The organism is Streptomyces curacoi (genome assembly GCF_001513975.1).
GTDB lineage: Bacteria > Actinomycetota > Actinomycetes > Streptomycetales > Streptomycetaceae > Streptomyces > Streptomyces curacoi.
In genome coordinates, this window is sequence record NZ_KQ947990.1 from 1 (window position 1) to 55636 (window position 55636).

The window sequence follows — 55636 nt, forward strand, 5'->3', positions numbered from 1 at the left end:
TGTTTCCGGGCCTCATGTCCTTTCACGATGTCCTTGTACGATGACCTTTCACGACGGCCGTACCAGTCCCGTGTCGTACGCCAGAATCACCGCCTGAATGCGATCCCGCGAGCCTGTCTTCGCGAGGACGCGGCCCACGTGCGTCTTCACCGTCGACTCGGCCAGGTGCAGGCGGGCGGCTATCTCCGTGTTCGTCCAGCCTTTGCCGATCACCGTGAGGATCTCGCGTTCTCGGTCGGTGAGGGCGGTCAGGCGTGCGTCCAGGGGCGTTGGTTCCGGGCCGTCTGTGGGGGTCTTCGCCGGTAGGTGGTGGACGTAGGCGTCGAGGAGGCGGCGGGTGAGGCTGGGGGCCACCACCGCGTCGCCCGTGGACACCGCGCGAATGCCGGCCAGGAGCTCCTCCGGTTGGGCGTCCTTGACGAGGAAGCCGGAGGCGCCCGCGCGGAGGCCGGAGTAGGCGTACTCGTCGAGGTCGAAGGTGGTGAGGATCAGGACCCGGGTGCGGTCGCCGGTGGCGGTGATGCGGCGGGTGGCCTCGATGCCGTCCAGGCCGGGCATGCGGACGTCCATCAGGACCACGTCGGGGTGTAGCTCCGCCGTCATGCGGATCGCCTCGGTGCCGTTGGCTGCCTCGCCCAGCACCGTCATGTCGTCCTGGCTCTCCAGGAGCATCCGGAAGCCGAGGCGCTGGAGGGGCTGGTCGTCGGCGACGAGGACGGTGGTCACTGGGGGGTTTCCTCCGGGAGGTGCAGGTGGACGCGCCAGCCCTGCTCGGGGTGCGGGCGTGGGCCGGCCTCAAGTGTGCCGCCGTACAAGGCGGTTCGCTCGCGCATTCCTGGCAGGCCGCGCCCGCCTGTGGAGTGGGAGGGGGCGGGGCCGCCTCGGCCGGTGTCGGTCACGGTCAATGTGACGGCGCCCTTCTCGTCGTAGGACATCTCGATCTCCGCCGTGCTGCCGGGGCCGCCGTGCTTGAGCGTGTTGGTGAGGGCCTCCTGGATGACGCGGTAGACGGTGAGCTGGCGGCCCGGGGGCAGGTCGGGGCTGCCATGGACGGTGGTGGTGACGGGGAGGCCTGTGGCGCGTACGCCGTTGAGGAGCTGGTCGAGGTCGGTGAGGGAGGGTTGGGGGGTCAGTTCGGCGTGGGGCTCGTGGGGCTGGTCCTCCTCGCGCAGGACGTCGAGCAGGCGGCGCAGTTCGGCGAGGGCCTGGCGGCTGGTGGTGGCGATCGCGTGCAGGGCCTGGGCGGCGCGTTCGGGGGACTTGGCGGCGGCGTACTGGCCGCCGTCGGCCAGGCCTGTGATGACGGAGAGGTTGTGGCCGATGATGTCGTGCATCTCGCGTGCGATGCGGGCGCGTTCGGCCGCGGCGGCGAGCTGGGCCTGCTGGTCCCGTTCGATCTCCAGGCGGCGGGCGCGGTCCTCCAGGGCCTCGGTGTGGTCGCGGCGGGTGCGGACGGTGATGCCGATGGCGGCGGCCACGACGATCGACATCAGCACGGGGACGATGTCCTGGTCCGGGCTTCCCTGCGGGTGGCGGGCGGCCAGCACCACGTTGGGCGTGGTGATCAGGGCCGTCGCCCACCACAGGTTGCGCGTGGGGCGGCGCAGGGCGATGTGGAAGACGACGAGCAGCTGGAGCATGACCGCCTGTAGGGCGATGCCGGTCCAGGCGTTGACGAGGGCGAACGGGGCTATGGCGAGGAGGACGGCCCTGGGGTGGGTGCGGCGCCGGAGGAGCGGGACGGAGAGGCCGAGGCTCAGGGTGAGGACCAGCCAGCCGGGGTTGTCGCGATCGCGGGCCACGTTGAGCCATCCGTCGCCGTAGTAGTCGATCAGGGCCGCCACCACCCAGAAGCCGGTCAGGTGCAGGTCCCAGACGAGCGGGTGCCGTTGGTCGAAGGCGCGCACCCGTCGGCTGATGCGCTGGAGGTGCTGGGTGAGGGGTTCCGTCGGTCGCTCTTCCGTCACACGGTCCATCGTGGCGGTCCGCCCCGGCCCGTCACAGGTACCGCGGGCAGTATTCCGGGTGAGCGATGTCGTACCCGGGTACTACGGTGGCCGTCATGAGCACCGCGAACCCCGAGGCCTACGTCATCCGGTCCATACGTGCCGACGAGTGGCCGGCCGCCAAGGAGTTGAGGCTTGACGCGCTGCGGGATCCGATCGCGCCGCTCGCCTTTCTGGAGACGTACGAGGAGGCGGTGGCCCGGCCCGACTCGTTCTGGCAGGAGCGGGCCGCCGGAGCCTGTGAGGGGGCCGAGAAGGCGCAGACGATCATCGCCGCCGGGCCGGACGGGCGGTGGGTGGGGACGCTGACGGTGCTGCTCGAGGAGCCGGGGACGACCGACTGGGCCGGGCTGCCGGTGGAGCGGAAGCAGGGGCATGTCGTCGGCGTGTTCGTACGGCCCGAGGAGCGGGGGAGTGGGCTGACCGACGTGCTCTTCGACGCGGGGCTGGAGTGGGCGTGGTCCCGTGGTGCCGAGCGGGTGCGGCTGATCGTGCACGAGGAGAACGGGCGGGCGCAGCGGTTCTACCGGAAGGTGGGGTTCGTGCCGAGTGGGGTCACCGTGCCGCTCGACGGGGGGTCGGAGGAGGCCGAGTTGGAGTTCGTCATCGAGCGGCCGTAAGGCTGGGGGGTCACACCGGCAGTTCGTCGTGCGGCCAGCGGGAGCGGGCCTGTTCCCGGGACCGGAGCAGTGCCAGGGTCGGCATGCCCCGGTCCGCTCCGGTGGCCAGCAGCTCCGGCAGCTGGGGAAGTGGAGCCACGGCGGCGACGTCGTCGAGGACGAGCGCCAGTGGTGGGTCGAGCCGACCGGCGGATGACCGTTCGGCCATGCGCCGGCCGCGCTCGACCACGCTTGCGGCGAGGGCCGTCAGAAGTGGCATGGCGCCCGGGTTGGCTCGGGGATCCTCGATGGATTCACCCACTACATAAAGCGTGCCCCCTTCATGGACGAAGGAATCCAAGGTGAGGGCATCAGTTCGGTTTGGAGCGCAGGCCTCTCGGATGTTCACCGTGAAGAGCGCGGAGAGGGCACGGGTGGTCAGCTCCTGGGCCATGTCCCGGCGTTCCGGGTGGGCCGTCAGGGCCGCCTCCAGTTCGCCTGCCGAGCCCGGGGCCGCCTTCGGGTTGGTACGCAGGGTTCGTACGGCGTCCTGGACCTGGGAGCCCTGGGACCAGCGGTGGACGTGGCGGATGGTGCGGCCGTCGATGGCCGCGGCGTGGAGGTAGCTGCGCAGGAGCGTTTCCGCGGTATCGCTGACCGCTTGGTCGAGCCGGGAGGTGGGGCGGACGGGGGTGAGGAGTGCGGTTGCTCTTGATGCCGCCGCTGCCTTGTCCTCGCAGCCGGCTGTGGGGGACCAGTGGAGGCGGGCCGGGGTGTCGCAGAGGTGGGTGGGGTCGTAGAGGAGGACCGGGCCGAGTTTGGACCGGGCGTCTTTGGTGTCCTGCCAGAGGGCTGGGTTCGAGGTGACTACGAGGGCGGGGCCTTCCGCGTCGCGTACGGCCTGGGTTGCGGTTGTTCGGCGGCTTTCTCTGGGGGCCACGAGGATCTTTTCCCACCCGCCGACCCTTTCGGCGGGCACAGAGGTGTGGGCCCCGGCCGCCGGCGCCGCCTGCTCGCTGAGCACCGTGCGCTCCGCGGCCGTCGTCGGCTGCCCGGCATCAGGAGGCACCGCTGGCGACGGGTACGCCCACGCCGCCCCCGTCGCCTCTGCCCCCGTCGCCTCGGTCCGCGGCGCGGGTACCGCCCCCTGCGCCGCCGCAGGAGCCGTCCCCGCCTCCGAGCCCGCGGGCACCGGCCCTATCGCAACCTCCGTCTTCGCCGCGCGCCGCGCCGCCCTGACCGCGCGCCACCGGGCCACCGTCCCCATCACGAACACGGTGAGCACGATCAGCACCATCAACTGCCCGATGAACAGGCCCCAGAACAGCCCGTACCCCGACAGCTGCCCCGCCGGTGTGTCCGGCCAGGCGCCCGGGATGTCGTGCGGCTCCTCGATCAGATAGCGCATGGCGAGGGGCGTACGGGTGAAGGTGACCCCGTCCGGCCAGGAGCCGTGGGCGAACAGGGCCGCCAGGCCCGTCGCCGTCCACACCAGCAGCGTCATGCCGAGGAGGAAGCCGAGCAGGCCGATCAGCAGGCCGTCGGGAATGCCCCCCTGGCTGTCCCGGTACCCGCGGTAGTCGCGGTGCTCCCGATGCCCCCGGCGTTCGTCCGGTCTCACGCTGTCCCCTTACGCCACCGTCGATTCGGAGTCGCCAAGGTGCTGCTCCACGAAGGCCGCCGCCCGCTCCTCCGCCTCCAGCTCGGCGGCGCGCAGGGCGTCGTCGTCCAGGAGGTCGCTCGCCGATTCGGTCATCGCGCGGTCGGTGAAGACCAGGGGGCGTTCGGTCTCGGTGACCAGGTGTTTGACGACCTGGACATTGCCGTTGACGTCCCAGACGGCAATGCCCGGGGTGAGGGTCGGGATGATCTCCACCGCCCAGCGCGGAAGGCCCAGCACCCGGCCCGTCGCCCTCGCCTCGTCGGCCTTCTGGGCGTAGATCGTCCTGGTCGACGCCATCTTCAGGATCGCGGCCGCCTCCTTCGCCGCCGCTCCGTCCACGACGTCCGACAGGTGGTGGACGACGGCGACGAAGGACAGGCCCAGGCGCCGGCCGAACTTCAGCAGGCGCTGGAACAGCTGGGCCACGAACGGGCTGTTGATGATGTGCCAGGCCTCCTCGACCAGGAAGATGCGCTTCTTCCGGTCGGGGCGGATCCAGGTGTGCTCCAGCCATACGCCCACGATCGCCATGAGGATGGGCATGGCGATGGAGTTGCGGTCGATGTGGGACAGGTCGAAGACGATGAGCGGGGCGTCCAGGTCGATACCGACCGTCGTGGGGCCGTCGAACATGCCGCGCAGGTCACCGTCGACCAGACGGTCCAGCACCAGCGCCACGTCAAGGCCCCACGCCCGTACGTCGTCTATGGCGACGTTCATCGCCTCGGCCGACTCGGGCTCGGGGTGCCGTAGCTGCTCGACGATGTCGGAGAGGACCGGCTGGCGCTCGACGATGGTCTCGTTGACGTAGGCGTGGGCGACCTTCAGTGCGAAGCCGGAGCGCTCGTCCAGGCCGTGCCCCATCGCCACCTCGATGATCGTCCGGAGCAGGGCGAGCTGCCCGGTCGTCGTGATCGACGGGTCCAGGGGGTTGAGGCGGATGCCGTGGTCCAGGGCCGCCATCGGGTCCAGCCGGATCGGCGTTATCCCCAGCTCCTGCGCGATGAGGTTCCATTCGCCGACGCCGTCCTCGCCCTGGGCGTCCAGGACGACGACCTGGCGGTCGCGGAAGCGCAGCTGGCGCAGGACGTAGGTCTTCTCCAGGGCCGACTTGCCGTTGCCGGACTCGCCGAGGACCAGCCAGTGGGGGGCGGGGAGCTGCTGACCGTAGAGCTGGAAGGGGTCGTAGATATAGCCCTTCCCGGAGTACACCTCGCGGCCGATGATGACGCCCGAGTCGCCGAGGCCGGGGGCGGCGGTGGGGAGGTAGACCGCCTGGGCCTGGCCCGTCGACGTGCGCACCGGAAGCCGGGTCGTCTCGACCTTCCCGAAGAGGAAGGACGTGAAGGCGTCGGTGAGGACGGACAGCGGGTCCCGCATCAGGTCCTACCTCCGAATGCCGGTGGCGAAGGGGAGTGTGTTGACGAATGCCCGGTGGTGCTCGCGGTCGCACCATTCCAGCTTCAGATACGACTTTCCGGCCGACGCCCGGATGGTCCGCTTGTCGCGGGCCAGGGCCTCGGGGGAACGGGAGGAGACGGTGATGTAGCCGACCAGGTTGACGCCGGCGGCGCCGCTCGCGAGGTCTTCGCCGCGCTGGTCGAGGCGGTTGTGGGCGGCGATGTCACGGGGGTCGACGGTGCGGTTCATCTTGGCGGCGCGGCTCGCCTCCGCCTCGTCGTTGGTCTTCTCGGTCAGCATGCGTTCGATGGCGACCTCGGTGGGTTCGAGGTCCATCGTGACGGCGACCGTGCGGATGACGTCCGGGGTGTGGACGAGGAGGGGCGCCAGGAAGTTGACGCCCACCGGGGTCATCGGCCACTCCTTGATCCAGGCGGTGGCGTGGCACCAGGGGGCGCGGGTGGAGGACTCCCGCGTCTTGGCCTGGAGGAACGTCGGCTCCATGGCGTCGAGCTCGGCCGGCCAGGCATTACGTTTCGTCATCGCCTGGATGTGGTCGATCGGGTGGTCCGGGTCGTACATGGAGTGGATCAGGGAGGCGAGCCGGCCCTGGCCGAGGGGCTGCCGTACCCGGATGTCGGCCTCCTGCAGGCGCGAGCAGATGTCGGTCAGCTCGCGGGCCATGACGACCGCGAGACCGGCGTCCCGGTCGACCTTGCCGCCGTGCGGGCGGGCCGCGCGGGCCATCGCCATGGCCTCGGCGGCCAGTTCGCGGGTGTAGTGCATGCAGGCGACGAGGTAGGCGCGGTGCTGCTCGCTGCTCGTCGAGACCATCGACTGGAGCTGGTCGTACGACTGCTGCAGCCAGCCCGGGGCCCGGTCGTCGCCGCGTACGGCGACGTCCTTGGCGTGGGCGTCCGGGTCGGCGGGCAGGGTGCGGGCGAGCATCTGCAGGCGGGTGACGAAGCCGTCGCCGTTGGCGACATGCTTCAGCAGGGTGCCGAAGCGGTCGACGAGGGCTTCCTGGTCCTCGGAGTCGCGCAGGCCGACGCCGGGGCCCTCGATCTCGATCGCGGCCGTGACCGTGCGACGGTCGGCGTGCAGCAGTACGGCGATCTCGTCGGGGCCGAACGGGGCGGCCAGCCAGGTGATCCGGCCGATGCCGGGCGGGGGCCCGATCTCGACCTCGCGCCCTTCGAGGCTGGTGCCGGCCTCCATGGCGCCGGAGCGGTAGGTCGTGCCCTGGCGGAGGGTGCGCTTGTAGCTGCGGTTGATCTCGAACCACTTGTAGAAGGTCCGCTGCTTGTACGGCACGTAGACCGCGGCCAGCGCCAGCAGCGGGAAGCCCATCAGCAGCACGATGCGCAGGGACAGGACGGGGACGAGGAGCCCGCACATCATGCCGAGGAACGCGCCCGCGATGATCAGCGCGATCTCGCCGGTCTCGCGGTTGCGGCCGACGATCGCGTTCGGCCGGGCACGGCCGATCAGATATGTACGGCGGGGCGTGACCGGATGGGACACGTGGGACTGCGTCGTCAACGCCCGTCACCTCCTGAACGATTGCTGCTGCTACGGGTGTTGCTGGCATGAGGGGTGTTCACCGGGCTGCTCGACCGGGGTGCGGGTGCGGCGGAGGGGACAGATCCGCCGCCGCTGTTCGAGGAGCGCGAGCTGTGCGCGGCGACGCCGCCGGAGGCGGGGTTGGACGGGCGGGAAGCGCTCGACTGGCCTCCGCCGCCGTTGTTGTCCGCGCGGGAGCTGTGGGTCTTGATGCCCTGGGCGACCAGGGTCGCCGGGGAGCTGATCACGGCGGCCGCCTTGCCCTCGGCGCCGCGCATGAGGCGATTGTTGCGGGAGCCGGCGATCTCGTCGCCGAAGCCGGGGACGAAGCGGTAGATCATCGCGCTCGCGAAGATGGCGAGCAGGATGATGGCCAGGCCGGAGACGACGGCCGAGAAGGCGTCCGGGCCGTCGTCGGCGGACAGGGCACCGGCCAGGCCGAGGACGATGACGATGACCGGCTTGACGAGAATGACGGCGATCATGATGCCCGCCCAGCGGCGGACGTGGCCCCACAGGTTCTTGTCGACCAGGCCCGCGTAGACGACGGTGCCGAGGAGGGCGCCGACGTAGAGCAGGGCGGCGCGGATGACCAGCTCCAGCCACAGGATGCCGGCGGCGAGGATGGAGACCAGGGAGACGACGATCAGCATGATCGGGCCGCCGCCGATGTCCTCGCCCTTCTCCAGGGCGCCGGAGAAGGTGCCGAAGAAGGTGTCCGTCTGGTCGCCGGTCGTCTTGGCGAGGACCTCGCTGACGCCGTCGGTGGCCGATACGACCGTGTAGAGGATCAGGGGGGTGAAGGCTGACGCCAGGACCGTCAGCCAGAGGAAACCGATCGCCTCGGAGATGGCGGTGGTGAGGGGCACTCCTCGTACGGCTCGCTTGGCCACCGCCAGGAGCCAGAGGAGGAGGGTGAGGATCGTGGACGCCGCGAAGACGACCGCGTACTGCTGGAGGAACTTGGTGTTCGTGAAGTCGACGGTCGCCGTCTCCTTCACGGCCGCGCTGAGCTGCTTGACGGTCCAGGAGGCGGCGTCTGCGCAGCCCTTGGCGAGGGAGGAGAGGGGGTCGAGGGTGGAGGTGGGGTCGGTGAGGGAGCGGGAGCCGCCGGAGTCACCGGAGCCGTTCTCTTGTTCGCAGTACTTCTTGGCAGGACCGGCGATGAGAGAGCAGGGGTCGCTGCTCGGCGAGGGCGAGGGTGTGGGAGCGGCGAAGGCACGGGTAGCCGCCAGTACGGCAGTGGCTTGTACGGCTGTGACCAAGCCGGCGAGCTTGAGTGCGCGGTGATGGCTACCGGGCATAGGTGAACCCTCCGAACTCCTGGACCGCCTTGCTGATCTCATCGGACCCGGAGATCGGGTTGTCCCCGGTGACAGGCGTCGGTCCGGTCCTCTGGGTGCTCTCAAGGACCTTCCAGTCGCCACCGCTCCAGTTCAGCTTCATCGTCACGGTGAACCAGCTGCTGGTCACGGGGTTGGTCGAGTCCTCACCAGCGAGCCCGAAGAGGCCGTTGCACCAGACCTCGACTGTGGCGGCGCTGCTGCTGAACGAGGTGGCCTTGGTGCCGGCCGGCAGTGTGCGGTTGACGAACGTCTTGCCCTCAGGAGCACTGCCGTCGTCGTTGAGGCCGATCCTCTTCAGGAAATCCGCGGAGTAGTCGTTGTCGAAGCCGGACTGGAGCCGGTCAACAGCAGTTGGGTCTGCGATGGCCTGGACGATCTCATGACGCCTGGCGGCGTTGAACATTCCGTCAGAGCCCAGCGCCGCCGCATAGTTGGCCGCCGCACTCTGCGCCCCCTGCTCATCCTGCGCGAACCCCGCCGGGATCCCCCCGGCCTTCCCCTCCACCGGCCGCGCCCCGCTGGCTGCCGTGGTGGAGGAATTCGGCTGGTTTTCGTCCCCGCTCGTGGGACCGGAGTCGTCGCCTCCACGGTTCGCGAAGGCGATCGCGGCGATGAGGAGGACCACCACGCCGACCACGGTGACCAGGCTGCGGGACGACGAACGGCCGCCCCGTCGCGCGCCCCCGTACACGTCACCGGTACTTTCGGGCAGCCGTGTGCGGGTCTGACCCGTGCCCCCGTAACCGCCGGAGGCCTCCCGCTCGTCACCGAGACTCATGCCGCGTACGCCCCCTCGACATCGGACGGAAACACGTTGGAGTACGACGGTAGCCGTGCTGGTTCCCGCATGGGCGCGGTGTGGTGACTCGACATCAGGGAAGCGCAACCTCAGCCGGTGGGCACGACGGGCGGGTGGAGGACTAGGGAGACCGGGCGTGCCCGGAGCGGACGGAGAGGAACGGAGGGAACGGAGGCGACGGGAGGGGCTATACCGCCATGCCGTACACGATCGTGAACAGCGTGCCGAGTGAGCCGATGATGAAGACGCCCGTCAGGCCGGCGATGATCAGCCCCTTGCCCTGCTCGGCACTGAAGGTGTCACGCAGCGCCGTGGCGCCGATGCGCTGTTTGGCCGCACCCCAGATGGCGATGCCGAGACAGATGAGGATGGCCACGGCCATCACGACCTCGATCATCACCTTGGCCTCGTTGCCCAGGCTGCCGAAGGGGCCCCAGTCCGGAGCGATCCCGCCGATGATGGTGTTGATGTCGCCCTTATCGGCCGCAAAGAGCATGTAAGTCACCGCCCCTGTTGGGTAGTTCCGCAGTCCCCTGCGCTGCGCAGAGGTCAGGCATCATTCTCGCCGACATTGTCGCCGTCGTATGTCGACTTGGCGTCATTGATGGGCGGGATTCGTACGAATACCTCGTACGGTCACTCTGTGTATCACGGCAGGTCACGCCGGGCAATGAGGCCTGAGCGGAACCTGGCGTGTGGTTCCGTCGTTAGCCCTCTTCACACCGGGTGCCGTTTCTGACGGCCGGTCGGGTGAGTGGTCGTGCTCGTGTTCTGGGGGTGAAGGCTATCCCGGCAGCGCGAACGGGCCACGGCGGGGTGCCGTGGCCCGTTGCTGGGCGGGACTGGTGACGGAGCGTCAACCCGACGGGGTCTCAGCCGGTGAAGTCGTCTCAGCCGGTGAAGGCGGCCACGCCCTGCGGGGTGCCCCAGCCGGTGGGGCCGTCGTAGCCGGTGCCGGCGGTGCAGAAGTACGACGTGGCGCAGGTGCCGTTGGCGCCGGAGGTGACGTCGTTGAGGGCGGACGTACCGGCGGCGTTGTACGGGTAGCGCGCGGGGTAGTCGGTGCTGCCCGGCGTGCCCGCGAGGGCGTACACGCCCGCGATGATCGGGGCGGAGGCGCTCGTACCGCCGAAGGTGTACCAGCCGGCGGTGACACCGTAGGAGTCGTAGACCGAGACGCCGGTCGCCGGATCGGCGACGGCCGAGACATCGGCGATCATGCGCTTGCCGCAGCCGCTGTCGGTCTGCCAGCTCGGCTTCGCGTCGTAGGAGGAGCAGCCCGAGCCGGTGCCTTCGGTGCTGCTCGTCTGCCACACGCTCTCCGTCCAGCCGCGGCCGGTCGAGGAGCTGGAGAGCCTTGTGCCGCCCACGGCGGTGACGTACCGGGAGGCGGCCGGGTACTCGGTGCCGTAGGCCGAGTCGCCCGCGCTGACGGTGATGGCGACGCCCGGGTGGTTGAAGTACGCGGAGTCGTACGAGGTGTCCGACGACGACTCCGAGCCGCCGTAGCTGTTGGAGACGAACTTCGCGCCCAGCTTGACCGCCTCGTTCACGGCCGTGCCGAGGTTCGCCATGCTCGCGGACTTGGCCTCCACCAGCAGGATGTTGCAGTTCGGGCAGGTCGCGCTCGCCATGTCGAGGTCGAGGGAGATCTCCTGGGACCAGCCGCTGTCGGCGGAGGGGAGGGAGGTCGTGGAGCCGGTCTGGCTCACCTTCTTGAAGCAGCCGTCGGCGCTGGTGCAGGCGGGCAGGCCGTAGTGGGCGCGGTATGTGGCGAGGTCGGCCTCGGCGTTCGGGTCGTCGTAGGCGTCAATGATGGCGATGGTCTCGCCGGAGCCGTTGGAGGCGGCGGCGGAGGTGAGGCCGTAGGCGGCCTGGAGGTCGGAGGGGCCGTAGCCGGAGGGGGCCGAGGTGTCGCCGGCCTTGGGGGTGACGCCGTTCCTTGCCGCCCGCTGCCTCTCGAAGGCGGTGACGCCCCCCGTGACGCGGAGGGAGTCGCAGGTCAGGTCGCCCTTGTGTGTGGGCGTGGCGCAGGGGGTGGTGGTCCAGGTGACCTTGGCGGCGGGGTTGGTGGTGGTCTGCGGGGTGGCGCTCGCGGTCGGCGCGGTGCCGAGGCCGGTGAGGACGAGGGCGGCGGCGGTTGCGGCCGCGGTGGCGGCGGCGGAGGTGAGGCGGCGCCATCTGCCTCGGGCGGTGGGGGAGTCGGGGGTCGTCGTACGCAACGTACAGCCTCCTGGGTGGGGGTGGAGAGGCTCGCGGGTGGGGGTCCGCCGGTGCGATTCCCGGCGGGGGCGGCGGCCCGCCGACGACTGTCGCTTGTTGGGTACGTGACAACAAGGTGGGTTTCGCAATCCTGACTCCCGTATTGCTCGGGGGCGTTGGGGATTGCTGATCGATGGCGCGGGGATGGCCGGGGAATGGCCTCGGCTTGACCTCGGGGCCGGGCGGTCGCGGTGTCGAAAGGGATCGTCAGCGCGGCTTGAGGCCGTGCAGGAGGTGGTGGACCAGGCCCTCCACGCCCGCCAGGGCCGCTTCCGGGGTGAGCCAGCCCGCGGCGATGAAGCCGGCCACGCCGTGCAGGGCGGCGCCGGTGATGAGGTTGAGCTCCTCGGGGTCGCCCTCGATGATCTCGCCGCGTTTCTGGGCGTCCGCGAGGACGCGTTCGAGGCTCCCGACGGTCCGCTCCACGGCGGCGGCCATCTGCTCCGAGGCGTCGGGGTCGTGCTTGCGGGCGTACATGAGCTCCAGGAGCTCGGCGTTGTCGATGGCGAAGCGGAGGTAGGCCCGGGCGAGTGCGGTGAGCCGGGGTTCCAGGGGGAGCGCGGGGTCCTCGGCCGCGCTCAGTGCCCGGCCGAGACGCTCGTAGCCGGCCAGGGCCAAGGCGTTGAGCAGGGCCTGCTTGTCCTTGAAGTGCCGGCCGGGGGCGGCGTGGCTGACGCCGACCTCGCGGGCCAGCTCGCGCAGGGAGAGGGAGCCGGCGCCCTTTTCACGCAGGGTGCGCTCCGCGGCGGTGAGCAGGGCGGCGCGCAGGTCTCCGTGATGGTAGGGGCGGCTCTCGGGCATGGGCACCATCGTAGCCTGATGTTGACGGTGCCAGCATTGTTGACGTCGTCACTATTGTTGGCGCCGTCATCATTGTTGTCATTGACAGCATTGTTGGCGGCGCCTACATTCGAGCTCATGGCTGACAAGACGAAGAAGACCTGGGACGCGACCCGCCTCCCCGCCCTCACCGGCCGCACGGCCGTGGTCACCGGTGCCAACAGCGGCATCGGCCTCACCGCGGCCGACGCGCTGGCCCGGGCCGGCGCACACGTCGTGTTCGCCGTACGGGACCTGGAGCGGGGCAGGGCCGCGGCCGCGACGGTGCGCGGCAGTACGGAGGTGCGGCGCCTGGACCTGGCGGATCTGTCCTCCGTGCGGGAGTTCGCGGACGCCTGGCAGGGGCGGCCCCTGGACCTGCTGATCAACAACGCGGGCGTGATGATGCTGCCGCAACAACGGACGGCGGACGGCTTCGAGATGCAGTTCGGCACGAACCATCTGGGCCACTTCGCGCTGACGAACCTGCTGCTGCCGTACGTCACCGACCGGGTGGTGACCGTCTCGTCCGGCGCCCACCGCTGGTTCGGTGCGCGGATCCGCTTCGAGGACCTGAACTGGACGTCCGACTACGACCCGAACCGCGCCTACGCCCAGTCCAAGCTGGCGAACCTCCTGTTCACGCTGGAACTGCAGCGCCGCCTCACGGAGTCCGGCTCCCCGGTCCGCGCCCTGGCGGCCCACCCGGGCTATGCGGCCACCAACCTCCAGAGCCATGCGGGCAGCCCGGTGATGCGGGCGTTCATGAAGATCGGCAACAGGTTCTTCGCCCAGGACGACAGGGCGGGCGCGCTGCCGACCCTGTACGCCGCGACACAGGACCTGCCCGGCGCGAGCTACGTCGGCCCCGACGGGTTGGGTGAGATGCGGGGCGCGCCGACGCTGGTCGGGCGGACGACGGCGGCCAGTGACGCTGGGGTGGCGCGGCGGCTGTGGACGGTGTCGGAGGAGCTGACGGGCGTGAGCTGGCCGGTGGGAGAGATGGGAGGGATGGGAGAGGTGGACCAAGTGGGCCGACTGGCCGCCGAGCGCTAGCGCGGCAGCGGTTGGCGGCTCGATCGTGTCGACGGGTTGCGCCTGTGGCATCCCGCCCAGGGGAATTCCACCGCGGAGGTGATCGTCGATGTCGTCCAGGCCCGTGCCGAGCCTGATGGCCGTCTTCGCCCACCCGGACGATGAGTCACTGTTCGCCGGCGGAGTCCTCGCCCGGCACACGGCCGCGGGCGCTCGCACCGCCGTAGTGACGGCGACCTGGACCCCGGACACCCGGCGCGGCGCCGAACTCACCGAGGCGCTGCGGATACTCGGCGCCGGCGAACCGAGGATGCTCGGCTACGCCGACGCCAAGGTGCCCCAGTCCGCTCTCGGCAGCCCGCGGCTCATCGAGGCGCCGCTCGACGAGTCCGTGGGCCGGCTGGTCACCCACATACGGCAGTTCCGCCCGGAGATCGTGGTCACCCACGACGCCTACGGCGGCATCACCGGCCACCCCGACCATGTCCACACCCACCGCGTGACCACCCTCGCGGTCCAGGCGGCCGGGCTGGAGCGGCTCTACCCGCAGGCCGGTGCCCCCTGGCAGCCGAGCGCCCTGTACCTGGCCACCCACCCGCACTCGGCCCTCGACGCGCTGAGCGAACTGATCCGCGCGGGCAAGGCCATGAACACCGTCCCGGACGAGTGGATCACCGCGACCGTCGACGTGAGCCCCTGGCTGAAGCAGAAGTGGGCCGCCGTACTGGCCCACCGCAGCGAGGTCGAGCGGGGAGCGGCGCCGGGCCGGCTCGCCGGCTTCCCCGCGGCCGTCCGTGAACGGATCCTCGCCACCGAGTGGTACATCCGCCACGACCCTGCCCCCTCTCGGCCTGTCTCCTCCGGGCCGCCCCGGACAGAGCTGACGGCCTGACCGCAAGGCCGGGACGCCCGGCGCGGCAGGGTGGTGCAAAGGCTCTGGGCGCGGGTGTCGGAGGTCACATCGCCGCGCGGTCCCCGGAGCCGTCCTCCACGAAGTGGTCGAACTCGCCCGCCTGTACGCCGAGTACGAAGGCCTCCCACTTGCGGCGGTTCGTGGTGACCACGTTGTCCGGGGCGCTGGTCTCGCGGATGTAGACGGGCGCGTCGCCGTCCTCGCCCTCGCCGAACGCGATCTCGATCCAGGGGCCCGGGCCGGTGGCGTCGGGTGGGGCGGCTCGTTCCCAGGTGAGGTTCGGGGGGATGTCAGCCACGGGTCTCCTTCTCGGGGGTTGGGGGGAGGGGTGCGGTAGGGGACTTCCGAGGATGCCAGCTGAGGACATCTGACGCTTCTCTCACCTTCGTCGGCCACAGTGGCCCCCGATGAAGGACACCGCCCGTACCTCCGCCCCTCGTTTCTCCCTGTACGCCGCCAGCCTCCTCCTCGCCCTCACCTCGGCCTCCGCGGCGGCCGCCGACGCCGGCACCGGACCGTTCGGGGTGACCGCCTTCACCGTGGCGACGGCGCGGAGCGCGCGGGTCGGTGCCCTGTTCCCGGCCGGCCGGCGTGACCACCTTCGCGGCAGCCACTTCTGCACGGCATCCGTCGTGCACAGCCCTCACCGGAACCTCATCGTCACCGCCGCCCACTGCCTGGGCGGAAGGACCGACGAGCTCGTCTTCGTGCCCGGGTACCGGGACGGCCGGGCGCCGTACGGGGTGTGGCGGGTCGGGAGACGGTTCCTGCCGGAGGGGTGGACGAAGGGGCGGGACGAGGACAGTGACGTGGCGTTCGCCGTCCTGGCGGACCGGGGCGGGGAAGGTGTCGAGGACGTCGTCGGTGGCAACCGGTTCGTCACCGGTACGGCCACCGGGGCCACGGCCGTGACCGTCACCGGGTACCCCAACGCCCACGAGGCGCCGGTCAGCTGCACCAACAAGCCGGGCCTGCACAGTCGTACGCAGCAGCGCGTCGAGTGCCCGGGGTTCAGCGGGGGGACCAGCGGGAGTCCGTGGGTCAACGGGGACGGGCAGGTCGTGGGCGTGCTCGGTGGGCATCAAGGGGGCGGAGCCACGGCTGACGTGTCGTACAGCGTGGTGCTGGGGGCGGAGGCGGCGTCGCTGTACCGGGATGCGGCGCGGGATCCGTGAGCGTGTGGTCTGCATCCGTGGTCCGTGGTCCGTGGTCCGTGGTCCGTGGTCCGTGGTCCGCGGTGTGCGTCTGTGCGCCTGTGCGCCTGTGTCGAACCGGGCTGTGTGGCAAGGTCGGTTCGGTGGACGCACTGAAGGATCGGGACCCCGCGCACATAGGCGCGTACACGCTGCTCGCGCGGCTCGGGGCGGGCGGTATGGGACAGGTCTATCTGGCTCGGTCGCCGGGTGGGCGGCTGGTCGCGATCAAGGTGATCCGGGACGAGATCACCGACCATCCGGAGGCGCTCGCGCGGTTCCGGCGGGAGGTCGAGACCGTGCGGGCCGTGCGGAGCGCGTATACCGCCAACCTGATCGACGCGTCGCTGGATGCCGCGCCGTACTGGCTGGCCACCGAGTATGTGTCGGGGCCGACGTTGAGCGGGGCGGTGGGGGAGCGAGGGGTGTTGCCCGTCGAGACGTGCCGTGGGGTGTTCGCCGCCTTGGCGGAAGGGCTCGCGGCGGTGCACGAACACGGCGTCACGCACCGGGATCTCAAGCCGCAGAATGTGATCCTGGCCGCGCAGGGGCCCCAGCTCATCGACTTCGGGATCGCACGCGGTGCCGGTCAGACGGCACTGACCGAGGCCGGGTTCGCACCGGGTACGCCCGGCTTCACGGCGCCCGAGGTGCTCCTGCGTAACGAGGTGGGGCCGGCGGCGGATGTGTTCGCGCTGGGGGCGACGCTCGCGTACGCGGCGACGGGGCGACCGCCGTTCGGGATGGGCGAGCCCGCCGGCGTGAGCTACCGGGCCGTCCATGAACCCATCGACCTGGCAGGCATCGAGCCGGAGTTGGCCGCGCTCATTGAGGACTGCGTGGCCAAGGAACCGACGGCACGGCCGGGGCTCGATGAGGTGATCGCGCGCTGCGGGGTGCGGGCGGCGCTCGTCGAGGACGCGTTCTACGCCGGCCTCGCGCGGTTGGCGGAGGAGGTGCCGCAGCCACCGGCGAGTCGACAGCCGGGGGCTGCGGTGCCGGCACCTCCGCCACATCCGCCGCTGGGTGCGCATGAACTGCCCACGGCCGGGGCGGCGTACGGCTATACGCCCACCCAGGTGAGCCGGCCGGCGCCGACTGCGCGAAGGCGTCGTTCCGGGCCCTGGATGGCCGCCGGAGCAGTGGGCCTCGCCGTAGGGGTCGGGGCGGTTGCGGCCCTGGTGCTGCTGCCCGGAGACAGTGGGGAACGGGACAAGGGGGCGAGTGATGCGGTGACACCGGGAATCACGTCGACGCCTCCCCCGACTTCGGCGAGCGACGAGACGAAGGTCGCAGCGCCCGCGTACGTCGAACAGACGAACCCGTCACGGGACTTCTGGACCGCGGACGAGAACGCTCAGTACGGGCAGGGCGCGTGCCAGCTTCCGGCGGAGGAGCGCAACGAGCACTTCCAGTCCTCCATCGCCGCCGCCGGTTCGGATGCGCCCTACACGTCCGGCAAGGGCCGGATTACCCTGCGGCTGAAGTACGCCGCTCCGAAAGCCGGTGAGAAGTACTACGTCGCAGTAGCGGTGAAGCCTCCGCACGAGATCGACCCGGACACGGGCAGACCCTACGAGGGAGGGCTCCAGCAGAACCTGGACCTCGGGTACACGAGCAAGCCTGTTGACCTCTACGACCTCTACCGCACCGACCAGAACCACGCAGGGGTGGAGCTGACGTATCCCGACGACTTCGAGAAGTTCGTGAACGGCAAGAAGTACGGCGACGCCATCCCCGTGGAGAACGACCCGGGTGACTGGACCGTACTCTTCCTTCACGTCACCGGTCCCAAGCAGTACGCGAGCATCGACTGCCGCGGCTTCACGGTGAAATAACGCCACTCTCACCGGAAATAGCCTTGAACAGCGGCGATATGGGGGAGGGTTGAGCCGTGCGTAAAGTATGGGTGGCTGGTGGTGTCGCGGTCGCGCTCGGTCTGAGCTTCGTGATGCTGCTGGTCGTCGGGGTGTACGTCGTCGCCGGGAACCTGGTGAACGGCGTCGGCAAGGGCAGTGTCGGTCTGGCCAAGGGTGCCGTGCCCGGAGCGTACAAGACACTCGTTCAGAGGTGGGGCAACCTCTGTCCCGCCATCAACCCCGCCCTGCTCGCCGCCCAGCTGTACCAGGAGAGCGGCTGGGACCCGGACGTCGTCAGCCACGCCGACGCCCGCGGTATCGCCCAGTTCATCCCGAGCACCTGGGCCACGCACGGTATCGACGGCGACGGGGACGGCGACCGCGACATCTGGGACCCGAATGACGCGATTCCGTCGGCCGCGTCGTACGACTGCGAACTCGCCAAGTACGTCAAGGACGTCCCCGGCGACACCACCAACAACATGCTCGCCGCCTACAACGCGGGCGCGTACCGCGTCATAAAGGCGGGCGGGGTTCCGGCCATCAGCGAGACCCAGAACTACGTCAAGACGATCCGCACACTGGAGAAGAGCTTCGCCGCCCCCGTCACCCGAGTGGACCCCAGCAAGCAGGCCGCCGGTGCCATCTACTACGCGCAGAAGAAGCTCGGCACGCTCTACCTCTGGGGTGGTGACGGTACTGCTGAGGACGGTGGGCGGTTCGACTGTTCGGGGTTGACCAAGGCCGCGTACGCGAGTGTCGGGATCACGCTGCCGCGGGTCGCCAACGATCAGTGGAACGCGGGGCCGCATCCGGACCGGGACGAGCTGCTGCCCGGGGATCTCGTGTTCTTCTCGGACGACCTCACCAACTCCCGGGCCATCCGGCACGTGGGGATCTATGTCGGCGGCGGGTACATGATCGACGCGCCGAGGACGGGCGCGGTGATCCGGTTCGACCCGATCGACACCCCCGACTACTTCGGGGCCACCCGGGTCACCGAAGATGGCGCGAAAGCGCTCCCCACCACGGTCTAGACGGAGCGTGAAGCCTCCCCCTGAGCTGCGGTGACGGGTCTCTCTTCGATAACGTCTGAGTGATCATTCAGTGGAGTGTGGAACGTATCAACAGGGGCCGTGCGTTCCTGGTGTCGTAGCCGGATCTACAACCACGGGGGTGGGCGGAACGGCGTACGCAGGATGCGCCGGAGAGACGATGAAGGGGCCGCAGCATCATGGCTGGACTCGCAGGATCCGGGTCGAACCCCGACGTCGAGCTGCTGTATGACATCAATGGCCTGGCCAAGGACGCGCCGAGCTGGTTCGACCGGGTCATGGAGTACGTCGGTGAGTACGGGCTGCTGCTCGCCATGGTGCTGCTCGTGGTGTGGTGCTGGTGGTCCGTGCGGCGGCGGGGCGACGAGGACGCCGCCTCGTCGGTGGCCGCGCTCGTGTGGGCGCCGCTGGCCGCGGGGATCGCCGTGCTGGTGAACGTGCCGATACGAGGGTTCGTCGAGCGGCCTCGGCCCTTCAACGACCACCAAGGGCTCGAAGTCCTGGTCTCCGGCAAGACCGACTACTCGTTCGTGAGCGACCACGCGACGATCACCATGGCCATGGGCGTCGCGCTCTTCGTCGCCAACCGGAAGTTCGGGCTCGTGGGGCTCACGCTGGCGCTGCTCGAAGGGTTCTGCCGGGTCTACATGGGCGTGCACTACCCGACCGACGTGGTGGGCGGGTTCGCGCTCGGTACGGCCGTCGCGCTGCTGCTGTCGCCGGTGGCCATGGCCCTGCTGACGCCCGTGATGCGCGCCATCGAACGGTCACCGCGAGGCGGGTGGCTGATCAAGGCGCGGGGACGGTCCCGGGCGGGTGGGCAGGAGGCGCTGATTCCGGGGGCTCGGAAGGAGACCGCGGGGGCTGAGGAGCGGGATCTCGCTGCCTAGGTCTGGGGCTGGGTCTGGGGCCAGGTCTGGGCGTGGACCCAGACCTGGGCAGGGCCTGTCCGGCTTCGGGGTTACAGCGCCTGCGGGTACGTGAAGAACCTCTCCGGGTCGTACTGCTTCTTCAGCCTCGTCAGGCGCGTCGCCGCGTCCCCGTAGTACGCCTTGCGCCAGTCCCTCAGGCCCGGGTCGGAGTAGTTCTGGTACGCGGCGCCCGAGGCGTACGGCCGCATCGCGTCATGGGCGGAGGTCAGCCAGGTCTGGGCCGCTGAACCTGTCGTCCCGGCGCGCCAGGAGGCGATGTACTGGGCGAGCATGCGCGAGCGGCGGTGGACGAAGGCCGTCGCGGTGGGGGAGACACGGTTGACGGCCCCGCCGAGGGCCGTGAGGGCGATGCTGCCCGAGCCGCCGCGGACCGACTGGACCTGCTTCATCAGGGCGTGGATGCCCGCCGAGGAGAGCGAGCGGTCGAAGAAGTCCGACTTCGCCGCGTACGTCTCACGGCCCAGCGCGCCCTGCGGGGAGCGGCCCGGGGTGGAGCCGGGGAGGTGGCACTGGGCGTCCGTGGCGAAGGACGAGCAGCCCGCGTAGAGCTCCATCGACTCCTCGTACGAACGGCGCCTGAGGGCGACGTTGGTCGCGGGGCCGGGGCCGCCGGGGCGGTCGGCCAGGCGGTCCACGGCGTTCTGGAGCTCGCGGTAGGTGCCCAGGGAGAACGCGGCGACCGAGATGGTGGGGGTGCCGCCCGCGTGGTTCGCCAGGTGCAGGGAGGACCAGATCTCGTCGGGCTGGGTCGGGCCCCACGCCTGCCAGGCCTTGATGAGCGCGGCCGCCTTCGACCAGGGCCAGGTCATGTACGCCGTTACGGCCTGGGGGGCGGGGTGGGTCCTGAAGTGCAGCTCCGTCACGACGCCGAAGTTGCCGTTGCCTGCGCCGCGCAGGGCCCAGAACAGGTCCTTGTTGGTGGTGGCGTTGGCGGTGAGCTGCTTGCCGTCGGCGGTGATCAGGGTGGCCTGGGTGAGGCTGTCGCAGGTCAGGCCGTAGGCGCGGGAGGTCACGCCGTGGCCGCCGCCGAGGGTGAGGCCGGAGACGCCGACGGTGGGGCAGGAGCCGGCGGGGATGGTGACGCCCTTGGCGGCGAGGGCTCGGTAGACGTCGATGAGTTTGGCGCCGGCGCCTGTCACCGCGGTGTTGCCCGAGGCTCGTATGCGGCTGAGCTTGGAGACGTCGATGATCAGGCGGTTGTTGCCGGAGGACCAGCCGGCGTAGGAGTGGCCGCCGTTGCGGATGGCGACCTTGAGGTGGTGGGCGCGGGCGTAGGCGAGGGTGGTGCGGATGTCGTCGGGGTGGGCGACGTAGGCGACCGCGGCGGGCTTCAGGGAGTCGAAGCGGCTGTTGTAGAGCTGGTGTGCCGACTTCCAGTCGGTGTCGCCGGGGCGGATGAGGGGGCCGTCGAGGTCTCGGGCGAGGGCCGTCCAGTTGGCGGGGGCGAGGGCGGTGGCGGTTTTGCGGATGGCGGAGGTTTGGGTGCCGGTGGCTGCGCCTGGGGCTGTGGCTGTGCCTGTGCCGTTGGCTGTGTTTGGGCTGCCGCTGCAGGCGGTTGTTGCCAGGGCGGTTAGGGCTGCTGCGCTGCCGCCGATGAAGGTACGCCGTTCCATGTCGCCTCCTGGGGGTTACGTGGAACGAGACGGGGTGGTGGGGGGCGGGGTTCCATGGTGCGGTGATCGTTTGTGTGCGGCCCGGAGGTTTCTCGCCCCCGCCGCCCCTACCCGTCCCGTCCTCCAGGGGCTGCCGCCCCTTCGACCCCGCGTTCCTGGGGGCCTGCGGCCCCCAGACCCCCGCTTCGGCCCTGAAGGGGCCTCGTCCTCAAACGCCGGACGGGCTGAGATTGCCGGGACCGGCGCCGGGTAGTGGCCGTCGCCGGGTGTGGGGCCCCTGTGGGTGGGTGGGGGGTCGGGATGGGGCGGTTTCGTCTTCGAACGCCGGGCGGGCTGAGATTGCCGGACCGGCGCTGGGAAGTGGCCGTTGCCGGGTGTGGGCGGAGGGGCCGCTGCTGGGTGTAGGGCCCCAGCGGGTGGGTGGGGGATCGGGATGGGGCGGGTTGGTCTTCGAACGCCGGATGGGCTGGACGATGCCACCGGGTTGAGAGTGGCCGTTAGGGGCAGGCCGTGTTCGTTCTCAAGTGCCGGACAGGCTGCAATGCGTCGGTCGGCCTCGGAAAGTGGTCGTCAGCGCTGTGAGGCCACGCCCCTGCCCTCCCCGGTGGATCTGCCGGGGCCCACTCCTGGCAGGGGCGTCGAGGTTGCGGTGGCTAGAGGAATGCCAGGTGTACTAGGCCGAAGGCGCAGGCTGCCACCGTCGCGGCTGCCGGCATGGTGATGAACCAGCCCAGGATGATGTTCTTGGCGACGCCCCACCGCACGGCGTTCACGCGCTTCGTCGCGCCCACGCCCATGATCGCGGAGGTGATGACATGGGTCGTGGAGATCGGCGCCTTGAAGAGGAAGGCGGTGGTGAACATGATCGACGCACCGGTCGTCTCGGCCGCGAACCCCTGCGGCGGATCCAGCTCGATGATCTTCCGGCCCAGCGTCCGCATGATCCGCCAGCCACCGGCGTACGTGCCCAGCGACAGCATCACGGCGCACACGATCTTCACCCACACCGGGATGGGATCGCCGTAGTCCTCGACGTCGGCGATGACCAGTGCCATCACCACGATGCCCATCGTCTTCTGGGCGTCCTGGAGGCCGTGGCCGAGGGCCATGCCGGCGGCGGAGACGGTCTGGGCGATACGGAAGCCCCGCTTGGCCTTGTGCGGATTGGCGCGGCGGAAGATCCACATGATCGCGGTCATCACCAGGTAGCCCGCGCACAGTCCGACGAGCGGCGACACGAACATGGGGATGACGATCTTCTCCAGCACCCCGTGCCAGTACACCGTCGTGCCGCCGGCGAGCGCCGCGCCCACCATGCCGCCGAACAGCGCGTGGGAGGAGGACGAGGGCAGGCCGAAGTACCAGGTGATGAGGTTCCAGGTGATCGCGCCCACCAGGGCCGCGAAGAGGATGCCCATCCCCTTGGAGCCCTCGGGTGTCTGGATCAGGCCCTCACTGACCGTCTTGGCCACGCCCGACCCCAGGAAGGCGCCGCCGAGATTCATCACCGCGGCCATGAGCAGCGCGGCCCGCGGTGTCAGCGCCCGCGTCGACACGGAGGTGGCGATCGCGTTCGCGGAGTCGTGGAAGCCGTTGGTGTACGTGAAGAAGAGCGCGACTCCGATGGTCGCGACCAGCGCAAAGGTGTCCATGGGCGGGTCTCAGGACTCCTTGACGGCGATGGTCTCCACCGTGTTCGCCACGTGCTCGAAGGCGTCCGCCGCTTCCTCCAGCACATCCACGATCTGCTTGAGCTTGAGGACCTCGATCGCGTCGTACTTGCCGTTGAAGAGGTGGGCGAGAAGCTTGCGGTGTATCTGGTCGGCCTGGTTCTCGAGGCGGTTGACCTCGATCCAGTACTCGGTGAGGTTGTCCATCGTGCGCAGGTTCGGCATCGCCTCGGCCGTCAGCTCGGCCGCCCGCGCCAGCACCTCGATCTGCTGCTCGACGCCCTTGGGGAGTTCCTCGACGTTGTAGAGGACGACCAGGTCGACGGCCTCCTCCATGAAGTCCATGATGTCGTCGAGGGACGAGGCGAGGGAGTAGATGTCCTCGCGGTCGAACGGCGTGATGAACGAGGAGTTCAGCTGGTGGAAGATCGCGTGCGTGGCGTCGTCACCGGCGTGTTCCGCGGCCCTCATACGCTCGGCGATCTCGGCCCGGCCGGCGGTGTCCGCCCCGAGCAGTTCCATCAGGAGCTTGGAGCCCGTGACGATGTTGTCCGCGGATGCGGCGAACATGTCGTAGAAGCTCGTCTCCCGGGGGGTCAGACGAAATCGCACGTGTGGTCCTCAGGGTGCATCGGTTTCGGTCAGGCTGATGCTAGGCGCATCATCCGGCCACGGCTAATGGGCCGTCCCCCAGTGTCGCCCATCAGGCACAGTGGTCGGCACGGGGGCTGCCCAGTGGTCCAGTCCAGCGGCCGTCCGCGGCCTTTCTGCGGCGGCGGCCACAGGGCCCTATACCCAGCAAAGTTCGGTACGATATACCCAGTAGGGGTATGTGAAGCGGTTTATGTCTGGAGGACGCGATGACGACCACCGAGGCCGGCGCTGGTGCGCCCTCCGCCGCTGAGGAGACCGTGGACCCGGCCGGCACGGGCATCGTGACGGACCACGACCGGGGTGTCCACGGCTATCACAAACAAAAGGACGAACACCTCAAGCGGCTGCGCCGTATCGAGGGCCAGATCCGTGGCCTGCAGCGGATGGTCGACGAGGACGTCTACTGCATCGACATACTCACGCAGGTGTCCGCCTCCACCAAGGCCCTGCAGTCCTTCGCCCTGCAGCTGCTGGAGGAACACCTCCGCCACTGCGTCGCCGACGCGGCCCTCAAGGGCGGTGCCGAGATCGACGCGAAGGTGGAGGAGGCGACGAAGGCGATCGGCCGACTGCTGCGGACCTGAGGGCCTTCGCCCGTCCGGCTCACTCGTCCAGCTCAATCGCCCGGCGCGTCCCGCTCCTCGGCGACCCTCAGCACCTCGTCGATGCTCTCCAGGCTGAGTCGGTCCTCACGGGCCGCCGAGGCCGCGATGATCAGCTCTCCGCACAGCTCGATCTCGGCGAGGGCGACGTGGTCCTGAACTGCCGTACCGCCGACCGGAGCCACGTGCGTCACCTCTTCTCTGCCGTTACCGACTTCCTAGAGTAGGGAGCGGCCTACGGACCGCGCATGGCACGGACGGGCTAGTTCTTGACGCCCGTCACGCACGCATGCGCCGCCCCCTCACTCCTCGGCGATCTTGCCCGCGTAGATGTCCTCGCCGTCCGGCAGCCGTACGTCGACGGGGGCCCCGAAGTCGTACAGCAAGGTCGTCGAGGACACGGCGACGGCACCGTTCTGCTGCCCGTTGACGAAGCTGAAGCGATGCCGGACCTTGCGGATCCGTCCGGCCTCGTCGAGATAGACGTCGAACGGCACCTGGGCCGTGGCGAACCCTTTCGCCGCTGCCGCCAGGGCCTCGGCGTTCCCGTCGGAGGCGTCCCGCGCCGCGGCCCGCAGATCGGCGGTCCCCCGGTAGTGCCGCACCGGCGTACCCGCGATCTCCTCCTCGCCGACGTACCGCGCGGTCCGCGCTCCGCGCAGCACCTCGGCGGCGGCGTACGGATCGGTGGCGCCGCCGGTGACGAGGTTTCCGTCGGAGAGGGTCCGGGTGTCCACGCGCACCCACTTGTCGGAGGGCACACCGGCACCGCGGTTCTTCATGAACAGCGCGCCCGGAGCGAGGAGCTCCATGATCGGCCGGTGTGCGGTCTCCCCGGCGGGATCCTGGGGCAGCAGGACCTTCAGATGCCCCACCTGCCGGCGGAAGTCGTACACGCCCTCGCCGCGGATGGTGACCCGGGTCCCGCCGGTGGCCATCTGCATGGACGTACGGGCCTTGGAGCTCCGGGCCCCGACCAGCGCGTCGGCGGCGCGCCGCACCATCTCTACGGTCTCACCCCCGTGCGTGTCCTCGACGGCGGCTCCGGTCTGCGCGCACCCGCTGCCCGCCAGGCAGACGCACAAGATCCCCGCCGCTACGCCCGCCCCACGCCTCCTGTGCTGCTGCCGCTCCGCCATCGCCTGCCTACCCCCAGCCGGTACGTCCGTCACGGGCCCCCTGTCGTTCCGGTTAACGACGGGTAGGTGCCCTCGTCACGCCGACCGGAGGCGTTGCGCTTACTTGCCTTGGGTAACGTTGCAGCGTGGCGCAGCAGGACGGACCAACCTCTCCCCGAAAACACCGCGACCCCTCGGACCACCGCACGACGACGGTCGAGCAGGGCCGCTTCTGTTCGGCCCACTGCACGTGCGGCTGGCGGGGGCCGGCGCGACGGGCGCGGAGTCTGGCGCGGGCGGACGCGGAGGGGCACGCGGGAGCGTAAGAGTCCGGCGCGCTGTCCGTTGCCCCGGCGTGGGGGCTGGCGGGGGGTGGGTCGCGCGGCCCGGCGCTGACGCGGTGCCGCTGCGCCCACCCGTGCCGCCCCAGCGGCACGACTGCCCGCAGCTACGCATGCTGGCTGGTCCCCTAGCTACGCATGCTGCGCCGATGGGGCGCGTACCCCCGTGGCGCCGCAGTCGCCCACGGCGGGAAGGGGACGTGTCGGGGGGTGTCCGCCCGCAGTGGCCGGCGTCAACACGCGGCACCTCCTGGCCTAAGGGGGCCGCCGGTCCGAGGACGGACACCCCCCGGCGCGGCCCCGACCCACCCACCGCACCGCAGGCGCTACGCGCACCCCCACCCCACCCGCACAGGCCGCCGCAGGCATCGCACCCGCACCCCCACAGGCCCCCCCACCGCCGGAGGCACCCGCGCTGCGTACAGACAGGGGCCCGCCCCCTGGGAGTCAGGGGGCGGGCCCTTTATCTGCCTCGCGGTGGCACCGCCATGCAGCACCGCGAGGGGTTCACATCGTCGGGCGGCGGATCAGCCGAAGCGGCCCGAGATGTAGTCCTCCGTGGCCTGGACCGACGGGTTGGAGAAGATGCGCTCCGTGTCGTCGATCTCGATCAGCTTGCCGGGCTGGCCGACGGCGGCGAGGTTGAAGAAGGCCGTACGGTCCGAGACACGCGCCGCCTGCTGCATGTTGTGCGTCACGATGACGATCGTGAAGCGTTCCTTCAGTTCGCCGATCAGGTCCTCGATGGCGAGGGTGGAGATGGGGTCCAGGGCCGAGCAGGGCTCGTCCATGAGGAGGACGTTCGGCTCCACCGCGATCGCCCGCGCGATGCACAGACGCTGCTGCTGGCCGCCGGACAGGCCCGACCCGGGCTTGTTCAGGCGGTCCTTGACCTCGTTCCAGAGGTTCGCGCCCTTCAGGGACTTCTCGACGACGTCCTGCAGTTCGCTCTTCTTGTAGTTGCCGTTCAGGCGCAGCCCCGCCGCCACGTTGTCGAAAATCGACATGGTGGGGAAGGGGTTCGGGCGCTGGAAGACCATGCCGACCTCGCGGCGCACCGACACCGGGTCGATGCCCGCGCCGTACAGGTCCTCGTCGTCCAGCATCACCTTGCCCTCGACGCGACCGCCGGGGGTGACCTCGTGCATCCGGTTCAGCGTGCGCAGGAACGTCGACTTGCCGCAGCCGGAGGGGCCGATGAAGGCCGTCACCGAGCGCGGTTCGACCGTCATCGAGATGTCTTCGATCGCCTTGTGGGAGCCGTAGTAGGCGGTGAGCCCACTGACGTCGATTCGCTTGGCCATGTCTACTTCACTTCCAGGATTCAGTCGCTGTGGCCGCGTCAGCGACCGGTCTTCGGGGCCTTCCAGCGGGCGATCCCGCGGGCCACCAGGTTGAGGATCATCACGAAGGCGATCAGGGTGAGGGACGCCGCCCAGGCACGGTCGTACGCCGGGGTCTCGCCGGATCCGTACTGCTGGTAGATGTACAGCGGCAGCGAGGCCTGCGCACCCTCGAAGGGGTTGGCGTTGATGAACTTGCTGCCGAACACCAGCAGCAGTACGGGTGCGGTCTCACCGGTGATACGGGCGATGGACAGCATGATGCCGGTGGTGATTCCGCCCATCGAGGTGGGCAGGACCACCTTCAGGATGGTGCGCCACTTGGGCACGCCCAGCGCCAGGGACGCCTCGCGCAGCTCGTTCGGGACGAGCTTGAGCATCTCCTCCGTGGAGCGGACGACGACCGGCATCATCAGGATCGCCAGGGCCAGCGAGCCGGCGAAGCCGAAGGGCTGCATGTCGAACATCAGCATGAGGCTGAGGATGAACAGACCGGCGACGATCGACGGGATACCGGTCATGACGTCGACGAAGAAGGTGACGGCCCGGGCGAGGTTGCCACGCCCGTACTCCACCAGGTAGATCGCGGTGAGTACGCCGATCGGCGCGGCGATCAGCGTGGCGAGGCCGACCTGCTCCAGGGTGCCGAGGATGGCGTGGTAGATGCCGCCGCCCGGCTGGGAGTCGGGGACCACGCCCATCGAGTGGGTCAGGAAGTAGCCGTCGAGGACCTTCACCCCGCGCTGGACGGTCGACCACACCAGGGAGGCGAGCGGCACCACGGCGAGCAGGAAGGCGACCCAGACCAGCGCGGTGACGACGCGGTCCTTGGCCTGGCGGCGGTTCTCGACCCGGGCGGCGATGACGTACGTACCGAGGATGTGGAGAAGCGCGGCGATCAGCGCCCACTGGATGTCGCTGTGCAGGCCGGCGGCGGCGCTGATGCCGAGGCCGAGGGCGATGGATCCGGCGGCGATGGCCCACGGGGCCCACTTCGGCAGCCGGGCGCCGCGCAGGGTGCTGGGGCGCTTGTCGGCGATGGCGGTGCTCATGCGTTGGCCCCCGAGTACTCCTTGCGGCGGGCGATGATCGCGCGGGCCGCGCCGTTGACCAGCAGGGTGATGACGAACAGGACCAGACCGGAGGCGATCAGCGCGTCACGGCCGAACTCGGTGGCCTCGCTGAACTTGCTGGCGATGTTCTGGGCGAAGGTGCCGCCGCCCGGGTCGAGCAGGCTGCCGTGGATGAGGAAGTCCGGGGAGAGCACGGTGGCCACGGCCATCGTCTCGCCGAGCGCGCGGCCGAGGCCGAGCATCGAGGCGGAGATCACGCCGGAGCGGCCGAAGGGGAGCACCGCCATGCGGATGACCTCCCAGCGGGTGGCGCCGAGCGCCAGGGCCGCCTCCTCGTGCATCTGCGGGACCTGCCGGAAGACCTCGCGGCTCACGTTGGTGATGATCGGCAGGATCATGATCGCGAGCAGGATGCCGACCGTGAGCATCGAGCGGGGGGCACCGCCCTCCCAGGAGAAGATCCCGGTCCAGCCGAGGTACGCGTCCAGCCAGCCGAAGAGGCCGGTCAGGTACGGCACGAGGATCATCGCGCCCCACAGGCCGTAGACGATGGACGGCACGGCGGCGAGCAGGTCGATCACGTACGCGATGGGACCGCGCAGCCTGCGCGGGGCGTAGTGCGTGAGGAACAGCGCGATGGCGACGGCGATCGGGACCGCGATGACCATGGCGATGATCGACGAGACGATCGTGCCGAAGGCCAGGACGGCGATGCCGAAGACCGGCGGGACCGCACCGGTGTTCCACTCGAAGGTGGTGAGGAAGTTGCCCTCGTCCTTGCTGATGGCGAGTGAGGCGCGGTAGGCGAGGAAGGCCGCGATGGCTGCCATGACCGCAAGCAGCAGGATGCCCGACCCGCGGGAGAGACCGAGGAAGATCCGGTCGCCGGGTCGGGTGGCGCCGCGGGCCGCGCGCTTCTGCTCGGTCACCTTGGGCTGTGGGATGGGGGGAGGTGCTTGGGTGCTCTTCGTGGATATGTCCATCGGGTTCTCCGGTCTGCGGAGCCGCACACGGTCTGCGGCGGCTCGGTGGAGCCGTACGCGATCGGCGACGGCTCCGGGCGGCGGTGCACCGGACGATGCGGTCCGGTCCGGGGTTTCGGGCCCCGGACCGGACCGCACTCAGGTCAGCTCAGGCCCTCGATGGTCTTGCGGACCTCGGTGATGATCTCGGTCGGCATCGGGGCGTAGTCGTTCTCCGTGAGGATCTTCTGGCCGTCCTCGGAGGCGATGTAGTTGAGGAACGCCTTGGTGGCAGGCAGGGTCTCCGCCTTGTTGCCCTTGTCGCAGACGATCTCGTACGTCACCAGGACCATCGGGTAGGCACCCTCGGTCTTGGTGTTGTAGTCCAGTTCGAGCGCGTAGTCCTTGCCGGTGCCGACGCGCTTGGCGGCGGCGATGGCCTTGGTGGCGTTCTCGATGTTGGCCTCGACCGGCTCGGCGGCGCCGGTGTCGAGCTTGACCGCCTTGATGTTGTCCTTGACGTACGACAGCTCGAAGTAGCCGATGGCGCCGTTGGTCTGCTTCACCTGCTGGGCCACCCCGGAGGACTGCGGAGCGGACTGGCCGCCCTTGGCCTGCCAGGCCTTGCCGCCCTCGTACGGGAAGTCCTTCTTGGCCGTGGCGATCAGGTACTTGGTGAAGTTGTCCGTGGTGCCGGACTCGTCCGAGCGGTGGAACGCCTGGATCTTGAGGTTGGGCAGCTTGGCGTCGGGGTTCAGCTTGGCGATCGCCGGGTCGTTCCACTTGGTGATCTTGCTGTCGAAGATCTTGGCGATCGTGGAGGCGTCCAGGACCAGGTTGTCGACGCCCTGGAGGTTGTAGCCGACCGCGACCGGGCCGCCGACCATCGGCAGGTTGATGCCCTGGCCGCCGGAGCAGATCTTCTTGGACGCCTCGACCTCTTCCGGCTTCAGCGCGGAGTCGGAACCGGCGAAGGCGACCTGACCCTGGGTGAACGCGGTCACACCGGCGCCGGAGCCGCCGGCCTTGTAGTTGATCTGCACGTCCTTGCAGGCAGCGGTGAACTGCGCGACCCAGGCGTCGATCGCGTTCTTCTGCGCGGAGGAGCCGTCGGCGAGGAGCTGGCCCTTGGCGTCGTCGCACTTGATGTTGGAGCTGGCGGCGCCCGTCGCGTCCCCGCCGGTGCTGCTGCCGGTCTCGTCGGAGCCGCACGCCGTGAGGGCCAGGGCGCCGGAGACGGCGAGAGCGCCGAGAGCCAGAGCCCGCCGGTTCTTGCGCTGAAGCTTCACTTGAGGGAGTTCCTTCCAGGAGCCGCCGTCCTGAATCCGGCGGCGTGCGAAGAGTGGGTGATGCGGAGACGTCCTCTCGGCGCGGTCCGCACCGCGTAAGGCCGAAATTAGGCAGGACAGGTGAAGGCGCCGATGGGCGTAAATGAACGAGGGGTGAACCCCTGGGGACAGTGCGGTGAGGTCACGGAACGCTCACGTTGAGGACACGGGCGCATTCCGAGGCTTTGTGGGGGGTTGGTGCGGACTATGCCGGGCGCAGCGACTCCAGCAGGGCGTCGACCAGATCCCGGTCCCTCGGCTGGGTCAGAAGGCGCCGGGCGGCCGCGGGGGAGAGCCACAGCAGGCGGTCCACCTCGGCGGTCGGGGTGAACGTGCCGGGGCCGGCCTGGGCGGCCCAGTAGCGGACCTCCTTGGGCCGGCCGGCCGCCGGATACCGCAGCGTCGGCAGCTCGGCGCCCGGGCGGGCGGTGTGCCCCGTCTCCTCCTCGACCTCGCGCAGGGCACCGGCGAGGGCGTCCTCGCCGCGCTTCAGCTTGCCCTTGGGGTGGGACCAGTCGTCGTATTTCGGCCGGTGGATCAGGCATATCTCCACATCACCGTGGACCGGCGAACGGCGCCACAGGACGCAGCCGGCGGCGTGGACGGTGAGGTCCTTCGCGTGAGTCACCGGGAGTACGCCTCCTTCAGGTGTGCCGACGAGTGCCGACGAGGGCGGACGGGGGCGGACAGGGGCCGAGGAAGGCCGACGGTGCCGACGAGTGCCTGTGGGCGCCTGCGGGCGCCTACGGCGTGCCCACCGTCTGCCTCTGCCAGGACTGCTGGAACGCGAACCGCGCCGCCTCCACCTCGTGCCGCTGGTCGGCGTGCAGCACGCCGAGGGCGTACGCCGTCGCCGGGGCGATGCGCGGGGTGCGGGCGGCCTGGGCCGCGGCTCCCGCGGCCTCGGAGGCGTCGCGGTGCCGGTTGAGGGCCTGGCCGGCCGTCAGCATGCGTACGTCCACCCGGGCGTCGTCGCCGTGGAGGACCTCGCGGGCGTAGCGGTGCAGGCGCAGCAGCAGGCGGACCTGGTGCCAGGGGGCGTCCTGCGGATGCGGGGCCGGGTCCGGGGACAGGCCGTGGATCAGGGCCTCCGCGTTGTAGGGGTGGCCGGCGGTGACCAGGGGGAGCGCCGCGACCGCGTCGGTGAGGCGCTCCTCGGCGGCGGCCGCGAGGGGGCGCAGGTCGGCGGTGGCCGCGGCGGGGGTCAGGGGGACCTCGCTGGCCAGTAAGGCGATGTTGTCGGCCACGGCGTGAAAGCGGCTGGATCCCAGGGCCTGCAGCGCCGTCGAGTGAGCCCGGGTCCGGGCGAGGGTGAGCTGGCGTTCGAGCAGCGCACCCGCCTTGGCCGCGCCCACCGTGAGGTTGCCGCGCTCCGGGGGGCCGGCGGAAACGGCCAGGCCGGGAGCGGCCGGGGCATCGGCGGCACCTGTCACGCCGGCGGCGTCGACAGCCCCCGACTGCGTCGGCAGTACCGCCGCCCCCGACAGCCGGTGCAGCGCCAGCAGCAGGCGTTCCAGGCGGGCCGCGTACGCGTGTTCCATGGCGAGCGTGCCCGAGAGCCAGGCCAGTTCCGGGCGGATGGACTCCGACCAGTCGGTGTCCAGCAAGGGGCGGAACGTGTGCAGGCTGGCGCTGATGCGGCGGGCCGAGCGGCGCAGCGCCCGGGCCGCGTCGACGGACTGCTCCGAGCCGTTGTCCCCCACCCGTGACCTGGCCCGGGCGGGGGCGCCCCCGTCGCCGCCGGTCTCCCGGTGCAGGCGCAGGGCTCGGAGGAACTCCGTGGCCTGGGCGCGCAGGTAGCCCGCGAGGGCGTCCCCGGTGACCGTCCCGGCCGTGGGGTCCGTCGGTTCAAGGTGTTGCTGTGCCACGCCGGCGCCTCCGGGCGTCTATGAGCATCTCCTGGACGTTGCGCAGGGGCTGGCCGTCCCCGTCCGTCGCGTGCCGGGTCCACTCGCCGTCCGGACCGAGGTGCCAGGACGCGGTGGTGTCGGACATACCGGTCTCCATGAGCCGGTTCAGCGCGGCGCGGTGAGCCGGGTCGGTGACCCTGACCAGGGCCTCTATCCGACGGTCGAGGTTGCGGTGCATCATGTCGGCGCTGCCGAACCACACCTCGGGTTCGCCGCCGTTGCCGAAGGCGAAGACCCGGGAGTGTTCGAGGAAGCGGCCGAGGACCGAGCGGACGCGGATGTTCTCCGACAGTCCCGGCACGCCCGGGCGGACCGCGCAGATGCCGCGCACCCAGATGTCGACCGGGACGCCCGCCTGGGACGCGCCGTAGCAGGCGTCGATGAGCGCCTCGTCGACGATCGAGTTGACCTTGATGCGGACGTAGGCGGGACGCCCGGCGCGGTGGTGCTGGACCTCCTTGTTGATCCGCGAGATCAGGCCGTCGCGCAGGGACTTGGGAGCCACCAGCAGACGCCGGTAGGTCTCGCGGCGCGAGTAGCCCGACAGGCGGTTGAAGAGGTCGGACAGGTCCGCGCCGACCTGCGGGTCGGCCGTCAGCAGGCCCAGGTCCTCGTAGAGCCGGGCCGTCTTCGGGTGGTAGTTGCCGGTGCCGACGTGGCTGTAGCGCCGTAGCGTCTCGCCCTCCTGGCGGACCACGAGCGACAGCTTGCAGTGGGTCTTCAGACCGACCAGGCCGTACACCACATGGCAGCCGGCCTCCTCCAGCTTGCGCGCCCACTTGATGTTGGCGTGCTCGTCGAAGCGGGCCTTGATCTCGACCAGCACCAGCACCTGCTTGCCGGCCTCGGCCGCGTCGATGAGCGCGTTGACTATGGGGGAGTCGCCGGAGGTCCGGTACAGGGTCTGCTTGATCGCGAGGACGTCCGGGTCGTCGGCCGCCTGCTCCAGGAAGGCCTGCACGGAGGTGGAGAAGGAGTCGTACGGGTGGTGGAGGAGGACGTCCCGGTTGCGCAGGGCGGCGAAGATGTCCGGCGCGGACGCCGACTCGACCTCGGCGAGGTCGCGGTGGGTGCCCGCGACGAACTTCGGGTACTTCAGTTCGGGCCGGTCGATGGAGGCGATGCGGAAGAGGCCCGTGAGGTCGAGCGGGCCGGTCAGCGGATACACCTCGGCCTCGCTGATCTTCAGCTCGCGCACCAGCAGGTCCAGGACCTCCTGGTTGATGTTCTCCTCGACCTCCAGGCGCACCGGCGGCCCGAAGCGGCGCCGCATGAGCTCCTTCTCCAGGGCCTGGAGGAGGTTCTCGGCGTCGTCCTCCTCGACCTCCAGGTCCTCGTTGCGGGTCACGCGGAAGGCGTGGTGCTCCAGGACCTCCATGCCCGGGAACAGCTCCTCCAGGTGGGCCGCGATCACGTCCTCCAGCGGGACGAACCGGCCCGGGGAGGCCTCCAGGAAGCGGGACAGCAGCGGCGGCACCTTGACGCGGGCGAAGTGCGGGGTGCCGGTGACGGGGTTGCGTACCCGCACGGCCAGGTTCAGGGAGAGCCCGGAGATGTACGGGAAGGGGTGCGCCGGGTCGACCGCCAGCGGGGTCAGGACCGGGAAGATCTGGTGCCGGAAGAGGGTGAACAGGCGGGCCTGCTCCTTCTCGGTCAGCTCGTTCCAGCGGACCAGGTGGATGCCCTCCTCCGCGAGTGCGGGAGCCACGTCCTCGTGGTAGCAGGCGGCGTGCCGGGCCATCAGCTCGCGGGAGCGGGCCCAGATCATCTCCAGGACCTCGCGGGGCTGGAGGCCGGACGCGGACCGGGTGGCGACACCGGTCGCTATCCGGCGCTTCAGACCGGCCACGCGGACCATGAAGAACTCGTCCAGGTTGCTGGCGAAGATCGCCAGGAAGTTCGCCCGCTCCAGCAGCGGGGTGTTCGGGTCCTCGGCGAGTTCGAGGACGCGCTCGTTGAACGCGAGCCAGCTGCGTTCGCGGTCCAGGAAGCGGCCCTGGGGCAGCTGGACGCCGTCGACCTGGGTGACCTCGTACGCGTCGAGGTCGGCATCGATGTCGGGTTCCAGCTCGGAGACCACCGCCGAGTTGACCGTGTGGGGGCGGTGTGCGGCGATGGAGCCTACGGAGGGCTGCGCGTGCTGGACCTGCGCCTGGGCGTTCGTGGACTGGCTCATATGCCCATTGTTCCGCGCGTCCAGGCTTACGGGCGCGTCGGAAAGCGCGGGTGGGAGCGCGGTGGCGAGGCGTCGGGCGTCCCCGTTGCTCGCGCTCCCCTCCGAGGGTGGCGAAGGCTCTGGCACGACGGGCGTCATTGGCCGAGCGTCGCAAGCCCGTCTGAACCGATGGTTACGGAGACATGGCGTGTGGGATAGCGGGGGGCGGCTCGCGGGCGTCCAGGTCACCCGGTGGTCGTCCGGACCGCACGTCCCTCCCCCCGTGGAGGGACGTGCGGTCCGGAGGTCTCAGCCCGGAGGTCTCAGCCGGGGTCTCAGGGCATACGGCGGCGCAGCAGCCGGAAGGCGGCGAGCGTCGCCGCGGCGGCCACCGCGAGGACGATGCCGGTCTCGACGTACTGGAGCGGCCAGTAATGGGACCGGGGGTGGAAGGTCGCGCTGGTGGACACCGGGGTGCCCTCCCCGGGATACCGCCCCCAGGTGATGTCCCAGTCCTGCTGCCAGGCCGAGCGGGGCAGCTCGAATTCGCCCTGCTCGCTGCGGGTGGCCGTCGGCCAGAGGCGGTCGCGGTAGCGCTCCAGCACGTTGTAGAGGGCGAGGGTGACCGCGAAGCCGACCCCGGCGGCGGGCAGGGCGCGGCGCCACAGCAGCCCGGCGAGCGCGCCCAGGGCGAGGCCCGCGAGGGGGTAGGCCACGGCGGTCGGGCCGGTGGCGAGGAAGACGTCCGGCAGGTACCAGTCGCCGACCAGGTTGGGGTCGTCGTCCTGCCGTGCCCACAGGTTCACCAGCAGGAGCCCGCCGGTGCCGGCGGTGAGCACGACGGCCGGGGCGGCGAGCTTGGCGGCCAGCCAGCGGGCCGGGGTGACGGACTGGGTCCAGGCCAGCCGGGCGGTGCCGCTCTCCAGCTCCCGCCCGATGAGCGCGCCGCCCGCCCAGGCGGCCACGGGGAAGATCACGTACGACAGGCTCGTGGTGATCAGCCCGAGGAAGGCGCTGTACGTCTCGTCGGCGGTGATCGCGTCGACCGCCGCGCAGGAGGGCAGACCGTCCGTGGCCGGCGTGGCACACCCGCTCATGCCCCTGCGCGCCTCGTCGCCGATGGCGTACATCCAGATCAGTACGGCCGTGGCGGCGGCCAGGGCCAGGCACCACACGATCAGCGCCGTGCGGTGCAGCCGCAGGACCGTCCAGGTCAGGCCGCGGGGGCCGCGGGGTGGCCGGCCGGTGGTGGGGGCCGCCGTGGCGGGGAGTGCGGTGCTCATACGGCGGCTCCGGTACGGCGGTTCAGCAGCCGGAAGGCGGCGAGGACCGCGAGCCCCGCGACGGCGAGGACGATGCCCGTCTCCACCAGTTGCAGGGGCCAGAAGTGGGAGGACGGGTGGTAGTCGCGGTAGAAGCCGACGATGTCGTGCTCGGCGAGGCACTTGGCGTTGTCGACGCAGATGGGGTCCTCGATGCGGGCGCCGGTGGAGGTGAGCGCGCCGTCGCCGACGACCATGCCGATGAACGGCGGGTACTCGTCCTTGTCCGTGAGCGTCTCGACCGGCCACAGGTGCGGGCGCAGGGCGACGGTCACGGCCATGAGGGCCATCTGGGCGGCGGTCGCGATGGCGAGCCCGGGCAGGGTCCGGCGCTGGAGCAGGCCCACCAGGACGCCGACGGCGAGGCCGAGGAGGGCGTAGGCGGTGGCGAGGGTGCCGTTGGCCTGGAAGGTGATGCCGTGGTGCCACTCGCGTGAGGTCATCGCCATCCGCAGCACACCGTCCGAGGACCACAGCATGCGGTGCAGCAGGGTGAGCACGAGCGAGCCGGCGGTGAGCAGGGCGGCCGGGACGGCGAGCTTGGCGGCCAGCCAGCGGGCCGGGGAGACCGACTGCGTCCACGCCAACTGGGCGGTCCCGCTTTCCAGTTCGCGCCCGATGAGCGCGCCGCCCGCCCAGGCGGCGGCGAGGAACGGTACGAGGCCGAGGATTCCGGCGCCGATGCCGACGGCCGTGTCGTACCGGCTGTAGGCGGGGACGGTGAAGTCGCAGCCCAGGTCCGCTGCCGTCCCGCCGCACCCCACCTTGCGGTACTCGGCCCAGGCGGCGTCCGCGCCCGGACCGTACGCCCACAGCAGTGTGCCCACGCCGACGGCCATCAGCAGCGCCCAGAACCACAGCGCCGAGCAGTGCAGCCGCAGCATCGCCCAGAGCAGGCCGCGCGGGCCCCGGGAGGGCGCGGCGGCGGTGGACGTCTCAAGGGTCACGGCGGTCATACGGCGGCCTCCCGCGCGTCGTCGAGGCGCAGGGCCGGTGCCTCGGGGGCGCGCAGATGGGCGAGGACCAGCTCCTCCAGGGAGGGGGCCGTGGTCTGCCAGTCGTCGCCGAGGGGCCCTTCGGGCCGTACCAGCGCGGTGATCTGACGGCCTGTCGTACGGGACTCGACCACCGTGTGCGCGGCCAGGGACGCGTCGGCCCGGCCCGTGACCAGGGTGTGCGCGGCGAGCAGTTCGTCCAGCGGGCCGGCGAGGCGGACGCGGCCGGCGCCGAGCAGGAGGAGGTGGTCGCAGGCGCCGTCCAGTTCGGCGACGACATGCGAGGACATGACGACCGTGGTGCCGTGCTCGGCGGCGTCGGCCATGAGCGCGGCCATCAGCTGGTGCCGGGCGAGCGGGTCGAGGTCGGCCATCGGCTCGTCCAGGAGCAGCAGTTCGGGGCGCTTGCCGAGGGCGAGGGCGAGCGCGACCCGGGTGCGCTGGCCGCCGGAGAGCGTGCGGACCTTGGCGGCCGGGTCGAGGTCGCCCTCGGCGACGATCCGCTCGGCGACGGCGGCGTCCCAGCGGCGGGGGTTCAGCTCGTGGCCCAGCCGCAGGGTGTCGGCGACGGTGAGCTGGGGGTGCAGGGGCTTGTCCTGGGCGACGTACGCCAGTCGCTCGCGCGCGGTCGCCGGGGCCTGGCCGAGGACGGTGACCGTGCCCTCGGTGGGGCGCAGGAGTCCGGCGGCGAGGGAGAGCAGGGTCGACTTGCCGGCGCCGTTCGGTCCGACGACGGCGCACACGCTGCCCGCCGGGAGCCGGAAGGCGCAGCCGTCCAGCGCGGGCCTGCGGCGCCGGCCGAACCTCATGCTCAGCGCCGCCGCCTCGATGGCGGTCTCGGTCATGACGCGTCCCCCTTGAAGTGCGTTTCGAGTACGGAAGTGAACAGGGCGTCCACGTCGTCGCGGTCCAGACCGGCCTCGCGGGCCCGCACGGCCCACGCGTCCAGCTCGGTGCGCAGGGGCGAGTCGGCCGGGGCGGTGCTCAGGCCGCGCCGTACGAACGTGCCGAGCCCTCGGCGCGCCTCGACCAGGCCCTCGCGTTCCAGTTCGCGGTAGGCCTTGAGGACGGTGTTCGGGTTGATGGCGGTGGCCTCGACGACCTCGCGGGCCGTGGGCAGCTTGTCGCCCGGCTCCAGCAGGCCCAGGCGCAGGGCCTGTTTGGTCTGCTGGACGATCTGCACGTAGGTGGCGACGCCGGAGCGCCGGTCGATGCGGTACTCGACCACCCGATCCACCACCCTTTCACTAATTGAGTAGTGAAAGGGTGGTGGAAAGAAGGGGCGGCGTCAAGATCGCCGCCCCTTAGGGGAGTTATGTGCCGATTTTCCTCAGGTCTCCGTGCGGTACATGAGGTCCGTCTCGTACGTCACGAACCCCAGCCGCTCGTACACCGACACCGCCGCCTTGTTGTCCGCGTCGACGTAGAGCATCGCCGTGGGCAGCCCCTGGGCCGCCAGATGCCGCAGCCCGATCGTCGTCAGGGCCTTGCCCAGACCGCCGCCCTGCGCGCCCGGCCGGACGCCGAGGACGTACACCTCGCCGAGGCCCTCCGTGGCGTGCACCTTCGTCCAGTGGAAGCCGATGAGTTCGCCCTGCCGTTCCGCGAGGAAGAACCCCGCGGGGTCGAACCACGGCTCGGCCTTGCGGTCGTCGAGGTCGCGCTGGGTGAGGGAGCCCTGCTCGGGATGGTGGGCGAAGGCCTCGGCGTTCACCGCGAGCCAGGCCGCGTCGTCCTGGCCGGGCACGAAGGTGCGGACCGTCACGCCCTCGGGGAGCACCGGGTCCGCCAGTTGCAGGTCCGCCAGCGAGCGGCGCATCTGGCGCAGTTCGCGGAAGAGGGTGAGGCCGAGGACCTGGGAGAGGTGCCGGGCGGCGGAGTGGCCGCCGTGGGCCCACACCCGCAGCCGCTTGCCGGAGGCGGCCAGGAGGGCCGAGCCCAGGGCGCGGCCGTGGCCGTGGCCGCGGTGCGAGGGGTGGACGACCAGTTCGGCGGCCGGGGCCTCCACCGGGTCGGTGTCCTCCAGCTGGGCGTAGCCGACGAGTTCGCCGTCGACGGTCAGCAGCAGATGCGAGACGCCCTCGCGCTCGCCACCGCGCAGCTGGAGCCGGCCCTGCTCGGAGACCGCCTGCTGCCCGTCGTTGCGGGCGGCGTCCGCCAGCAGCTCAAGGACGGCGTCGGTCTGCTCCGGGGAGAGCGCGGCGTAGGTCGCGATGGAGCGGGAGGGGACCGGGTGTGCGGTGTCGTCGCTGGTCATGCGTATGAGGGTACGGGGAGCGTCCCGCAAAGTGGCGGCAAAGGAGCGGGCAAAGGGAAACCAGAAAGTAACCATGAACCCTCTGTCGCGCTACGCGCGTTGACTCTAGGCTGCGCCCGACGGGGCCATGTCACTTTCGACCCACAGGGGGGCGTATGCCAGCCAAGTCCCAGGCGCATCAGCGCCGCAGACGCCGTACTCATCTTCTCCTCGCCGGAGCGGCCGGGCTCGTGACCGCCGGCACGCTGGCCGCGGCGCTCCCCGCGACGGCGACCGCGGACGAGACCTCCGAGAAGCACGGCGGCGGTCACACCTACAGCCGCTACCAGGACGTCCAGCTGCTGTCCTTCAACGACCTGCACGGCAACCTGGAGCCGCCGGCCGGTTCCTCCGGCCGGGTCACCGAGATCCAGCACGACGGCACGACCAAGACCGTCGACGCGGGCGGCGTGGAGTACCTCGCCACGCACCTGCGCCAGGCCCGCGAGGGCAAGAAGTACTCCATCACCGCGGCCGGCGGCGACATGGTCGGCGCCTCCCCGCTGATCTCGGGCCTCTTCCACGACGAGCCCACCATCGAGGCGCTGAACAAGCTCGACCTGGACGTCACCTCGGTCGGCAACCACGAGTTCGACGAGGGCGCGCGCGAACTGGCCCGCCTCCAGAACGGCGGCTGCCACCCGAAGGACGGCTGCTACACGGACGAGGGCTTCGCGGGCGCGGACTTCCCGTACCTCGCCGCGAACGTCCTCGACGAGAAGACCGGCAAGCCGATCCTCAAGCCCTACTGGGTGTGGAAGAAGAGGGACGTCAAGATCGGCTTCATCGGTGTGACCCTTGAGGACACGCCGGGTGTCGTCTCCGCGGACGGCGTCAAGGGCCTGAAGTTCAAGGACGAGGTCGAGACGATCAACAAGTACGCCAAGGCGCTCCAGCGTCAGGGCGTGAAGTCCATCGTCGCCCTCATCCACGAGGGCGGGGCCCCGGCGTCGACGGCGTACAACTACAACTGCGACGCGCCGGGCGCGGGCGACGGCATCTCCGGCCCGATCGTCGACATCGCCAAGAACATCACGCCGCAGGTCGACGCGCTGGTCACCGGCCACACGCACGCCGCGTACGTGTGCACCGTCAACGACCCGGCGGGCAAGCCCCGCATGGTGACGTCGGCGGCGTCCTTCGGCCGCCTCTACACGGACACGACCCTGACGTACGACCGTTGGACGGGTGACATCGCCCGTACGTCCGTGAAGTCGGCGAACCACGTGGTCACCCGGGACGTCCCCAAGGCGCCCGACATGACCGAGCTGATCGGCAAGTGGAACACCCTCGCGGCGCCCATCGGCAACCGCGCGATCGGCTACATCTCCGCCGACATCCCCAACACCGGCACCGAGTCCCCGATGGGCGACCTCATCGCGGACGCGCAGCTGGCGTACGGCAAGGAGCTGGACCCGGAGACGGACCTGGCGCTGATGAACCCGGGCGGCGTCCGGGCGGGCCTCACCTACACGGCCAAGGGCAGTGAGGGCGACGGCGTGGTCACCTACGCCGAGGGCTTCACCGTGCAGCCGTTCTCCAACACCGTGAACCTGCAGGACTTCACCGGCGCCCAGCTCATCCAGATCCTCAAGGAGCAGGTGAGCGGCGGGAACGCGAGCGCGCCGAAGATCCTCCAGCCGTCGTCGGGCCTGACGTACACGCTGGACCTGACCAAGGCGGGCGCGGACCGGATCGTCGTCGACTCCGTCAAGCTGAACGGCGCGGCCATCGACCCGGCGGCCACCTACCGCGTCGCGACCAACAGCTTCCTCGCGGGCGGCGGCGACGGCATCACCACGCTGGGCCAGGGCACCAACGACCTGGTCGGCGCGGACGACCTGTCGGTGCTGGAGAAGTACCTGACGGCCAACTCCTCGGCGGCGAACCCGATCGCGCCGCCGGCGGCGAACCGGATCACGGTCGTCAGCCAGTGACCGTGAGCTAGATCGCATACCCCCGGTTCGGGTTGCGGGTGGGGGGCGTACGCATGGTCGGATGGACCGATGCGTTCCCCCCACCACATAACGACGCATCCCTATTCGAATCCCTACGAGGAACTCGGCCGCCTGGACGACAGTCCGCTGGACGGGTTCCTCCAGGACGAGGTGCCGGAAGAGCGGGACGAGGCGGCGGCCCTGGACGATCCCTGGGCCCCGCCCAACCACCGCCGAGGCGGCCGCCGCCGTCGGCGCGGTCGCTTCACGGGGCTTCCGCTCGCGATGAAGGCGGTGGTGGGCCTCGTCGTCCTCGCCGCCTTCCTCGTCCTCGCCGACCGCTGGGCCCTCCTCTATGCCGAGCGCAGGGCGGCGGACGCGCTCAAGGACCGCCTCGATCTGGCCGCGGCTCCCGAGGTGGAGATCGGCGGCTTCCCCTTTCTCACCCAGCTCACCGACGAGCGGCTCGACTCGGTGAAGGTGACGGTGCCCGACGTGGCCGCCGACCGGGTCTCGCTCGCGCAGGTGACGGCGACGGCGAGGGACGTACGGCTGGACACCGACGGCATCGGGTCGGTGCGCGGCGCCGACATCCCCCACCTGGAGGGCGACGTCCTCCTCTCCTTCGCGGACCTCAACCGTGAACTCGGCGCCTCCCAGGTGACCTTCACGGGCGAGGGCCGCGACCGTGTCCGGGCGCGCGGCACCCTGCCGGTCGCCGGGCACGACCTGCGCCTGCGCGCCGAGGCCCGCATCGTGCGCGAGGGCGACCGCGGCATCGCCACGCACATCGGCGGCATGCGCCTGGACATCGGGGACCTGGCCACGTACCGCCCCGGCGTCCGCGCCTCGGAGGGCCTGCACCTGAGCCCCGGCTCGGTGGCCCGCCTCGCCCAGGAGACCCGCAAGGCGAAGGCGCTCCTGTCGATCCCGTCGGTCGTACGTCGTCTGGGGGTGCCCGACTCCGCCGTCCGCGAGGCCCTGCGCAACGAGGACAAGCTCGCCGCCCTGACCGGCACCCCGCGCTTCGCCCACCGCGCGATGCAGCTCAACCTCATCGACCTGGCCCTCGACCACCCCGAACTCCTCCAGTTCCTCGGCTTCGACCCGGCCCTGCTCGACGCCCTGCCCCGCCTCACCCGCCCGGTCCTCACCGACCAGCTGTCCCTGGGCTTCCGGCTGCCCGAGCCGCCGAGCGGCACGCTGCGGCTGCGGGATGTGCGGGTGGAGAAGGACGGGATAAGGGTGCGGCTGGAAGGTGCGGGGCTGGAGGTCGGCCGCCCCCGCTGATGCCCGGCTCGTCGAGGTGGTCGAGGTGGTCGAGGCGGTGTGCGTGCTCGCGGTCATCGGTCCGGGCGGGTGGGAGATCTCCGCCGGCCGTATGGCCCTCGGCCAACTCCTGGCCTTCGCCGCCTTCCTCGGCTACCTCTACCCGCCGGTCCCCAACCTCGGCCGGCTGAGCCTCACCCTCACCGCCGCCCCGGCCGGCGCCCAGCGCCTCGGCGAGATCCTGGACGCCGAGCCGGCCGTCGCCGACCCCGCCCGGCCGGTCCCCGAGTGGCCGGTGCGCGGCCGGGTCGGCTTCCACGGCGTGTCCTTCCGCTACCCGGGCGCCGCCAGGGAGCCGCTGACCGATCTGACCTTCACCGCCGCCCCGGCGAGCTGGTGATCATCACGGGCGCGAGCGGCGCCGGCAAGTCGCGCGAAACATCGCTCCGCTCCCGCAGGAGACGCTCCTCCTCAACGGCACCATCCGCGAAAACATCGAGTGCGGCCGGTCCGGTGCGAGCGACGCGGACATCGCGCGTGCGGCGGCGGCGCACGACTTCATCGCCGCGCTCCCCGAGGGCACGACACCCGCATCGCCCCCGGCACGGCCGCGCTCTCCGGCGGTCAGCTGAAGCGGATCACGATCGCCCGCGCGATGCTGCGGGCCGCTCCCGTCCTGGTCCTGGACGAACCGACGGCCGGGCTCGACTCGGTGGCCGCCCGTCAGGTCGTACAGCCGTTGCGGCGGCTGGTGTCCGGTCGTACGACGATCCTGATCACCCATGATCCGAGCCTGGCGCCGGATGCGGACAGGGTGCTGGTCGTGGACGGCGGCCGGTTGATGGAGGCCGGCACACACGCGGAGCCGGTGGCGCGGGGCGGGGCGTATGCGCGGCTGGCCGGGCCCACGCCGGGGGCGTTGACGGAGGACACCCTCGTCCTCAGGCGGTGAGCGGTCCGCGCCCCCGGACGTGACGGCGTCAGACGACCCGGCGCACCCGCTGCGTGGTCAGGTCATAGCGGGCCCCGACGATGGCCAGCTTGCCGGCGTCGACCTTCGCGGCGAGGTCCGGTTCCGCGGCGAGGCGGGCGCGGACGGCTCGTACGTTGGCGTCGACGGTCGAGTCGACGCGGGCGTCGCCCTCCTTGGTGCGGTCTATGTTCGGCGCTATCGCGTCGGCGATGTACTGGATGTGGGCCGGCAGCCGCCCGCCGGTCCCGTCCGCCTGGACCGCGGCCTTCACCGCGCCGCACGACTGGTGCCCGAGCACCAGCACCAGGGGGATGTCCAGTTCGAGCACGCCGTAGGCGACGCTGCCGAGCACGGCCTCGTCCAGGACCTCGCCGGCGGAGCGCACGGTCATCAGGTCGCCGAGGCCCTGGTCGAAGACCAGCTCCGGGGGGACGCGGGAGTCGATGCAGCCGAGGACGACGGCGAAGGGGTGCTGACTCGACGTCAGGCTCTGCCGCACGGTGGGCGACTCGTCCGGGTGCCGCTCGCGGAAGGTGCTCCAGCGCCGGTTGCCGGCCGCGAGCTCCCGCAGGGCTTCCTCGGGGGTACTGGGGCGGTGACGGGAGCCGGCGGCGGGGGTGGTGGCCGGGGCGGCGGAGGCGGAGGCCGTACCGAGGGCGGCGGTGGTTCCCAGTGCGGCGGCCCCGGTCAGCCCGGCCCGCAGGAGTGCGCGGCGGGCGAGCGAGGGGAGAGCGAACCGCTTGTGGGCGGAGGTGGTCGGCTCGGGGCCGACGGATCTGTCAGAGTTCACGGCCCGGAACGTACGCTCGAAGCCTCGCCCGAACGTTCACGTTGCTGAATCATGGCCGGGCGCGGGGAACTCATGAGCGAGCGTTGGTCTGCTCTTGGTGTTCTCCGGCACCCGCCTTGACCTTCTCCCCGTCGACAGCGGCCCCCGGGACCTGGACGGCCCTACGGGACCCCACGGGCGACCGGAATACCTCTCCAGCTCTTTCACCATCCCCTCCCCATTTCCCCGATCTTTGCGCTCCCTGCAAACAGAGGGACCGGCCGGAACCGCTGGTCACAGCCCCCTGCTTAGATGATCAACGCACGTTCATCCGCACTCGCACATTCACGGGGAATCTCATGCAGAGGCATGTCCTGACCGTCCGCCGCGCCGCCGCCGCGCTCGCCTGCACCGCCGCGCTGGTGTCGCTCACCGCCTGTCAGAACGGCGACGACGCCACCGAGTCCGCAGGCGGCTCCACGCCGTCGAAGGGCGCGGAGGCCAGTCCTGCCGCCGAGCCGAACGGAATCGAGAAGCTCTCCGCCAAGGAGATCTACGACACGGGTCACAAGACCAACGCCGAAGCCGGCTCCTTCCGCGAGCAGTTGACGCGCGGCGACACCAAGACCGATCTGCTGGTCTCCGCCACCGAATGCGTCGGCTCCGTCAAGATGGCGAAGGGCACCTTCGAGGTCATCCGCAAGGGCAAGGACGTCTGGGCCAAGCCCGACGCGACGCTCGCCAAGGGGTTCAACGCGGAGATGGGCACCACGCTCGCCGCCGACAAGTGGCTCCACGGCACGCAGGACCACCCGCTGATGAAGGGCTTCGCCAGCTGGTGCCACCAGGAGCAGTTCGCCGCCCCCGACACGCTCAGCGAGAAGGCGACCAAGGGGAAGGTCACCACGGTGAACGGCCGGCAGGTGGTGCCGGTCGTCATGTCGGCGAAGGGGGAGTCGGTCTCGTGGTACGTGGCGACCACGGGCAAGCCGTACTACGTGGAGCAGGAAAGCACCCGTGACGACATGCAGGACATCGTGTACTCCGACTTCGGCAAGCCGGTAGACGCGCAGGCGCCGTCCGGGCCGGTCGTGGAGGCACCGAAGGAGTAGTCCCGGTCGAGCGGGGCGAAGGCCCGGCGGGCAGGTGCCCGCCGGGCCTTCTCGCGCGACGAGGACTCAGGAAGCGGTGGGCGTCCAGCCCGCCAGCCAGTCCGCGACCTCCTGCCCGGCGGCCTGGGCGTCGGTCAGGTGGGGCCGGTCGGAGCCGGCCGAACCGGCGCCCGCGCCGGTGTTCCTGTACTCGGCGAAGCGGTCGTCCTTCCAGGAGAAGCCGCTCATGTCGGTCCAGGGAGCGGTCCTGATCGCGGCGCTCAGGCTGGTGTTGCGGACCGTCGTCTGCGGATCGAGGGACGCGTCGCCGCCCGCGTGCCAGGGGCGGCCGAGGTAGAAGCTCCGGTCGGACACATCGCCGTTGACGGTCGAGTTGGCGATCAGGATGCCCTTGCGGTCGGCGGCCGTGCTGGGGGCGGTGACATAGCCGGCCGACGTGCCGTTCCAGCGCTTCTTCAGGGTGATGACGGACCGGTCGATCACGGCCGTCGCCCGGCCGAAGATGAAGTCGACGTTGCCGACGACGTAGGAGTTGGTCATGTAGACCCGGCCCAGCCTGTCCTTCGCCGCCGTGTCCAGCAGCAGGGTGTCCTGGTCGCCGTTGACGATGATCCCGTCGAGGAACACCTTGTCGGATGCGGTGCGCAGGGCGACGGCCTGATGGCCGCTCAGGTTCTGGTTCGCCTTCTCGTCGAAGTCGTTGGTGATCGTGAGGTTGCGGGCCTGGAAGTCGTCCGCCTCGACGGCGACGGTGGCGCTGCCACCGGTGCCGTAGGTGCCGCCGCCCGGCTTGGGCGTGCCGGCCGCGTTGTTGTAGACGATCACCGTGTCCTTACGGCTGCCGCCGGTGCCCTGGATGGTGACGTGCGGCTTGTTGGCGGGGACCTTCACCGTCTCGCGGTACGTGCCCGGCTTCACGGCGATCACGACCCGCGACGGGTTGTTCGCCGGTACGGCGTTCACGGCCGCCTGCACGGTCGAGTACTGGCCGCTGCCGTCCTTGGCGACGGTGAGGGTCGTCGCGGCCTTGGTGGCGGCCGTCGTACCTGTCGTACCGGTCGTACCGGTCGTACCTATGGAACCCCTGGGCCCCGCCCCCGACCTGAGCAGTGCGGGCACATCGGCCGTCCGGTCGAGGGTGTAGCCGTAGTAGCTCTTCGGGTCGAAGGCGGTACCACCGCTCTCGTTGCGCCCGCTGGTGCCGACGAACGTGTTGCCCTTCTGGACGACGGCGGCCGTGCTGTCCTTGGTGACCGGGTTGTTCATGCCCTGGAAGTAGGAGTTCTCCAGGACCATCCTGGTCCTGCCGCGCGAGTAGTTGCCGTAGGAGGACTTGATGGTCGTCCCGGCCACGTCCTCCAGGAAGTTGTTGTAGAGGTGCGCGTGGGCGGCGTTGTCCGTGGACGGGTTGCGCTGCTCGGTCTCGCGGAACCAGTTGTGGTGGACCGTGATGTCCGTCTTGACGTTCTCGGTCCAGCCGATGCCGAAGGTCTTGTTGTTGTCGCTCAGCTTGTTCCAGGAAACGGTCACATTCGTGCTGTCCTTGCGCACGTCGATGAGCCCGTCGGCCATGTGCCGCAGATCGTTGTGGTCGATCCAGATGTGATGGGCCCCGTCCATCTGGATCGCGTCGAAGTCGTGGTCCTTGTCGTTCCAGACGCCCTGGTACGAGTCGCGGATGGTCAGGTTGCGGATGACGACGTTGTGGACCCCTTGGCCGAGGAAGAAGCCACCGCCGACGATCTGCCCGGTGGTCCCGGCCCCGACGATGGTCTTGTCCGACTGGACCTTGATCTCCTTGCCGACCGGGTTCATGTTGATGGTCCCGGCGACGACGATGACGTAGGGCTGCGTGGCCGTGGCGTACTTCTCCAGGTCGGCCTGCGTCTTCACGGTCACGATCTGACCGTCCCGGCCGCCGTAGGTGCCGTTCTGGCCGAGCGAGTTGACGGACGCGAAGCCGTCGGCGGTGGCGGTGGCCCAGGCGGGGGCGGCGGTGGTCGCGGCGGACGCGGTGCGCTGGGCGTCCTCACCGAGGAGTCCGAGGTCCGTGCCGTAGGCCATGGTCCCGGCGGCGGTCAGGGCGAGCGGGACCGCGACCGCCAGGGCCTTCCGGTTTCTGCGGTGACGTGCCTTTCCGGGCTGTTCACTCATGCGGCGATCCGTTCCGTGCGGGGGATGGTTGCTCCGAGGTTCGGTCGCCGCCCGGCGCGGAAAGGTTGCCAGTCATCCGGGCACCACTTGTTGTCGTGTCCGGTGCGCCCGGTGCCGACGGCTCTTCGGTGACGCTCCTGCGGAGACCTCCTCTCCGGGGGTACGGCGCAGGTCGGCGTCGATGCCGTACGCGGTGATCCGGAGGGCGCTCTACTGCGGCTCGGCGGGAGGCGGTGTGGGTGCCCCCGGCAGTCGTACGGTCGCCACCGTGCCGCCGTCCTCCGCGCGGGCCAGGGTGACCTGGCCGCCGGCCTGCTCGAGGGTGCGGGCCACGATCGACAGGCCGAGTCCGGATCCGGGCAACGCCCGCGCTGAGGGGGAGCGCCAGAAGCGGTCGAAGACGTGGGGGAGTTCGTCGGCGGCGATGCCGGGGCCGTGGTCGCGGACGGTGAGGACGCCGTCGTTCAGTGCGACCTCGATCGTGCCGCTCTCCGGGCTGAACTTCACCGCGTTGTCGAGGATGTTGACCACCGCGCGCTCCAGCGCCGCCGGTTCCGCGCGGACGTACCAGGGCTGGAGGTCGGCGGTGATCGTCAGCTCCGGGCCGCGCAGCCGTGCCCGGCGCAGGGCCGCCTCGACGGTGTCCTCCAGCGAGATCACCTGGATGCGCTCACCGCGCTGGCCCTCCGAGCGGGACAGCTCCTGCAGGTCGCCGATCAGGGCGGCCAGTTCGGTCATCTGCGCCTTGACGGAGGCGAGGAGCGCCTTGCGGTCGGCCTCCGGGATGGGGCGGCCCGTCTCCTCGCTGCGGGTGAGGAGTTCGATGTTGGTGCGCAGGGAGGTGAGGGGGGTGCGGAGCTCGTGGCCGGCGTCCGCGATGAGCTGTTGCTGGAGTTCGCGGGAGCTGGCCAGGGCGGAGGTCATGGAGTTGAAGGAGCGGGTGAGGCGGGCCACCTCGTCCTCGGAGTCGTCCTCGACGGGGATGCGGATCTTCAGGTCCTCGGTACGGGCGACGTGTTCGACCGCTTCGGTGAGCTTGTCGACGGGACGCAGGCCCGCCCGGGCCACGGCCAGGCCGGCCGCCCCCGCGCCGATGACGCCGACGCCGGAGACGAGGAGCAGGATCAGGGCGAGCTCGTTGAGGGTGGACTGCGTGCCATGGAGAGGGGTCGCGAGGAGTACGGCGACACGCTGTCCGTCGGATGAGTCGGTGCCCACGAACACGGTGAGGGCGCGTACGGCGTCGCCGTCGTCGTCGGTGCCGTTGCGGATGATGTAGTTGCCGGTCTTCGTCGCGTCGGCGAGGAAGTGCCGGTCGCGGTCGGTGACCTTGACCGTGCCCTTGGAGAACGGGGTGACGCAGGGGTCCCCCTCTTCCTTGAACATCTGGACGTAGTTGTTCGAGACAGGGCCTCGGGAGTTCTCCAGCGGACTCGTGGAGCACTCGCTGAGGACCTGACCGAGGATGCCGGGCCGGTTCGCCATCTGCTCCAGGTCCTCGTCGACCTGGTCGTACAACTTCCCCTGCACGATGAACCAGCACGTCACCGAGACCGCGGCCACCGCGAACGCCACCGCCGCCGCCACCAGCAACGCCAGCCGCGACCGGATCGGCAGCGACCGGAACCGGCGCAGAACCTTGTTCACTCCGCCCCGCCCTGCCGCAGCACATACCCCACGCCCCGGACCGTGTGCACGAGCCGCGGCTCGCCGCCCGCCTCGGTCTTGCGGCGCAGGTACATGACGTACACGTCCAGCGAGTTCGACGACGGCTCGAAGTCGAAGCCCCACACCGCCTTCAGGATCTGCTCCCTGGTCAGCACCTGGCGCGGATGCGCCATGAACATCTCCAGCAGCGTGAACTCGGTACGGGTCAGCTCCACCTGCCGTCCGCCCCGCGTCACCTCCCGCGTCGCGAGGTCCATGCGCAGGTCCGCGAAGGAAAGCGCCTCGTCCTCGTCGGCCGGGCTCGCACCGGCCGCCGCCGCGTACGAGCTGCGCCGCAGCAGCGCGCGGACCCGGGCGAACAGCTCGTCCAGTTCGAAGGGCTTCACGAGGTAGTCGTCGGCGCCCGCGTCCAGACCCGTCACACGGTCGCCGACCGTGTCGCGGGCCGTCAGCATCAGGATCGGCGTCGTGTCACCGGCGCCGCGGATGCGGCGGGCCGCGGTCAGGCCGTCCATGCGGGGCATCTGGATGTCCAGGACCACCAGGTCGGGCCGGTAGGCCGTCGCTTTCTCCAGGGCGTCGGCGCCGTCGACCGCGACCTCGGTGTCGTACCCCTCGAACGCGAGGCTGCGCTGGAGTGCCTCGCGCACCGCCGGCTCGTCGTCGACGATCAGGATGCGCTGGGGGTCACGGTCGCCATCGGCGGGGCTCATGGGCTCGGGATCCTCGGGTGCGGTGGGACGGGGGGCTGACAGGGGCTGAAGGGGGGGCTGAACGCCTTCAGCGTCGCACGTTCTCAGCCTCGTACGGTACGGCGGCGGGCGCGGGCCGACGCGCCCCGGCGGCCCGCGCCGAGGCGGGCGGCAGCCACCTCCGGCGCCCGGGGCGTCGGGATGTGCAGCCCACCGGCGATCGCCAGGGCCAGGGCGAAGTCGGCCGGGCCGGTGCCGGACGCGGGGTGCTCGACCTGCTTGATCATCACGTGCTCCTTCAGCTCTGCGAGCCCGAGCGCAGGGTGCTCAGGTCGGACTTGACGGTGTTGATCGGGATGGCGAAGCCGAGACCCTGGCTGCCGGCCTCCGAGGAGTTCGAGGCGGACGAGTACATCGCGGAGTTGATGCCGATGATGTCGCCGTTCATGTCGATCAGCGCACCGCCGGAGTTGCCGGGGTTCAGGGAGGCGTCCGTCTGGATCGCCTTGTACGTCGTGGTCGACGAGCCGGTGTCGCCGTTGAACTCCTGGCCGCCGAACTCGAACGGCCAGCCGCCGCCCGGCTGCTGTTGCTGCTGACCCTCGTCGGTCGAGACGGTCACGTCACGGTCCAGGGCGGAGACGATGCCGCTGGTGACGGTGCCGGTCAGGCCCTCGGGGGAGCCGATCGCCACGACCGTGTCGCCGACCTGGACCCCGTCGGAGTTGCCGAGCGTCGCGGCCTTCAGCCCGGACGCGCCCTCCAGCTTGATCAGCGCGAGGTCCTTCTTGCTGTCGGTGCCGACGACCTTGGCGGTGTACTCCTTGCCGTCGCTGGTCGTCACCTTGATCGAGGAGGCGCCGGAGATGACGTGGTTGTTGGTGATGATCTCGCCGTCGCCGGTGATGATCACGCCGGAGCCGGTGGACTCACCGGAGTTCGTGGTGGCGTTGATCTCGACGATGCTCGGGCTGACCGCCGAGGCGATCGCGGAGATGTCGCCCTTCTTGCTGGACGGCAGCACGCTCGTGGTGGTGCTGCCGGCGGAGGCGACGGTGTCGTTGCCGGTCAGCTCCTGGATGCCGTACGCCGTGCCGCCCCCGATCGCCGCGGCGACGATCGCCACGGCGGCGAGGAGGGCGACGGGGCCGCGGTTACGGCGCCGTGCCCTCGGCGGCTGGGCGACGGGCTCGGTGAGGAGAGCGGTGGGGGCTCCGCCGGCCGCCTGGAACGTGGGCTCGTGCGCCGGCGGGGGCGGCCACTCCGGGTTCACGGGGGAAGAGGCGTGCTGCTGGGCGCCCTGGGAGGGGTTCGTGTACTGCTCGTACTCGCCGTCGCGGCGGAAGCTCTCGGTCATGCCAATGAGCTTGTCGCCCGACCATGAGAGCTCCCTGAGTGCTCCCTGAGAAGCCCGGCAGAACCTCGTATGCCCGATATAAAGCCCCCGCTGGCCGTGGGCGGGTGTGACTCTCAGAGAACGCTCAGAGAAGCTCTCCAGGGGCGCGGGGAACTGCGCGAGAAACCACAGACGGCCGAAGGCCGCACGCCCCCAGAACCCCCCGAGCTCTCAGGCGCACCCACAGGACCGCCGCACGACCAACCGCGACGGGAACACCTTCAACCGCTCCCGCCGGGACCCGGCGACCCGCAGCCCGTCGTCGAGCACAAGATCCACCGCGGCCCGGGCCATCGCCGACCGGTCCGACGCGACAGTCGTCAGCGGAGGATCCGCGAGCGCCGCTTCCTTGATGTCGTCGAACCCGGCGACGGCGAGCTGCCCCGGCACATCGATCCGCAGCTCACGCGCCGCGCGCAGGACGCCGATCGCCTGGTCGTCGGTGGAGCAGAAGATCGCGGGCGGCCGGTTCGGCCCGGAGAGGATGTCGAGCGCCACGCGGTAGGCGTCGTAGCGGTTGTACGGCGCCTCGAACAGCCGGCCCTCGGTGGGGATCTTGGCCTCGGCCATCGCGCGCCGCCAGCCCTCGACGTGGTCGGAGACCGGGTCGCCGACGGCGGGGGTCTCGGCGGTGCCGCCCATACAGGCGACGTAGTCGTAGCCGTGCTCCAGCAGGTGGCGTACGGCGAGCTGGGCGCCGCCCAGGTCGTCGGTGACGACGGCGACGTCGTCGATGGCCTCCGGCCGCTCGTGCAGCAGCACCACCCGGGCGTCCCAGGCCTCGATCTCGGCGGCGGCCAGGTCGTTCAGGGCGTGGGAGACGAGGATGAGTCCCGAGACGCGCATGCCGAGGAACGCCCGCAGATAGTGGACCTCGCGCTCACCGACGTAGTCGGAGTTGCCGACGAGCACCATCTTGCCGCGCTCGGCGGCGGCCCACTCGACCGCGTGCGCCATCTCCCCGAAGAAGGGCTGGCGCGCGTCCGGCACGATCAGGCCTATGAGATCCGTGCGCCGCGAGGCCATCGCCTGGGCCACCCGGTCGGGACGGTAGCCCAGCTCCTTGATCGCGGCGAGGACACGCTCGCGCGTGGCCGGGGCGACCGGCCGGGGTCCGTTGTTGATGACATAGCTGACGACGGCAGTGGAGGTCCCTGCCAGTCGTGCCACGTCATCCCGAGTCACCTTGGCCACGCGCGGAGTCTACGCGGATGGACCCGCTCTGGGCAGGGCGTGAAGGAGCTTCCCCGTCGCCCGGCTGTCACCGCGCACTGCGCAGGCGACGCCGGTGCGCCCCGTCCGAGCGTCCGCATATGCCTTTCTACGCCTCGGCCCGGATCTCGGTGCCGTCCAGAGCGGCCGTCTCGTCCGCGTCCTCCGGCTTTGCCCGGTTCTCCTTGGCCTTCGCCTCGCTGGAGGACCGGTCGGCCTTCTCTGGGGTAACGAATCGATAACCGACGTTCCGGACGGTTCCGATGAGCGACTCGTGCTCGGGGCCGAGCTTGGCGCGCAGCCGTCGTACATGGACGTCGACGGTCCGCGTGCCACCGAAGTAGTCGTAGCCCCAGACCTCCTGGAGCAGCTGCGCGCGCGTGAAGACACGGCCCGGGTGCTGGGCGAGGTACTTCAGGAGCTCGAACTCCTTGAAGGTCAGGTCGAGGACCCGGCCCTTGAGCTTGGCGGAGTACGTCGCCTCGTCGACCGACAGATCACCGTTGCGGATCTCCATGGGGGAGTCGTCGTTGACGATCTGCTGGCGGCCCATGGCGAGCCGCAGCCGGGCCTCGACCTCTGCGGGACCCGCGGTGTCCAGCAGTACGTCGTCGATGCCCCAGTCCGCGGTCACGGCGGCGAGCCCGCCCTCCGTCACGACGAGGACGAGCGGGCAGCCGGGGCCGGTCGAGCGCAGCAGCTGGCACAGGCTGCGGACCTGGGGCAGGTCGCGCCGGCCGTCGATGAGGATGACGTCGGCGCCCGGGGTGTCGACGAGCGCGGGCCCTTCCGCCGGTGCCACGCGCACGTTGTGCAGCAGCAGGCCGAGAGCCGGAAGCACCTCCGTCGACGGCTGGAGGGCATTGGTCAGGAGCAGCAGAGAACTCATACGTCTGGTTCCTCCTCGGTCCCTGCGAGGACGTGTGCGGTACGGAACTGCTCTGCGATCCCGAAAGGCCCCGTACACCTGCGGTCACCTGCGGTTTCCCGCGTCGTATACAACGCTTCCGAAAGCACAAAAGGACCCGGGGGCTACGCTGCCCGAGTCCTCTGCCCAGCAGAATAGCCCACATGAGCAACGGTCCGGCAGGTCATGTGGCACGATCGACGGTTCGTCCGAACTCTGAGACAACCAGACGTACACCTTTGCGGACGTTTCTGCACACCGACGACGGTGTGACGATCGATTCCGTATACGACCCGGGTGCCGTTGTATACGACTCCTCGCGGCCAACTGCCGTTGACCTGGTGTTCGTCGTCGCCCACGGCTTCACGGGCGATGTGGACCGGCCGCATGTGCGACGGGTGGCCAAGGCCTTCGCCCGGCACGGGGCCGTCGTCACCTTCTCGTTCCGTGGGCACGGGGCGTCCGGCGGGCGCTCCACCGTCGGCGACCGTGAGGTGCTCGACCTGGTGGCGGCGGTGCGCTGGGCCCGCGCACTCGGGCACGCGCGCGTGGCGACCGTCGGCTTCTCCATGGGCGGCTCGGTGGTGCTGCGGCACGCGGCGTTGCACGGGGAGTTGTCCGGCGAGAGGGGCGGGGAGGCCGGTGACGGCGGGGCGCGTACGGACGCGGTGGTGTCGGTGAGCGCGCCGGCGCGCTGGTACTACCGGGGCACGCCCCCCATGCGCCGTCTGCACTGGCTGGTGACCCGGCCCGAGGGGCGCCTGGTGGGCCGCTACGGATTCCGTACCCGGATCCACCACCGGGACTGGAACCCGGTGCCGATGTCGCCCGTGGAGGCGGTACCGAGGATCGCGCCGACGCCGCTGCTGGTGGTGCACGGCGACCGGGACGGCTACTTCCCCCTCGACCACCCCCGCATGCTCGCCGAGGCGGCCGGTGACCACGGCGAACTCTGGCTGGAGCCGGGGATGGGCCACGCCGAGCACGCGGCGGCCGACGACCTGCTGGGCCGGATCGCGGACTGGGCTGTCGCACAGGGCGGCTAGCCTGACGGTGTACACAGCCGGGTGTGCACAGCCGATTGATTGAGGAACCGGATGCCAAAGGTCACGGTGCGCTACTGGGCCGCCGCGAAGGCCGCGGCCGGAATCGCCGAGGAGCCGCTGGAGGCGGCCACGCTCGCCGAGGCGCTCGACGCCGCACGCGAGCGACACCCCGGTGAACTCGTCCGCGTCCTGCAGCGATGCTCGTTCCTCGTCGACGGTGACCCCGTGGGCACCCGCGGACATGAGACGGTACGGCTGGCCGACGGCGGCACGGTCGAGGTGCTCCCGCCGTTCGCAGGAGGGTGACGATGACCGACCAGCCGTACGAGGGGCACGACGGGTACGACGGGTACGACCCGTACCGGCAGCAGACGCCGCAGGCCTGGCCCGGGCAGCAGCACGGGTACGACGATCCGCAGGCCGATGCCCAGCAGTACACCCAGCAGTGGCAGGGACAGACCTGGGAGACACAGGTGCAGCCGCCGGTGGCGCCGGCCCCGGGTCCGGAGACGGCGTATGTGCCGCCGCAGCAGGGAGCGCCCCAGCAGGCGGCCGGGGCGTACGGGGAGTACCGGGGCGGGGATGCGTCCGGGTACCAGACGGCGGGCTGGGACGGCATGCCGCAGGGCCAGGCCCAGCAGGCGCAGGCCCAGCACGCCCAGGGTCGGCACGCCCAGGGCCGGCAGTCTCACGTCCAGCCTCACGGGCACGCCCCGTTCCAGTCCCAGTCCCAGGCGCAGCACCGGAGCCGGACGCGGACTCAGGCGCCCCAGCCCGAGCCGGCCGAGACCGAAGCAGAGCCGGGCGACGGCCCCGACTACGGTCCCGCGACCGTCGCCGACAACGCCCGTGTGACGGACGCTCAGCGGGCCCGGCTGGAGGGCCGTTCCCCGATCATCGAGCCGGGGATGCAGCCGGCCGCGCTCACGGCGCTGCTCGGGCTGCTGCTCTCGGCGTCGGCGGCCATCGGGTCGTACGCCCTTCTCGTGCCCCTCGTCGTCCTGCAGGCCGTGACGGCGGCGGGCTGGTTCCGGCTGAACGGCATGTGGCCGGCCCGGCAGGGCATCGCGCTGGCCTTCGCGGGCGCGCTGACGGCGGACGTGGCGCTGCTGGCGGCCGACCGCGCACCGGCGGCGATCCTCGGCACGCTGGGCGTGTGGGTGCTGCTGGCCCTGGTGCTGCAGCTCCGTTCGCACGCCGATCCCGACGAGCGGATGTACGGCCTGATGGCGACGGTCGCCTCGGCCGCGCTGTCGATCGTCGCGGCGGGGTATCTCGCGGCTGACGCGGACGCGGTGACGGTGGGGGCGTTGGCGGTCGCCGTGGCGGTCGTGGCCCGTGCGTTGCCGTTGCCGACTCCGGCCTCCGTGGTCGTCTCGTTGCTCGCTGCGGCGGGGGCGGGGATCGCCGGCGGGGCGATGACGGGAGTGGGGTCGGGCGGGGCGCTGCTCGGGGCGGGGGCGGCCGTGTGCGCGCTGATCGGGCACCGGGTGGCGAGCTACGACTATCCGTCGCGGTTCGTCCACTTCACGGCGGGCGTGGCTCTGCCGTTGGCGGCTGCGGCGCCGGTGGTGTACGTGCTGGGGCGGGCGCTGGTCTGAGGCCGGGCGTTTCCTCGCCCCCGCCGCCCCTACCCGTCCCATCCTCCAGGGGCTCCGCCCCTTCGACCCCGGG

General features: G+C 70.7%; 51 protein-coding genes and 1 pseudogene. 16 read left to right on the plus strand and 36 right to left on the minus strand.

All coding sequences use genetic code 11. The annotated features are described in order from the left end of the window. Positions 1–48 precede the first annotated feature (48 nt). Positions 49–726: a response regulator gene (locus AQI70_RS23050; protein ID WP_062153132.1), complete on the minus strand. Its 678-nt coding sequence runs from the start codon at positions 724–726 to the stop codon at positions 49–51. Then, entirely contained in the window at positions 723–1976 is a 1254-nt protein-coding gene (locus AQI70_RS23055; RefSeq protein WP_062153134.1) for a histidine kinase, read from the minus strand. Before AQI70_RS23055 ends, AQI70_RS23050 begins: the two co-directional genes overlap by 4 nt. Before the next feature lie 86 nt (positions 1977–2062). Between AQI70_RS23055 and AQI70_RS23060 the strand changes: the two genes are divergently transcribed. Beyond that, on the plus strand, positions 2063–2626 hold the full coding sequence (locus AQI70_RS23060; RefSeq protein WP_062153136.1) for a GNAT family N-acetyltransferase: 564 nt from the start codon (positions 2063–2065) through the stop codon (positions 2624–2626). Between the two features lie 10 nt (positions 2627–2636). Here AQI70_RS23060 and AQI70_RS23065 read toward each other — a convergent pair whose 3' ends face one another. The 8 genes from AQI70_RS23065 to AQI70_RS23100 all read right to left on the minus strand — a co-directional run bounded on the left by AQI70_RS23065 (position 2637) and on the right by AQI70_RS23100 (position 12449). Next, entirely contained in the window at positions 2637–4226 is a 1590-nt protein-coding gene (locus AQI70_RS23065; protein WP_208607421.1) for a type IV secretory system conjugative DNA transfer family protein, read from the minus strand. 9 nt (positions 4227–4235) lie between these two features. Next, entirely contained in the window at positions 4236–5648 is a 1413-nt protein-coding gene (locus AQI70_RS23070; protein WP_062153138.1) for an ATP-binding protein, read from the minus strand. A gap of 6 nt (positions 5649–5654) precedes the next feature. After that, entirely contained in the window at positions 5655–7211 is a 1557-nt protein-coding gene (locus AQI70_RS23075; protein ID WP_062153140.1) for an SCO6880 family protein, read from the minus strand. Further along, the gene (locus AQI70_RS23080) at positions 7208–8536 is read right to left on the minus strand and encodes a hypothetical protein (protein WP_062153143.1); all 1329 of its coding nucleotides are present in this window, start codon (positions 8534–8536) and stop codon (positions 7208–7210) included. Before AQI70_RS23080 ends, AQI70_RS23075 begins: the two co-directional genes overlap by 4 nt. Further along, the gene (locus tag AQI70_RS23085; protein ID WP_062153145.1) at positions 8526–9356 is read right to left on the minus strand and encodes a hypothetical protein; all 831 of its coding nucleotides are present in this window, start codon (positions 9354–9356) and stop codon (positions 8526–8528) included. Before AQI70_RS23085 ends, AQI70_RS23080 begins: the two co-directional genes overlap by 11 nt. Positions 9357–9564: 208 nt before the next feature. Then, entirely contained in the window at positions 9565–9873 is a 309-nt protein-coding gene (locus AQI70_RS23090; RefSeq protein ID WP_004000049.1) for a hypothetical protein, read from the minus strand. A gap of 394 nt (positions 9874–10267) precedes the next feature. Next, positions 10268–11599: a S53 family peptidase gene (locus AQI70_RS23095; protein WP_062153147.1), complete on the minus strand. Its 1332-nt coding sequence runs from the start codon at positions 11597–11599 to the stop codon at positions 10268–10270. 247 nt (positions 11600–11846) lie between these two features. Further along, entirely contained in the window at positions 11847–12449 is a 603-nt protein-coding gene (locus AQI70_RS23100) for a TetR/AcrR family transcriptional regulator (protein WP_062153149.1), read from the minus strand. 108 nt (positions 12450–12557) lie between these two features. Between AQI70_RS23100 and AQI70_RS23105 the strand changes: the two genes are divergently transcribed. Together AQI70_RS23105 and AQI70_RS23110 are read left to right on the plus strand one after the other, a co-directional pair. Next, positions 12558–13514: an oxidoreductase gene (locus AQI70_RS23105; protein WP_062153151.1), complete on the plus strand. Its 957-nt coding sequence runs from the start codon at positions 12558–12560 to the stop codon at positions 13512–13514. An 88-nt stretch (positions 13515–13602) separates the two neighbouring features. After that, positions 13603–14385: a PIG-L deacetylase family protein gene (locus tag AQI70_RS23110; protein ID WP_062153152.1), complete on the plus strand. Its 783-nt coding sequence runs from the start codon at positions 13603–13605 to the stop codon at positions 14383–14385. A 64-nt stretch (positions 14386–14449) separates the two neighbouring features. Here AQI70_RS23110 and AQI70_RS23115 read toward each other — a convergent pair whose 3' ends face one another. After that, complete coding sequence (locus AQI70_RS23115; RefSeq protein ID WP_062153155.1) at positions 14450–14704, minus strand: hypothetical protein; 255 nt, start codon at positions 14702–14704, stop codon at positions 14450–14452. Positions 14705–14813: 109 nt separating this feature from the next. On the opposite strand from AQI70_RS23115, the gene AQI70_RS23120 reads away from it, so the two are divergent. The 4 genes from AQI70_RS23120 to AQI70_RS23135 all read left to right on the plus strand — a co-directional run bounded on the left by AQI70_RS23120 (position 14814) and on the right by AQI70_RS23135 (position 19403). Beyond that, positions 14814–15581 (plus strand): trypsin-like serine peptidase, encoded by a 768-nt coding sequence (locus AQI70_RS23120; protein WP_062153157.1) that lies wholly within the window; start codon positions 14814–14816, stop codon positions 15579–15581. Between the two features lie 122 nt (positions 15582–15703). After that, complete coding sequence (locus tag AQI70_RS23125; RefSeq protein ID WP_062153159.1) at positions 15704–17437, plus strand: serine/threonine-protein kinase; 1734 nt, start codon at positions 15704–15706, stop codon at positions 17435–17437. Between the two features lie 113 nt (positions 17438–17550). Next, complete coding sequence (locus tag AQI70_RS23130; RefSeq protein WP_244181835.1) at positions 17551–18495, plus strand: C40 family peptidase; 945 nt, start codon at positions 17551–17553, stop codon at positions 18493–18495. A gap of 197 nt (positions 18496–18692) precedes the next feature. Then, complete coding sequence (locus AQI70_RS23135) at positions 18693–19403, plus strand: phosphatase PAP2 family protein (RefSeq protein ID WP_062153162.1); 711 nt, start codon at positions 18693–18695, stop codon at positions 19401–19403. Between the two features lie 71 nt (positions 19404–19474). Here the strand turns inward: AQI70_RS23135 and AQI70_RS23140 are convergent, their stop codons facing one another. The 3 genes from AQI70_RS23140 to AQI70_RS23150 form a co-directional block, all read right to left on the minus strand. Continuing rightward, entirely contained in the window at positions 19475–21058 is a 1584-nt protein-coding gene (locus AQI70_RS23140; RefSeq protein ID WP_062153164.1) for an FAD-binding oxidoreductase, read from the minus strand. A 653-nt stretch (positions 21059–21711) separates the two neighbouring features. Further along, positions 21712–22710 carry an inorganic phosphate transporter gene (locus tag AQI70_RS23145; protein WP_062153166.1) on the minus strand — a complete coding sequence of 333 codons (999 nt, stop codon included), beginning with the start codon at positions 22708–22710 and terminating at the stop codon, positions 21712–21714. A 9-nt stretch (positions 22711–22719) separates the two neighbouring features. Next, positions 22720–23340 (minus strand): DUF47 domain-containing protein, encoded by a 621-nt coding sequence (locus AQI70_RS23150; protein ID WP_015659485.1) that lies wholly within the window; start codon positions 23338–23340, stop codon positions 22720–22722. A 248-nt stretch (positions 23341–23588) separates the two neighbouring features. On the opposite strand from AQI70_RS23150, the gene AQI70_RS23155 reads away from it, so the two are divergent. Next, a complete protein-coding gene (locus AQI70_RS23155) occupies positions 23589–23966 on the plus strand; it encodes a metal-sensitive transcriptional regulator (protein WP_062153168.1) in 378 nt (125 codons plus the stop codon). 32 nt (positions 23967–23998) lie between these two features. Here the strand turns inward: AQI70_RS23155 and AQI70_RS23160 are convergent, their stop codons facing one another. Then, positions 23999–24178, minus strand: coding sequence for a hypothetical protein (locus tag AQI70_RS23160; RefSeq protein WP_062153170.1), 180 nt, complete (start codon positions 24176–24178; stop codon positions 23999–24001). Positions 24179–24286: 108 nt separating this feature from the next. Beyond that, entirely contained in the window at positions 24287–25123 is an 837-nt protein-coding gene (locus AQI70_RS23165; RefSeq protein WP_062153172.1) for an SCO4651 family lipoprotein, read from the minus strand. 125 nt (positions 25124–25248) lie between these two features. On the opposite strand from AQI70_RS23165, the gene AQI70_RS40330 reads away from it, so the two are divergent. Next, complete coding sequence (locus AQI70_RS40330) at positions 25249–25428, plus strand: hypothetical protein (protein ID WP_079051445.1); 180 nt, start codon at positions 25249–25251, stop codon at positions 25426–25428. A 542-nt stretch (positions 25429–25970) separates the two neighbouring features. On the opposite strand, the gene pstB is transcribed toward AQI70_RS40330, so the two are convergent. From pstB to mshD, 12 genes are all read right to left on the minus strand, one after another. After that, positions 25971–26747, minus strand: a complete 777-nt coding sequence (gene pstB / locus AQI70_RS23170) for a phosphate ABC transporter ATP-binding protein PstB (RefSeq protein ID WP_062153174.1) — start codon at positions 26745–26747, stop codon at positions 25971–25973. A 38-nt stretch (positions 26748–26785) separates the two neighbouring features. Then, entirely contained in the window at positions 26786–27838 is a 1053-nt protein-coding gene (pstA, locus tag AQI70_RS23175) for a phosphate ABC transporter permease PstA (protein ID WP_062153176.1), read from the minus strand. After that, positions 27835–28842, minus strand: coding sequence for a phosphate ABC transporter permease subunit PstC (gene pstC / locus AQI70_RS23180; RefSeq protein WP_062153178.1), 1008 nt, complete (start codon positions 28840–28842; stop codon positions 27835–27837). The genes pstA and pstC overlap by 4 nt, the downstream gene beginning before the upstream one ends. Before the next feature lie 143 nt (positions 28843–28985). Beyond that, complete coding sequence (pstS, locus tag AQI70_RS23185; protein ID WP_062153180.1) at positions 28986–30110, minus strand: phosphate ABC transporter substrate-binding protein PstS; 1125 nt, start codon at positions 30108–30110, stop codon at positions 28986–28988. A 244-nt stretch (positions 30111–30354) separates the two neighbouring features. Next, a complete protein-coding gene (locus tag AQI70_RS23190) occupies positions 30355–30777 on the minus strand; it encodes an NUDIX hydrolase (RefSeq protein WP_062153182.1) in 423 nt (140 codons plus the stop codon). A gap of 115 nt (positions 30778–30892) precedes the next feature. Next, the gene (locus tag AQI70_RS23195; RefSeq protein WP_062153184.1) at positions 30893–32017 is read right to left on the minus strand and encodes a CHAD domain-containing protein; all 1125 of its coding nucleotides are present in this window, start codon (positions 32015–32017) and stop codon (positions 30893–30895) included. After that, positions 31998–34235: an RNA degradosome polyphosphate kinase gene (locus AQI70_RS23200; protein WP_062153186.1), complete on the minus strand. Its 2238-nt coding sequence runs from the start codon at positions 34233–34235 to the stop codon at positions 31998–32000. Before AQI70_RS23200 ends, AQI70_RS23195 begins: the two co-directional genes overlap by 20 nt. 314 nt (positions 34236–34549) lie before the next feature. Further along, on the minus strand, positions 34550–35497 hold the full coding sequence (locus tag AQI70_RS23205) for a hypothetical protein (RefSeq protein WP_062153188.1): 948 nt from the start codon (positions 35495–35497) through the stop codon (positions 34550–34552). Further along, a complete protein-coding gene (locus tag AQI70_RS23210; RefSeq protein ID WP_062153190.1) occupies positions 35494–36492 on the minus strand; it encodes a hypothetical protein in 999 nt (332 codons plus the stop codon). The genes AQI70_RS23205 and AQI70_RS23210 overlap by 4 nt, the downstream gene beginning before the upstream one ends. Beyond that, positions 36489–37376, minus strand: coding sequence for an ABC transporter ATP-binding protein (locus AQI70_RS23215; RefSeq protein WP_062153192.1), 888 nt, complete (start codon positions 37374–37376; stop codon positions 36489–36491). The genes AQI70_RS23210 and AQI70_RS23215 overlap by 4 nt, the downstream gene beginning before the upstream one ends. Next, positions 37373–37759 (minus strand): GntR family transcriptional regulator, encoded by a 387-nt coding sequence (locus AQI70_RS23220; RefSeq protein ID WP_062154091.1) that lies wholly within the window; start codon positions 37757–37759, stop codon positions 37373–37375. The genes AQI70_RS23215 and AQI70_RS23220 overlap by 4 nt, the downstream gene beginning before the upstream one ends. Before the next feature lie 102 nt (positions 37760–37861). Next, complete coding sequence (gene mshD / locus AQI70_RS23225) at positions 37862–38788, minus strand: mycothiol synthase (protein WP_062153194.1); 927 nt, start codon at positions 38786–38788, stop codon at positions 37862–37864. Positions 38789–38943: 155 nt separating this feature from the next. Here mshD and AQI70_RS23230 point away from each other — a divergent pair, with 155 nt between their 5' ends. The 3 genes and pseudogenes from AQI70_RS23230 to AQI70_RS37680 all read left to right on the plus strand — a co-directional run. Continuing rightward, positions 38944–40764 (plus strand): bifunctional metallophosphatase/5'-nucleotidase, encoded by a 1821-nt coding sequence (locus tag AQI70_RS23230; RefSeq protein ID WP_062153196.1) that lies wholly within the window; start codon positions 38944–38946, stop codon positions 40762–40764. Positions 40765–40833: 69 nt separating this feature from the next. Next, complete coding sequence (locus tag AQI70_RS23235) at positions 40834–42054, plus strand: LmeA family phospholipid-binding protein (RefSeq protein ID WP_062153198.1); 1221 nt, start codon at positions 40834–40836, stop codon at positions 42052–42054. Next, a pseudogene (locus AQI70_RS37680) lies at positions 42020–42985 on the plus strand (ATP-binding cassette domain-containing protein); the annotation flags it as partial. The gene AQI70_RS23235 and the pseudogene AQI70_RS37680, both read left to right, overlap by 35 nt. Positions 42986–43013: 28 nt before the next feature. Here the strand turns inward: AQI70_RS37680 and AQI70_RS23255 are convergent. Beyond that, positions 43014–43796, minus strand: coding sequence for a carbonic anhydrase (locus tag AQI70_RS23255; RefSeq protein ID WP_062153206.1), 783 nt, complete (start codon positions 43794–43796; stop codon positions 43014–43016). 338 nt (positions 43797–44134) lie between these two features. On the opposite strand from AQI70_RS23255, the gene AQI70_RS23260 reads away from it, so the two are divergent. Continuing rightward, the gene (locus AQI70_RS23260) at positions 44135–44887 is read left to right on the plus strand and encodes a hypothetical protein (RefSeq protein WP_062153208.1); all 753 of its coding nucleotides are present in this window, start codon (positions 44135–44137) and stop codon (positions 44885–44887) included. Positions 44888–44953: 66 nt separating this feature from the next. Here the strand turns inward: AQI70_RS23260 and AQI70_RS23265 are convergent, their stop codons facing one another. The 7 genes from AQI70_RS23265 to AQI70_RS23295 all read right to left on the minus strand — a co-directional run bounded on the left by AQI70_RS23265 (position 44954) and on the right by AQI70_RS23295 (position 52898). Further along, positions 44954–47041 carry a pectinesterase family protein gene (locus AQI70_RS23265; protein WP_062153210.1) on the minus strand — a complete coding sequence of 696 codons (2088 nt, stop codon included), beginning with the start codon at positions 47039–47041 and terminating at the stop codon, positions 44954–44956. A gap of 210 nt (positions 47042–47251) precedes the next feature. Continuing rightward, positions 47252–48688 carry a HAMP domain-containing sensor histidine kinase gene (locus AQI70_RS23270; RefSeq protein ID WP_062153212.1) on the minus strand — a complete coding sequence of 479 codons (1437 nt, stop codon included), beginning with the start codon at positions 48686–48688 and terminating at the stop codon, positions 47252–47254. Next, positions 48685–49422, minus strand: a complete 738-nt coding sequence (locus tag AQI70_RS23275) for a response regulator transcription factor (protein ID WP_062153214.1) — start codon at positions 49420–49422, stop codon at positions 48685–48687. The genes AQI70_RS23270 and AQI70_RS23275 overlap by 4 nt, the downstream gene beginning before the upstream one ends. Before the next feature lie 83 nt (positions 49423–49505). After that, positions 49506–49688 (minus strand): hypothetical protein, encoded by a 183-nt coding sequence (locus AQI70_RS23280; protein ID WP_062153216.1) that lies wholly within the window; start codon positions 49686–49688, stop codon positions 49506–49508. An 11-nt stretch (positions 49689–49699) separates the two neighbouring features. Further along, positions 49700–50758: a S1C family serine protease gene (locus AQI70_RS23285; protein ID WP_208607423.1), complete on the minus strand. Its 1059-nt coding sequence runs from the start codon at positions 50756–50758 to the stop codon at positions 49700–49702. Positions 50759–50968: 210 nt separating this feature from the next. Then, entirely contained in the window at positions 50969–51991 is a 1023-nt protein-coding gene (locus tag AQI70_RS23290) for a LacI family DNA-binding transcriptional regulator (protein ID WP_004000107.1), read from the minus strand. A 127-nt stretch (positions 51992–52118) separates the two neighbouring features. Then, positions 52119–52898, minus strand: coding sequence for a winged helix-turn-helix transcriptional regulator (locus tag AQI70_RS23295; RefSeq protein ID WP_062153221.1), 780 nt, complete (start codon positions 52896–52898; stop codon positions 52119–52121). Between the two features lie 182 nt (positions 52899–53080). Between AQI70_RS23295 and AQI70_RS23300 the strand changes: the two genes are divergently transcribed. The 3 genes from AQI70_RS23300 to AQI70_RS23310 are packed head-to-tail and all read left to right on the plus strand — an operon-like array spanning position 53081 to position 55563. Further along, complete coding sequence (locus tag AQI70_RS23300) at positions 53081–53962, plus strand: alpha/beta hydrolase (protein WP_208607424.1); 882 nt, start codon at positions 53081–53083, stop codon at positions 53960–53962. A gap of 51 nt (positions 53963–54013) precedes the next feature. Further along, the gene (locus AQI70_RS23305; RefSeq protein WP_037887855.1) at positions 54014–54268 is read left to right on the plus strand and encodes a MoaD/ThiS family protein; all 255 of its coding nucleotides are present in this window, start codon (positions 54014–54016) and stop codon (positions 54266–54268) included. A gap of 2 nt (positions 54269–54270) precedes the next feature. Beyond that, complete coding sequence (locus AQI70_RS23310; RefSeq protein WP_062153225.1) at positions 54271–55563, plus strand: hypothetical protein; 1293 nt, start codon at positions 54271–54273, stop codon at positions 55561–55563. Positions 55564–55636 lie beyond the last annotated feature (73 nt).

Bases quoted from the DNA above. Each gene is read 5' to 3' on its own strand.
- AQI70_RS23055 (WP_062153134.1), bottom strand. From the start codon at position 1,976: ATGGACCGTGTGACGGAAGAGCGACCGACGGAACCCCTCACCCAGCAC.
- AQI70_RS23060 (WP_062153136.1), top strand. From the start codon at position 2,063: ATGAGCACCGCGAACCCCGAGGCCTACGTCATCCGGTCCATACGTGCC.
- AQI70_RS23070 (WP_062153138.1), bottom strand. From the start codon at position 5,648: ATGCGGGACCCGCTGTCCGTCCTCACCGACGCCTTCACGTCCTTCCTC.
- AQI70_RS23080 (WP_062153143.1), bottom strand. From the start codon at position 8,536: ATGCCCGGTAGCCATCACCGCGCACTCAAGCTCGCCGGCTTGGTCACA.
- AQI70_RS23085 (WP_062153145.1), bottom strand. From the start codon at position 9,356: ATGAGTCTCGGTGACGAGCGGGAGGCCTCCGGCGGTTACGGGGGCACG.
- AQI70_RS23090 (WP_004000049.1), bottom strand. From the start codon at position 9,873: ATGCTCTTTGCGGCCGATAAGGGCGACATCAACACCATCATCGGCGGG.
- AQI70_RS23100 (WP_062153149.1), bottom strand. From the start codon at position 12,449: ATGGTGCCCATGCCCGAGAGCCGCCCCTACCATCACGGAGACCTGCGC.
- AQI70_RS23105 (WP_062153151.1), top strand. From the start codon at position 12,558: ATGGCTGACAAGACGAAGAAGACCTGGGACGCGACCCGCCTCCCCGCC.
- AQI70_RS23110 (WP_062153152.1), top strand. From the start codon at position 13,603: ATGTCGTCCAGGCCCGTGCCGAGCCTGATGGCCGTCTTCGCCCACCCG.
- AQI70_RS23120 (WP_062153157.1), top strand. From the start codon at position 14,814: ATGAAGGACACCGCCCGTACCTCCGCCCCTCGTTTCTCCCTGTACGCC.
- AQI70_RS23130 (WP_244181835.1), top strand. From the start codon at position 17,551: ATGCTGCTGGTCGTCGGGGTGTACGTCGTCGCCGGGAACCTGGTGAAC.
- AQI70_RS23135 (WP_062153162.1), top strand. From the start codon at position 18,693: ATGGCTGGACTCGCAGGATCCGGGTCGAACCCCGACGTCGAGCTGCTG.
- AQI70_RS23140 (WP_062153164.1), bottom strand. From the start codon at position 21,058: ATGGAACGGCGTACCTTCATCGGCGGCAGCGCAGCAGCCCTAACCGCC.
- AQI70_RS23145 (WP_062153166.1), bottom strand. From the start codon at position 22,710: ATGGACACCTTTGCGCTGGTCGCGACCATCGGAGTCGCGCTCTTCTTC.
- AQI70_RS23155 (WP_062153168.1), top strand. From the start codon at position 23,589: ATGACGACCACCGAGGCCGGCGCTGGTGCGCCCTCCGCCGCTGAGGAG.
- AQI70_RS23165 (WP_062153172.1), bottom strand. From the start codon at position 25,123: ATGGCGGAGCGGCAGCAGCACAGGAGGCGTGGGGCGGGCGTAGCGGCG.
- pstB (WP_062153174.1), bottom strand. From the start codon at position 26,747: ATGGCCAAGCGAATCGACGTCAGTGGGCTCACCGCCTACTACGGCTCC.
- pstA (WP_062153176.1), bottom strand. From the start codon at position 27,838: ATGAGCACCGCCATCGCCGACAAGCGCCCCAGCACCCTGCGCGGCGCC.
- pstC (WP_062153178.1), bottom strand. From the start codon at position 28,842: ATGGACATATCCACGAAGAGCACCCAAGCACCTCCCCCCATCCCACAG.
- AQI70_RS23200 (WP_062153186.1), bottom strand. From the start codon at position 34,235: ATGAGCCAGTCCACGAACGCCCAGGCGCAGGTCCAGCACGCGCAGCCC.
- AQI70_RS23205 (WP_062153188.1), bottom strand. From the start codon at position 35,497: ATGAGCACCGCACTCCCCGCCACGGCGGCCCCCACCACCGGCCGGCCA.
- AQI70_RS23210 (WP_062153190.1), bottom strand. From the start codon at position 36,492: ATGACCGCCGTGACCCTTGAGACGTCCACCGCCGCCGCGCCCTCCCGG.
- AQI70_RS23215 (WP_062153192.1), bottom strand. From the start codon at position 37,376: ATGACCGAGACCGCCATCGAGGCGGCGGCGCTGAGCATGAGGTTCGGC.
- mshD (WP_062153194.1), bottom strand. From the start codon at position 38,788: ATGACCAGCGACGACACCGCACACCCGGTCCCCTCCCGCTCCATCGCG.
- AQI70_RS23230 (WP_062153196.1), top strand. From the start codon at position 38,944: ATGCCAGCCAAGTCCCAGGCGCATCAGCGCCGCAGACGCCGTACTCAT.
- AQI70_RS23235 (WP_062153198.1), top strand. From the start codon at position 40,834: ATGCGTTCCCCCCACCACATAACGACGCATCCCTATTCGAATCCCTAC.
- AQI70_RS23260 (WP_062153208.1), top strand. From the start codon at position 44,135: ATGCAGAGGCATGTCCTGACCGTCCGCCGCGCCGCCGCCGCGCTCGCC.
- AQI70_RS23265 (WP_062153210.1), bottom strand. From the start codon at position 47,041: ATGAGTGAACAGCCCGGAAAGGCACGTCACCGCAGAAACCGGAAGGCC.
- AQI70_RS23275 (WP_062153214.1), bottom strand. From the start codon at position 49,422: ATGAGCCCCGCCGATGGCGACCGTGACCCCCAGCGCATCCTGATCGTC.
- AQI70_RS23280 (WP_062153216.1), bottom strand. From the start codon at position 49,688: ATGATCAAGCAGGTCGAGCACCCCGCGTCCGGCACCGGCCCGGCCGAC.
- AQI70_RS23285 (WP_208607423.1), bottom strand. From the start codon at position 50,758: ATGACCGAGAGCTTCCGCCGCGACGGCGAGTACGAGCAGTACACGAAC.
- AQI70_RS23295 (WP_062153221.1), bottom strand. From the start codon at position 52,898: ATGAGTTCTCTGCTGCTCCTGACCAATGCCCTCCAGCCGTCGACGGAG.
- AQI70_RS23300 (WP_208607424.1), top strand. From the start codon at position 53,081: ATGAGCAACGGTCCGGCAGGTCATGTGGCACGATCGACGGTTCGTCCG.
- AQI70_RS23305 (WP_037887855.1), top strand. From the start codon at position 54,014: ATGCCAAAGGTCACGGTGCGCTACTGGGCCGCCGCGAAGGCCGCGGCC.
- AQI70_RS23310 (WP_062153225.1), top strand. From the start codon at position 54,271: ATGACCGACCAGCCGTACGAGGGGCACGACGGGTACGACGGGTACGAC.